At 51.0% G+C, this 54179-nt stretch carries 64 protein-coding genes (2 of these 64 cut by a window edge); 38 read left to right on the forward strand and 26 right to left on the reverse strand.

What is annotated here, in order from left to right:
• The 6 genes in view from badH to B9Z35_RS03645 are tightly spaced (at most 47 nt apart) and all read left to right on the forward strand, a layout consistent with a single transcriptional unit that may run on beyond the window.
• Window positions 1-587, forward strand: the 3' portion of a protein-coding gene (badH, locus tag B9Z35_RS03620) for a 2-hydroxycyclohexanecarboxyl-CoA dehydrogenase (RefSeq protein ID WP_108282272.1). It extends 181 nt beyond the left edge of the window; only the last 587 of its 768 coding nucleotides appear in the window; its start codon lies beyond the left edge, outside the window; its stop codon occupies window positions 585-587.
• 21 nt (window positions 588-608) lie between these two features.
• Window positions 609-1391: a 2-ketocyclohexanecarboxyl-CoA hydrolase gene (gene badI, locus B9Z35_RS03625; protein ID WP_108282273.1), complete on the forward strand. Its 783-nt coding sequence runs from the start codon at window positions 609-611 to the stop codon at window positions 1389-1391.
• A gap of 24 nt (window positions 1392-1415) precedes the next feature.
• On the forward strand, window positions 1416-2573 hold the full coding sequence (gene aliB / locus B9Z35_RS03630; RefSeq protein WP_108282274.1) for a cyclohexanecarboxyl-CoA dehydrogenase: 1158 nt from the start codon (window positions 1416-1418) through the stop codon (window positions 2571-2573).
• Window positions 2574-2620: 47 nt separating this feature from the next.
• On the forward strand, window positions 2621-4273 hold the full coding sequence (gene aliA / locus B9Z35_RS03635) for a cyclohexanecarboxylate-CoA ligase (protein ID WP_108282275.1): 1653 nt from the start codon (window positions 2621-2623) through the stop codon (window positions 4271-4273).
• Between the two features lie 14 nt (window positions 4274-4287).
• A complete protein-coding gene (locus B9Z35_RS03640; RefSeq protein ID WP_108282276.1) occupies window positions 4288-4716 on the forward strand; it encodes a thioesterase family protein in 429 nt (142 codons plus the stop codon).
• A 23-nt stretch (window positions 4717-4739) separates the two neighbouring features.
• Complete coding sequence (locus B9Z35_RS03645) at window positions 4740-5522, forward strand: SDR family NAD(P)-dependent oxidoreductase (protein WP_108282277.1); 783 nt, start codon at window positions 4740-4742, stop codon at window positions 5520-5522.
• Between the two features lie 4 nt (window positions 5523-5526).
• On the opposite strand, the gene B9Z35_RS03650 is transcribed toward B9Z35_RS03645, so the two are convergent.
• On the reverse strand, window positions 5527-6465 hold the full coding sequence (locus B9Z35_RS03650) for a helix-turn-helix domain-containing protein (RefSeq protein WP_108282278.1): 939 nt from the start codon (window positions 6463-6465) through the stop codon (window positions 5527-5529).
• A 109-nt stretch (window positions 6466-6574) separates the two neighbouring features.
• On the opposite strand from B9Z35_RS03650, the gene B9Z35_RS03655 reads away from it, so the two are divergent.
• From B9Z35_RS03655 to B9Z35_RS03710, 12 genes are all read left to right on the forward strand, one after another.
• Window positions 6575-7387, forward strand: a complete 813-nt coding sequence (locus B9Z35_RS03655; RefSeq protein WP_108282279.1) for an SDR family NAD(P)-dependent oxidoreductase — start codon at window positions 6575-6577, stop codon at window positions 7385-7387.
• An 11-nt stretch (window positions 7388-7398) separates the two neighbouring features.
• A complete protein-coding gene (locus B9Z35_RS03660) occupies window positions 7399-9099 on the forward strand; it encodes an FAD-dependent oxidoreductase (protein ID WP_108282280.1) in 1701 nt (566 codons plus the stop codon).
• Between the two features lie 2 nt (window positions 9100-9101).
• Window positions 9102-9434 (forward strand): NIPSNAP family protein, encoded by a 333-nt coding sequence (locus tag B9Z35_RS03665; protein WP_108282281.1) that lies wholly within the window; start codon window positions 9102-9104, stop codon window positions 9432-9434.
• A 10-nt stretch (window positions 9435-9444) separates the two neighbouring features.
• Window positions 9445-10245: an SDR family NAD(P)-dependent oxidoreductase gene (locus tag B9Z35_RS03670; protein WP_108282282.1), complete on the forward strand. Its 801-nt coding sequence runs from the start codon at window positions 9445-9447 to the stop codon at window positions 10243-10245.
• Between the two features lie 28 nt (window positions 10246-10273).
• Window positions 10274-11125, forward strand: a complete 852-nt coding sequence (locus B9Z35_RS03675) for a branched-chain amino acid ABC transporter permease (protein WP_108282283.1) — start codon at window positions 10274-10276, stop codon at window positions 11123-11125.
• A 13-nt stretch (window positions 11126-11138) separates the two neighbouring features.
• Complete coding sequence (locus B9Z35_RS03680; RefSeq protein WP_108282284.1) at window positions 11139-12116, forward strand: branched-chain amino acid ABC transporter permease; 978 nt, start codon at window positions 11139-11141, stop codon at window positions 12114-12116.
• Window positions 12117-12136: 20 nt separating this feature from the next.
• Window positions 12137-12856 carry an ABC transporter ATP-binding protein gene (locus B9Z35_RS03685; RefSeq protein WP_108282285.1) on the forward strand — a complete coding sequence of 240 codons (720 nt, stop codon included), beginning with the start codon at window positions 12137-12139 and terminating at the stop codon, window positions 12854-12856.
• The gene (locus tag B9Z35_RS03690) at window positions 12853-13557 is read left to right on the forward strand and encodes an ABC transporter ATP-binding protein (RefSeq protein ID WP_108282286.1); all 705 of its coding nucleotides are present in this window, start codon (window positions 12853-12855) and stop codon (window positions 13555-13557) included. Before B9Z35_RS03685 ends, B9Z35_RS03690 begins: the two co-directional genes overlap by 4 nt.
• Window positions 13558-13613: 56 nt before the next feature.
• The gene (locus tag B9Z35_RS03695) at window positions 13614-14804 is read left to right on the forward strand and encodes an ABC transporter substrate-binding protein (protein ID WP_108282287.1); all 1191 of its coding nucleotides are present in this window, start codon (window positions 13614-13616) and stop codon (window positions 14802-14804) included.
• 59 nt (window positions 14805-14863) lie between these two features.
• The gene (locus tag B9Z35_RS03700; RefSeq protein ID WP_108282288.1) at window positions 14864-15667 is read left to right on the forward strand and encodes an SDR family NAD(P)-dependent oxidoreductase; all 804 of its coding nucleotides are present in this window, start codon (window positions 14864-14866) and stop codon (window positions 15665-15667) included.
• 42 nt (window positions 15668-15709) lie between these two features.
• A complete protein-coding gene (locus B9Z35_RS03705) occupies window positions 15710-16513 on the forward strand; it encodes an SDR family NAD(P)-dependent oxidoreductase (protein WP_108282289.1) in 804 nt (267 codons plus the stop codon).
• Window positions 16514-16616: 103 nt separating this feature from the next.
• A complete protein-coding gene (locus tag B9Z35_RS03710; protein WP_108282290.1) occupies window positions 16617-17780 on the forward strand; it encodes a mandelate racemase/muconate lactonizing enzyme family protein in 1164 nt (387 codons plus the stop codon).
• A gap of 50 nt (window positions 17781-17830) precedes the next feature.
• Here B9Z35_RS03710 and B9Z35_RS03715 read toward each other — a convergent pair whose 3' ends face one another.
• Genes B9Z35_RS03715 through B9Z35_RS03740 form a run of 6 tightly spaced genes read right to left on the reverse strand, consistent with a single transcriptional unit; the run spans window position 17831 to window position 22121 of the window.
• Complete coding sequence (locus B9Z35_RS03715; RefSeq protein WP_233246459.1) at window positions 17831-18445, reverse strand: heme-binding protein; 615 nt, start codon at window positions 18443-18445, stop codon at window positions 17831-17833.
• Between the two features lie 10 nt (window positions 18446-18455).
• Window positions 18456-19976 carry a cryptochrome/deoxyribodipyrimidine photo-lyase family protein gene (locus B9Z35_RS03720; protein ID WP_108282291.1) on the reverse strand — a complete coding sequence of 507 codons (1521 nt, stop codon included), beginning with the start codon at window positions 19974-19976 and terminating at the stop codon, window positions 18456-18458.
• A 12-nt stretch (window positions 19977-19988) separates the two neighbouring features.
• Complete coding sequence (locus B9Z35_RS03725) at window positions 19989-20339, reverse strand: hypothetical protein (protein WP_108282292.1); 351 nt, start codon at window positions 20337-20339, stop codon at window positions 19989-19991.
• A gap of 11 nt (window positions 20340-20350) precedes the next feature.
• Entirely contained in the window at window positions 20351-20764 is a 414-nt protein-coding gene (locus B9Z35_RS03730; RefSeq protein WP_108282293.1) for a dihydroneopterin aldolase, read from the reverse strand.
• Window positions 20761-21117 (reverse strand): DUF2237 family protein, encoded by a 357-nt coding sequence (locus B9Z35_RS03735; RefSeq protein WP_108282294.1) that lies wholly within the window; start codon window positions 21115-21117, stop codon window positions 20761-20763. The genes B9Z35_RS03730 and B9Z35_RS03735 overlap by 4 nt, the downstream gene beginning before the upstream one ends.
• Window positions 21114-22121, reverse strand: coding sequence for a MerR family transcriptional regulator (locus B9Z35_RS03740; protein WP_108282295.1), 1008 nt, complete (start codon window positions 22119-22121; stop codon window positions 21114-21116). Before B9Z35_RS03740 ends, B9Z35_RS03735 begins: the two co-directional genes overlap by 4 nt.
• A 120-nt stretch (window positions 22122-22241) precedes the next feature.
• Between B9Z35_RS03740 and B9Z35_RS03745 the strand changes: the two genes are divergently transcribed.
• From B9Z35_RS03745 to B9Z35_RS03760, 4 genes are all read left to right on the forward strand, one after another.
• A complete protein-coding gene (locus B9Z35_RS03745) occupies window positions 22242-22733 on the forward strand; it encodes an Rrf2 family transcriptional regulator (RefSeq protein ID WP_108282296.1) in 492 nt (163 codons plus the stop codon).
• 22 nt (window positions 22734-22755) lie between these two features.
• Complete coding sequence (locus tag B9Z35_RS03750; protein WP_108282297.1) at window positions 22756-23073, forward strand: hypothetical protein; 318 nt, start codon at window positions 22756-22758, stop codon at window positions 23071-23073.
• On the forward strand, window positions 23064-23351 hold the full coding sequence (locus B9Z35_RS03755) for a TIGR03643 family protein (RefSeq protein WP_108282298.1): 288 nt from the start codon (window positions 23064-23066) through the stop codon (window positions 23349-23351). Before B9Z35_RS03750 ends, B9Z35_RS03755 begins: the two co-directional genes overlap by 10 nt.
• A 162-nt stretch (window positions 23352-23513) precedes the next feature.
• On the forward strand, window positions 23514-24257 hold the full coding sequence (locus B9Z35_RS03760) for a response regulator transcription factor (RefSeq protein WP_158268111.1): 744 nt from the start codon (window positions 23514-23516) through the stop codon (window positions 24255-24257).
• Here B9Z35_RS03760 and B9Z35_RS03765 read toward each other — a convergent pair.
• A complete protein-coding gene (locus tag B9Z35_RS03765; RefSeq protein WP_108282300.1) occupies window positions 24240-24554 on the reverse strand; it encodes a 4a-hydroxytetrahydrobiopterin dehydratase in 315 nt (104 codons plus the stop codon). The two genes, B9Z35_RS03760 and B9Z35_RS03765, sit on opposite strands and share 18 nt — an antisense overlap.
• A gap of 88 nt (window positions 24555-24642) precedes the next feature.
• Between B9Z35_RS03765 and B9Z35_RS03770 the strand changes: the two genes are divergently transcribed.
• Complete coding sequence (locus B9Z35_RS03770) at window positions 24643-25047, forward strand: MAPEG family protein (RefSeq protein WP_108282301.1); 405 nt, start codon at window positions 24643-24645, stop codon at window positions 25045-25047.
• A gap of 42 nt (window positions 25048-25089) precedes the next feature.
• On the opposite strand, the gene B9Z35_RS03775 is transcribed toward B9Z35_RS03770, so the two are convergent.
• Entirely contained in the window at window positions 25090-27288 is a 2199-nt protein-coding gene (locus tag B9Z35_RS03775; protein WP_108282302.1) for an OsmC domain/YcaO domain-containing protein, read from the reverse strand.
• A gap of 154 nt (window positions 27289-27442) precedes the next feature.
• On the opposite strand from B9Z35_RS03775, the gene B9Z35_RS03780 reads away from it, so the two are divergent.
• On the forward strand, window positions 27443-27862 hold the full coding sequence (locus B9Z35_RS03780) for an SET domain-containing protein (protein WP_108282303.1): 420 nt from the start codon (window positions 27443-27445) through the stop codon (window positions 27860-27862).
• A 21-nt stretch (window positions 27863-27883) separates the two neighbouring features.
• On the opposite strand, the gene B9Z35_RS03785 is transcribed toward B9Z35_RS03780, so the two are convergent.
• The 6 genes from B9Z35_RS03785 to B9Z35_RS03810 all read right to left on the reverse strand — a co-directional run bounded on the left by B9Z35_RS03785 (window position 27884) and on the right by B9Z35_RS03810 (window position 33302).
• Window positions 27884-28756, reverse strand: coding sequence for a GNAT family N-acetyltransferase (locus tag B9Z35_RS03785; RefSeq protein WP_108282304.1), 873 nt, complete (start codon window positions 28754-28756; stop codon window positions 27884-27886).
• Window positions 28753-29193: a hypothetical protein gene (locus tag B9Z35_RS03790; RefSeq protein WP_108282305.1), complete on the reverse strand. Its 441-nt coding sequence runs from the start codon at window positions 29191-29193 to the stop codon at window positions 28753-28755. The genes B9Z35_RS03785 and B9Z35_RS03790 overlap by 4 nt, the downstream gene beginning before the upstream one ends.
• Before the next feature lie 243 nt (window positions 29194-29436).
• A complete protein-coding gene (locus B9Z35_RS03795) occupies window positions 29437-30219 on the reverse strand; it encodes an ABC transporter substrate-binding protein (RefSeq protein WP_370444104.1) in 783 nt (260 codons plus the stop codon).
• Between the two features lie 17 nt (window positions 30220-30236).
• Window positions 30237-31088 carry a metal-dependent hydrolase gene (locus B9Z35_RS03800; protein ID WP_108282307.1) on the reverse strand — a complete coding sequence of 284 codons (852 nt, stop codon included), beginning with the start codon at window positions 31086-31088 and terminating at the stop codon, window positions 30237-30239.
• 150 nt (window positions 31089-31238) lie between these two features.
• On the reverse strand, window positions 31239-33008 hold the full coding sequence (gene feoB / locus B9Z35_RS03805; protein WP_108282308.1) for a ferrous iron transport protein B: 1770 nt from the start codon (window positions 33006-33008) through the stop codon (window positions 31239-31241).
• 9 nt (window positions 33009-33017) lie between these two features.
• A complete protein-coding gene (locus B9Z35_RS03810) occupies window positions 33018-33302 on the reverse strand; it encodes a FeoA family protein (protein ID WP_108282309.1) in 285 nt (94 codons plus the stop codon).
• A gap of 226 nt (window positions 33303-33528) precedes the next feature.
• Here B9Z35_RS03810 and B9Z35_RS03815 point away from each other — a divergent pair, with 226 nt between their 5' ends.
• The 7 genes from B9Z35_RS03815 to B9Z35_RS03845 are packed head-to-tail and all read left to right on the forward strand — an operon-like array spanning window position 33529 to window position 38827.
• Complete coding sequence (locus B9Z35_RS03815; RefSeq protein WP_108282310.1) at window positions 33529-34608, forward strand: cytochrome-c peroxidase; 1080 nt, start codon at window positions 33529-33531, stop codon at window positions 34606-34608.
• A gap of 14 nt (window positions 34609-34622) precedes the next feature.
• On the forward strand, window positions 34623-35960 hold the full coding sequence (locus B9Z35_RS03820) for a hypothetical protein (RefSeq protein ID WP_146178944.1): 1338 nt from the start codon (window positions 34623-34625) through the stop codon (window positions 35958-35960).
• A gap of 1 nt (window position 35961) precedes the next feature.
• The gene (locus tag B9Z35_RS03825) at window positions 35962-36537 is read left to right on the forward strand and encodes an FMN-binding protein (RefSeq protein ID WP_108282312.1); all 576 of its coding nucleotides are present in this window, start codon (window positions 35962-35964) and stop codon (window positions 36535-36537) included.
• Between the two features lie 7 nt (window positions 36538-36544).
• Window positions 36545-37363, forward strand: coding sequence for an FAD:protein FMN transferase (locus B9Z35_RS03830; protein ID WP_108282313.1), 819 nt, complete (start codon window positions 36545-36547; stop codon window positions 37361-37363).
• Window positions 37363-37824, forward strand: coding sequence for a hypothetical protein (locus B9Z35_RS03835; RefSeq protein WP_108282314.1), 462 nt, complete (start codon window positions 37363-37365; stop codon window positions 37822-37824). The genes B9Z35_RS03830 and B9Z35_RS03835 overlap by 1 nt, the downstream gene beginning before the upstream one ends.
• 15 nt (window positions 37825-37839) lie before the next feature.
• Window positions 37840-38262, forward strand: coding sequence for a ferric iron uptake transcriptional regulator (gene fur, locus B9Z35_RS03840; RefSeq protein ID WP_108282809.1), 423 nt, complete (start codon window positions 37840-37842; stop codon window positions 38260-38262).
• Window positions 38255-38827 (forward strand): cyclase/dehydrase, encoded by a 573-nt coding sequence (locus B9Z35_RS03845; RefSeq protein ID WP_108282315.1) that lies wholly within the window; start codon window positions 38255-38257, stop codon window positions 38825-38827. The genes fur and B9Z35_RS03845 overlap by 8 nt, the downstream gene beginning before the upstream one ends.
• Window positions 38828-38832: 5 nt before the next feature.
• Here the strand turns inward: B9Z35_RS03845 and B9Z35_RS03850 are convergent, their stop codons facing one another.
• The 10 genes from B9Z35_RS03850 to B9Z35_RS03895 form a co-directional block, all read right to left on the reverse strand.
• Window positions 38833-39894 carry an alpha/beta fold hydrolase gene (locus tag B9Z35_RS03850; RefSeq protein WP_108282316.1) on the reverse strand — a complete coding sequence of 354 codons (1062 nt, stop codon included), beginning with the start codon at window positions 39892-39894 and terminating at the stop codon, window positions 38833-38835.
• A 38-nt stretch (window positions 39895-39932) separates the two neighbouring features.
• Window positions 39933-40811 (reverse strand): NAD(P)-dependent oxidoreductase, encoded by an 879-nt coding sequence (locus tag B9Z35_RS03855; RefSeq protein WP_108282317.1) that lies wholly within the window; start codon window positions 40809-40811, stop codon window positions 39933-39935.
• 1 nt (window position 40812) lies between these two features.
• Window positions 40813-41622 carry a 2-oxo-tetronate isomerase gene (gene otnI, locus B9Z35_RS03860; protein WP_108282318.1) on the reverse strand — a complete coding sequence of 270 codons (810 nt, stop codon included), beginning with the start codon at window positions 41620-41622 and terminating at the stop codon, window positions 40813-40815.
• 22 nt (window positions 41623-41644) lie between these two features.
• Window positions 41645-42304 (reverse strand): aldolase, encoded by a 660-nt coding sequence (locus B9Z35_RS03865; protein WP_108282319.1) that lies wholly within the window; start codon window positions 42302-42304, stop codon window positions 41645-41647.
• A gap of 20 nt (window positions 42305-42324) precedes the next feature.
• Window positions 42325-43623 carry a 3-oxo-tetronate kinase gene (gene otnK / locus B9Z35_RS03870; protein ID WP_108282320.1) on the reverse strand — a complete coding sequence of 433 codons (1299 nt, stop codon included), beginning with the start codon at window positions 43621-43623 and terminating at the stop codon, window positions 42325-42327.
• Entirely contained in the window at window positions 43620-44549 is a 930-nt protein-coding gene (gene ltnD, locus B9Z35_RS03875; protein WP_255416679.1) for an L-threonate dehydrogenase, read from the reverse strand. The genes otnK and ltnD overlap by 4 nt, the downstream gene beginning before the upstream one ends.
• Window positions 44546-45832, reverse strand: coding sequence for a TRAP transporter large permease (locus B9Z35_RS03880; RefSeq protein WP_370444106.1), 1287 nt, complete (start codon window positions 45830-45832; stop codon window positions 44546-44548). Before B9Z35_RS03880 ends, ltnD begins: the two co-directional genes overlap by 4 nt.
• A gap of 2 nt (window positions 45833-45834) precedes the next feature.
• Window positions 45835-46347: a TRAP transporter small permease gene (locus B9Z35_RS03885; protein WP_108282810.1), complete on the reverse strand. Its 513-nt coding sequence runs from the start codon at window positions 46345-46347 to the stop codon at window positions 45835-45837.
• Window positions 46348-46409: 62 nt separating this feature from the next.
• On the reverse strand, window positions 46410-47396 hold the full coding sequence (locus B9Z35_RS03890) for a TRAP transporter substrate-binding protein (RefSeq protein ID WP_108282811.1): 987 nt from the start codon (window positions 47394-47396) through the stop codon (window positions 46410-46412).
• 116 nt (window positions 47397-47512) lie between these two features.
• Entirely contained in the window at window positions 47513-48310 is a 798-nt protein-coding gene (locus B9Z35_RS03895; protein ID WP_108282323.1) for a FadR/GntR family transcriptional regulator, read from the reverse strand.
• A 107-nt stretch (window positions 48311-48417) separates the two neighbouring features.
• On the opposite strand from B9Z35_RS03895, the gene B9Z35_RS03900 reads away from it, so the two are divergent.
• Genes B9Z35_RS03900 through rlmD form a run of 7 tightly spaced genes read left to right on the forward strand, consistent with a single transcriptional unit; the run spans window position 48418 to window position 53664 of the window.
• Complete coding sequence (locus tag B9Z35_RS03900; RefSeq protein WP_108282324.1) at window positions 48418-48747, forward strand: polymer-forming cytoskeletal protein; 330 nt, start codon at window positions 48418-48420, stop codon at window positions 48745-48747.
• A gap of 13 nt (window positions 48748-48760) precedes the next feature.
• Complete coding sequence (locus B9Z35_RS03905) at window positions 48761-49495, forward strand: AzlC family ABC transporter permease (protein ID WP_233246460.1); 735 nt, start codon at window positions 48761-48763, stop codon at window positions 49493-49495.
• Window positions 49492-49842, forward strand: a complete 351-nt coding sequence (locus B9Z35_RS03910; RefSeq protein ID WP_108282326.1) for an AzlD domain-containing protein — start codon at window positions 49492-49494, stop codon at window positions 49840-49842. Before B9Z35_RS03905 ends, B9Z35_RS03910 begins: the two co-directional genes overlap by 4 nt.
• A 55-nt stretch (window positions 49843-49897) precedes the next feature.
• On the forward strand, window positions 49898-50656 hold the full coding sequence (gene surE, locus B9Z35_RS03915; RefSeq protein ID WP_108282327.1) for a 5'/3'-nucleotidase SurE: 759 nt from the start codon (window positions 49898-49900) through the stop codon (window positions 50654-50656).
• Window positions 50653-51456: a protein-L-isoaspartate(D-aspartate) O-methyltransferase gene (locus tag B9Z35_RS03920; protein ID WP_108282328.1), complete on the forward strand. Its 804-nt coding sequence runs from the start codon at window positions 50653-50655 to the stop codon at window positions 51454-51456. Before surE ends, B9Z35_RS03920 begins: the two co-directional genes overlap by 4 nt.
• A 16-nt stretch (window positions 51457-51472) precedes the next feature.
• On the forward strand, window positions 51473-52270 hold the full coding sequence (locus tag B9Z35_RS03925; RefSeq protein WP_108282329.1) for a peptidoglycan DD-metalloendopeptidase family protein: 798 nt from the start codon (window positions 51473-51475) through the stop codon (window positions 52268-52270).
• Entirely contained in the window at window positions 52270-53664 is a 1395-nt protein-coding gene (gene rlmD / locus B9Z35_RS03930) for a 23S rRNA (uracil(1939)-C(5))-methyltransferase RlmD (protein ID WP_108282330.1), read from the forward strand. The genes B9Z35_RS03925 and rlmD overlap by 1 nt, the downstream gene beginning before the upstream one ends.
• Before the next feature lie 73 nt (window positions 53665-53737).
• Here rlmD and B9Z35_RS03935 read toward each other — a convergent pair whose 3' ends face one another.
• Window positions 53738-54179: the 3' portion of a Bax inhibitor-1 family protein gene (locus B9Z35_RS03935; RefSeq protein WP_108282331.1), read on the reverse strand. 245 nt of this gene lie beyond the right edge of the window; the window shows 442 of its 687 coding nt (coding positions 246-687); its start codon lies off the right edge, out of view; it ends in the stop codon at window positions 53738-53740.

Raw genomic sequence — 54179 nt, forward strand, 5'->3', positions numbered from 1 at the left:
AGTGTGACATCACTGATCGAGCAGCAGTCGATGCGGCAGTGATGGACACCATAGTCCAACTTGGTCCCATTGATGTTTTGGTCAACAACGCCGGTTGGGATGTGTTCAAGCCTTTTGTTAAAACTGTGCCTGATGAATGGAGTAAGTTGATCGCCATTAACTTAACGGGTGCTTTGCACATGTTGCACGCTGTGTTGCCCGGTATGGTTGAGCGTAATGCGGGTCGCATTGTCAACATTGCGTCAGATGCCGCACGTGGCGGCTCGTCGGGTGAAGCTGTGTACTCCGCTTGCAAGGGGGGCTTGGTGGCACTGTCTAAAACGTTGGCGCGTGAGCATGCACGGCACAACATCACTGTCAATGTTGTGTGTCCTGGCCCCACTGACACCGCCTTGTTGGCGGGAGTGGCTGAAGGCGCGCGGGATCCAGTTAAATTGATTGAGGCTTTCCGCAGCGCCATACCGCTTGGCCGCTTGGGACAGCCCGAAGACTTGGCCAGTGCCATTGTTTTCTTTGGCAGTGACGACGCTTCCTTCATCACCGGCCAAGTCATCAGCGTGTCTGGTGGCTTGACGATGCACGGTTAATTTCACATATCGGAGACTCACATGCAATTCGAAGACATTCTTTACGAAAACCGCAATGGCGTGGCATGGATCACGATCAACCGTCCTGACAAGATGAATGCGTTTCGTGGCACTACATGCGATGAAATCATCAAGGCGCTGAACAAAGCCGGCTATGACCGCAGTGTGGGCTGCATCGTATTAGCTGGTGCGGGTGACCGTGCGTTTTGTACTGGCGGTGACCAATCTGCGCACGATGGCAACTACGACGGACGCGGCACTATTGGTTTGCCAATGGAAGAGTTGCACACAGCTATTCGCGATGTGCCCAAACCCGTGATCGCTCGCGTGCAGGGCTTTGCTATCGGTGGCGGCAATGTGTTGTGCACGATTTGTGATTTGACGATTTGCTCTGACAAGGCCGTCTTTGGACAAGTTGGCCCGAAGATGGGTTCGGTCGATCCTGGCTACGGCACTGCTTTTTTGGCACGTGTGGTGGGTGAGAAAAAAGCCCGCGAGATTTGGTACCTCAACCGTCGCTATACCGGGACAGAAGCTGTGGCGATGGGCTTAGCCAATATGTGTGTGCCACATGATCAGCTTGATGCTGAAGTGCAAAAGTGGGGCGAGGAGATTTGTGAACGTAGTCCAACCGCGATTGCCATAGCAAAGCGCAGTTTTAACGCCGATACCGCTCATCAGTCGGGTATTGCAGGTTTGGGCATGTACGCATTGAAGTTGTATTACGACACCGAAGAATCACGTGAAGGTGTGAATGCGCTCAAAGAAAAACGCAAACCTGAGTTTCGCAAGTACGTCAAGTAATTTGCCCCAGTAAGGAGCCCTGTAATGAATCCCAACCCCTACATCGACGAAGACCTGCAAGCCTTGGCTGAGACGGCGCGACGTTTTGCAGACGAGCGCGTCAGGCCAGGGTTTTTAGAGCGTGACAAGACCCGTGAGCTTGACCGTGAGTTGTTGCGTGAGATGGGCGAGCTTGGCTTCATCTGCCCCGAACTACCAGAAGAGTTTGGCGGTTTGGGTATGGGATGTTTGGCTGCGGGGGTGATTCATGAAGAGATTGCGCGCGCTGACTTGAGTTTCTCTTACTTGAACTTGTTGGCATCCTTGAATGGTCAAATTTTGTCTAAGTACGGCAACCCCGATGTGGTGGGCCCTTGGCTTAAAAAACTCACGCAAGGTGAGGCTATTTGTGCCATTGCCTTGACCGAACCACGCGGAGGCTCTGACGCCGCCAACTTGCGTTTACGGATTGAACGTGACGGTGACTTCTATGTCATCAATGGCGAAAAAACATCCATCTCTGCTGCAGATCAAGCCGACATCACGGTGGTTTTTGGTCGCACGGGCGTGCCTGAAGACGGAGCGCATGGAGTGACGGCTTTGCTGGTGCCGATGGATACACCTGGTTTGACCACCAACCGCTTTGACTGTCATGGCCAGCGTGCCATTGGTCGTGGATCTATCTTTTTTGAAAACGTCCGTGTGCCTGTAAACCATCGCTTGGGCGACGAGAACAAAGGCTTTGTCCAAGTGATGCACGGGTTTGATTTTTCTCGCTCACTTATTGGGTTGCAATGTTTGGCCGTGGCGCGTGTGGCGCTAGAGGAAACCTGGGAATACATCACCCAGCGCCAAGCCTTTGGTCAACCCCTATCGGCATTCCAAGGCGTGACGCATCCATTAGCTCAATTCGACACGGAGGTTGAAGGTGCACGTCTGCTGTGCTTGCAAGGTTTATGGCTCAAGGATAAGTCCTTGCCGCATACCGCCGAGGCTGGTATGGCCAAGTGGTGGGGCCCTAAGCTTGCCTACGATGTGATTCATCAATGCCTACTCTGTTATGGCCATGGTGGCTACGACAGAGGATTAATGGAGCAACGATTGCGTGATGTATTGGGTTTTCAGATTGGTGACGGGACAGCGCAAATCATGAAGACCATCATTGCACGCACACGTGCTGGTCGGAAGTTTGTTCCCGCCTAAATGCTTCGTGTAAAAAATGACACCACTGATCCACTGAGGAGACAACTATGGAATTCGATGCCGTCTTAATTTCCGCCCGTCGTGAACACAGCATTGCCAAAGGTTATTGGCATGACCGCACCATAAACGATGATCTGGATTCCTGTGTTGCGTCTTGTCCTGATAAGACGGCTTTGACCGCAGTAAAAGCGGAGAGTGGTCAAGTGAGGCACTTCACTTATCGCGAGTTATCCATAATGGCTGATCGTGTTGCCGTAGGTTTGAGTCAACTCGGGGTGGGCCATAACGATATCGTGGCTTGCCAGCTACCCAATTGGTGGCAGTTTACGGTCACCTATCTCGCATGTTCACGCATTGGTGCGGTGATGAACCCACTCATGCACATCTTCCGAGAGCGTGAGTTGTCGTTCATGCTGAAGCATGGTGAAGCCAAGGTGCTCATCATCCCGCAAACCTTCCGTGGTTTCGATTACGAGAAGATGGTTGATGCATTGAAACCTGACTTGCCTCATTTGAAGCATGTTGTGGTGGTTGATGGCGCGGGTGTGAACAGCTATGAAGCTTTGCTAAGTGGTCCAGAGTGGGAGAAACAAAGCGATGCCAAGATGCTGCTGAAGCAGCACCGTCCCAGCCCTGATGATGTAACCCAACTTATCTACACCTCGGGCACTACTGGGGAACCTAAAGGCGTGATGCACACCGCCAATACGGTGATGGCCAACATCATTCCTTATGCTGAGCGTTTGCGCTTGGATGCCAACGATGTCGTTTTGATGGCATCACCAATGGCGCACCAAACTGGTTTTATGTACGGCTTGATGATGCCTATCATGCTCAAGTCCAGCGTCGTGTTGCTGGATGTCTGGGATCCCTTGCTTGCGATTGATTTGATTCGCGAAGAGCGAGTTACTTTCACGATGGCATCTACACCGTTTCTAACTGATTTGGCTAAAAACGTGGAAGAGTCAGGCAAAAAAGTGCCAACACTTCGTACCTTCTTGTGTGCGGGAGCTCCGATTCCCGGACCGTTGGTTGAGCAAGCTCGTAGCGTGTTGGGCACCAAGATTGTGTCCGCATGGGGCATGACTGAAAACGGCGCAGTCACTTTGATTGAACTGAACGACCCAGATGAGCGTGCATTCACGACGGACGGATTGCCGTTGGCTGGCGTCGAACTCAAAGTGGTGAATGACGATGGGCTATCGTTACCCGTAGGTGAGGTGGGCAAGTTGTATGTGCGCTCTTGCTCAAACTTTGGTGGATATTTGAAACGCGCACATCTTAATGGTACCGATGCAGAAGGATGGTTTGACACGGGTGATCTAGCTCGTTTGGACGCACAAGGCTATGTGCGTATCACGGGCCGCAGCAAAGATGTGATCATCCGTGGCGGTGAAAACATTCCTGTCGTGGAAATCGAATCATTGCTCTATCGCCATCCCGCCGTTGCGATGGCCGCCATCGTGGCCTATCCCGATGAACGTTTGGGTGAGAGGGCTTGCGCTGTTGTGGTGTTAAAGCCTGGGCAAAGCTTGGATTTGATGGGATTGGTGAATTACCTCAAGTCGCAAAAAGTCGCAATGCAATACATTCCAGAAAAAATAGAGATTCGCGACGCCATGCCTACGACGCCATCAGGAAAGATTCAAAAGTTCAAGTTGCGTGAAATTTTGCGCTACCAAGCAGGTTCATTAACTTGATCGAATGATGATTAATGAACAAAGTCGTAATTTATAAAGTTAACGTTGAATTCGGCGACTGTGATCCAGCCAAGATTGTTTGGTTTCCAAATTACTTTAAATGGCTTGATGCGGCATCACGTAACTTTTTTGTGAAGTGTGGCGTGCCGTCTTGGAAAGAAACAGAAAAATCTATGGGCATTTTGGGAACGCCTTTGGTAAATATACAGACACGGTTTGTGAAGACAGCTAGTTACGGCGATCATCTAAATGTGCACGTCAGTGTTTCCGAATGGCGCAATACAAGCTTTGTGATGGAATACAAAATTTACCGTGACACAGACTTAATTTTGGAAGCACAAGACGTTCGTGTTTTTGCGGCTTTTTGCGAGACGGGCAACCCAGATCAACCCAGCATTCGTGCGGTACCGATTCCCCCATTTATTCTGGAATTGTGTCAGTAAAAACTCAGTACTTGGAGATGCATATGCCGAACAACTACTTGCACCATACATTTGGTTTAACTGGAAGGGTGGCATTGGTCACAGGGGCAGCTCGCGGCATCGGCTTTGCGATTGCCAAAGCCCTTGGCCATGCAGGTGCGCATGTTGTGATCAACGATCTTCATGCAGAAGTCTGTGATGAAGCAGTACATGCCCTTATAAGTGAAGGCATTCGCGCAAATGCCTTGGTGATGGATGTATCAGACCATGCTTCTGTGCGTGAGGGTAAATTAGCTTTGGTGCAGAAAGGCATGCGTGTTGATATCTTGGTCAACAACGCTGGCAATCAGAATCGCAAAGCCTTGGTGGAGATGAGTCCAGAAGAATGGCAGCAACTCATGAATGTGCATGTAAACGGTGCATTTAATTGCACACAAACGTTTCTTCCCGACATGCTGTCGCAAGGCTTTGGGCGTATTGTGATGGTGTCATCGGTGTCAGGGCAAGCAACGATGCCGTTGATTTCAGCTTATTCAACTGCAAAAGCAGCCACGGCTTCGATGGCGAGGTCTATCGCTGTGGAATACGGTGCAGATGGCATTACAGCCAATGCCATTGCCCCTGGATTTGTCAAAACCGATTTCACTAAGGGTCTGCAAGAACGTGAAGGCTTTGAGGGGTATCTCAAGTCAAGTGTTCCTGCTGGTAGATGGGCTATGCCAGAGGATATTGCACCGGTGGTGTTGTTTTTGGTGTCACCAGCAGGTGGTTTTGTGAATGGGCAAGTGCTGGCAATTGATGGAGGCTTGCTAGCTCGAATGGGCTAAATGCTTAAGCGCTATGTTTTTTCTTAGTCACGCCATCGCCGTGAATCTTTTTCAAATAATTGGCGCGAAAGACTTTGGGACTCACGCCTGCATGTTTACGGAAAAATCGAGTGAAGTAAGCATCATCATCAAAGCCGAGCTCATGCGCCAACTGTTTGATGGATACGCTGGTGTAGACCAGCTCTCGCTCAGCTTCTTGCAAGATGCGTGCGTTGATGACCTCCAAGCTCGACTTGCCCAAGACTTCGCGACACAAACGCGACAAATGTCCCACAGTGACACCAATTTCATTGGCATAGATTTGCAAGCTGTATTGCTTTCGAAAGTCACGGTCTATCAAGCTTCTGAACTTTTCGATTTGTTGATTTTTTCTGGAAATCGTGTGATGTGTTTGAAATTCAGACATGCCCGACAGCTTGCTGATGCGATTGACTTGTACCAGCAAGGCCAACAGCAGCGACATGCCTGCGGCCATTTGACCCACTGCATGTGTGCGCGATTCTTGTTCAAGCGACAAGAACAAAGGCATCAGCTGCACGATGTATCGCATTTCAGACTGCAAGGACAAAATTCGAGGGGTTCTTATGGTGTCCAACAATTCAGGCATGACCGAACTGGCAACCGATTCAAGCGTTTTTTGTGTGGCCGTTACGACTGGACCATCGATGGTTTTAGAGAAATGAAAACCGTGCACATGCCCCGCAGGGATGACCAGCAAGCAAGGCGCTGTGGCGCGTGTTTTGATGTGGTCAATTTGCACGTCCACATATCCACTTTTCAAATACAAAATTTGAAAAAAAGAATCGTGGCGATGCGGTTGAATGATCCAGTTGTAAATCTTCGATCGTTGCGGAATCCACTCGAAATTGAACGAGCTACTCCAGCCCGGCGTGGCCTCGTCGCCATACAAATCGTAGCTAGGGATAACCCGAGAAAGACTCATGCGTACTCCTAATTTGCACGAATTGTCCTTTTATTGGCGTGATTCGTCAATCACAAATCTTATGCAAATTCAAACAATGCAGAACAAGAAATAACGGGAGACTAACTGCATGCGCACAACACAGGACTGGTTGAAATTGTCCGGCAAAGTCTGCGTTGTGACAGGAGCCGCGAGTGGTATCGGTGCTTCTATCAGCGAATTGCTATGTCAAGAGGGGGCGCATGTGGCTATGCTTGACCGCGATGAGGTTGCCGTCAAAAAAATGGCTGACGCCTTGCGTCAGCTAGGCGGTGATGTTTTACCTTTGGTGTGTGATATCAGCCAACCTGACGACGTGACCTCGGCTGCACAGAAAGTCCTGTCGCATTGGCAACGCTGCGATGTGTTGGTAAACAACGCCGGGCTGCTACGTGCGGGCTCTTTAAGCGATGTGAGCTTGCAAGATTGGCAGCACGTTTTGAATGTCAATCTGACAGGCTATTTGCTTTGCTCACGCGCATTTGTCGAACCAATGAAGTCAGAAGGGCGTGGCAGTGTAGTGAACATCGCTTCAATTTCTGGTTTGTTCCCGCAGTCGGGCAGCGGCTCATACAGCGCAAGTAAAGCGGGTGTTTTGCAAATGTCTCGGCAGATGGCAGTGGAGTGGGGGCCGCTGGGGATTCGTAGCAATGCCATTTGCCCCGGCATGATTCGCACGGCTTTGTCAGCCAAGTTTTATGAGGTGCCTGGCTTTGAAGCCAAGCGTGCTGCAGTCACCGCCAGTCGACGCGTAGGTGAGTCCAGCGACATCGCCAATGTGGCTTTGTTTTTGGCCAGTGAACGCTCGGCTTATGTGAACGGCGCTGAGCTCGTGGTTGACGGCGGCATGCAATGCATGTTGATGGACATGGTGCCTCGGCCTGGCTACAACCAATCGAATTGAGGAGTTGAACAATGTCTTTTCCAACGCAATGTGATGTGATCGTGGTCGGCTCAGGTGCTGCAGGTTTGTCCTGTGCCATCACCGCCAAAAAGCGCGGTTTGAATGTGGTGGTACTTGAAAAAGAACCTGTCTTTGGTGGCACAACTGCTTTGTCGGGGGGGGTGCTGTGGATACCCTTGAATCACCACGGCGTGAAGCAAAATTCCCAAGATACGGCTGACTTGGTGCACACCTACATGATGCAAGAGACTGGTGCCTTTTACGACCAACAAGCGGTGCAAACCTTCATCGACAACGGCGTCAAGATGGTGGATTTCTTTGAGCGTGAAACGGAGATGCAATTTATCCCCACGCTTTACCCTGACTATCACCCCGATGTGGCAGGTGGCGCAAACATTGGCCGATCAATATTGGCTAAGCCCTATGACATTCGTGGCCTTGGTAACGATATGAAACGATTGAAGCTGCCTTTGAAAACTATCACCTTCATGGGAATGATGTTCAATTCTTCGAATGCAGATTTGAAGCATTTTTTCCGTGCTACTAAATCACTGACATCGTTCATTTATGTCGCCAAGCGTTTGGTCAATCACATGAAAGAGTTGGTTTTGTATCAACGCGCTGTGCAAGTCACTAGCGGTAATGCATTGGCCGCTCGTTTGGCTAAGTCAGCGCTTGACTTGGGCATCCCCATCCTCACCGCTACACCCGCTGAAAAAATATTGTTCGAAAACGAACAAGTGGTTGGTGTGCAAGCTGGTGGCGAAGCTGTGAGGCGCAATATTCATGCGCGCGTTGGTGTGGTGTTGGCGTGTGGTGGCTTTCCGCATGACGTTCAGCGAATTGCAAAGACATACACCCACTTAAAAAGCGGAGGAGCGCACCTGTCGCCCACACCTCAATCCAACACAGGCGATGGCGTGCGCTTGGCAGAAACTTTGGGTGCGGATACGCGTATTCGATTCAAAGACTCTGCCGCTTGGATGCCTGTGTCTAAGGTGGATTACGGTGACGGTGAAGTAGGCGTGTTTCCGCATTTGTTGGATCGCTACAAGCCCGGTGTGATAGGTGTGCTGCGCAACGGCAAACGTTTCACCAATGAATCCAACTCCTACCACGATGTAGGTGTCGACATGATTCGTGCATGCGAAGGTCAATCAGAAACAGCTATGTGGCTGATCTGTGACAAGACCACACTGGGTAAATACGGGTTGGGCTTTGTCAAACCAGCACCTATGCCCATTGGTAAATTCATTCGTAACGGGTATTTGTTTTGCGGCAACACGCTCTGTGAATTGGCACAAGCCGCTGGCCTCAATCCACAAGCCTTGGAAGAAACGGTGCGCGATTACAACATAGGCGCCGTAGAAGGACAGGATTTGCAATTTGGTCGCGGCACTACCGCCTTCAATCGCTACTTAGCTGATCCTGAGCAACAACCTAACCCTTGTGTGGCACCCATTCTGAAAGGCCCTTTCTATGCGGTCAAAGTTGTGATGGGTGACTTGGGAACGTTTGACGGCATTCAAACCACGGTGGTGGGTGAAGTTAAAAAACAAGATGGCTCTGTGATTCGTGGTTTGTATGCTGTCGGCAATGACCGAGTCAGCATCATGGGTGGCAAATATCCCGCGGCGGGCATCACACATGGCCCCAATATGACTTTTGGTTACGTGACCGGCCAGCACTTGGCTGACTTGGCAGGAGTTTGACTATGTTGTCATTGCAAAAGCCTTTGATAGATCATCGCATCTACACCATTGCCTTGCGAAAGATGCCTGAGTTTTTAGAGGTGTTTAACACCTTGGCGATGCCCGTTCTGATGGAAACCTTGGGCCATCCGATTGGGTTTTACACCAGCATGGTGGGACCACAAAATCAATTTGTGCATTTGTGGGCTTATGACGATTTGGCTGATTACGAGCGCCGTTGCCGCGCACGTGATACCCATCCTGATTTTTCAGCTTACTTAAAAGCATCTGGCCATCTGATCACAGCGCAAGAGACGCGTTTGATCAGAGCAGTTGATATGCATGGCTTGAAATGAAAGCTCGCACATGACACATATTCCTTCAGTAGCCATCGTGACCGGTGCTGCAGAGGGCATCGGCTGGGCAACTGCCCAGTGTTTGGCTAATGCAGGTTGGCATGTGGCTTTGTTGGATTTGAATGGCGATTTGGCTAAACAGCGCGCACGCGATCTGGGGCATGGTCACACAGGTTGGGCTTGTGATGTGACTCAATTGGATGCGGTTAAGACATGTGTCGCGAACGTTCGACAGGCACATGGATTGATTGATGCGCTGGTTAACAACGCGGGTATTGCGGACCAAACCTTGCTCACGCTTGAGCAAGACATTAATGCATTTGACCGTGTGCTGTCGGTCCATTTGCGTGGCACATTTTTGATGTCGCAACACGTGATTGCGTGCATGGCGCAGCAAGTCCGTGATGCGCAGGGCGTGCGCGGTGCAATTGTGAACATTGGCTCAATTGCCAGCTTCGGTGGCATTCCAGGCCGCAACGCGTATTGCGCTGCCAAAGCCGGGGTGTTGGGCATGACGCGCGCCTTGGCCAGTGAGTGGGCACGACGCGGTATCCGTGTGAATGCAGTGGCGCCTGGGTATGTGAAAACAGCCTTGGTAGAAAAGTTGGCAGAGCAGGGGGCTATTGATGGTGCGGCAATTGCACGTCGAACGCCGCTGGGCCGGATGGCGCGCACCTCAGAGGTGGCGCAAGCGATTGCATTTTTGGTGTCCGCACAAGCCAGCTACATCACGGGAGCGGTTTTGCCCGTGGATGGTGGCTGGATGGCCTTGGGTGCACCAGATGCAGCATTGGGTCCGATCGAAGTTTAGAAAAAATATCACAAGGAGACATACAACCATGTTGACAATCAATTTGTTCAATGGCCTTGTTTATGGTGCATTACTGATCGTGATGTGCTCTGGTTTGGCCTTGATTTATGGCTTAAGGCGCGTTGTGAATTTCGCACACGGTTCGCTCTACATGATGGGTGCGTACCTAGGCTACACCATTGCAGTTAATAGCAATTTTTGGGTGGCCCTGGTGGCCGCACCTGCGGTGATGGCCCTTTTTGGCGTGTTGCTGGACCGTTACGGTTTTCGCTTGTTGCAAGACCGTGATCCTTTGACGGTGGTGTTGGTGACCTTTGGTTTGTTACTGGTGATTGAGGACATGGTGCAAACCATTTGGGGCAAGAGTAACTTGTCCGTCGCCGCACCACAAGCCTTGGCATTCACTGTTGACTTGGTCGGCACGCCCGTGCCAGCCTACCGCATTGGTGTAATCGTAGTCGGGTTGTGTGTAGCCATTGGGCTGACCATGTGGTTGCGTTTTTCCAAAATTGGTTTGTTTGTCCGTGCGGCCAGCACCGACCCTGTGACTACATCGATGCAAGGCGTGAACACCGATTTGCTTAGTGCTGGTGTCGTTGGCTTAGGGACCGCGTTGGCCGGCTTGGCTGGTGTGGTGGCCGCTCCTTTTTTATCGCTCTCACCTTCTATGAGTGCGGACGTGATCATTGACTCCTTCGTGGTTGTGGTGATCGGTGGCTTGGGTTCATTAGCAGGGGCCTTCATTGCCGCCATGCTGCTCGGTATGGTGCAGGCGATTGGTGCTGTGTATTTGCCCGACACCGCCGTGTTGTTGCCCTTTGTTTTCATGGTTGCTGTGTTGATCTGGAAGCCGTCTGGCTTTGCAGGCAGCCGTACTTGAATTAGGAGACCTTATGACGATGAATCGTTCATTGCTTGCCTCAGCGCTGGCATTGCTGTTGGGGGTGGGGGTGGTTACGGGGGTGTCTTCTGGCACCGTGTTATCGCTTTTCACCCAAGCCATTGTGTATGCCGTATTTGCGCTTGGCATTGGTGTGCTGTTGAAGCAAAACGGGATGGTCAGTTTTGGTCATGCCTTGTATTTCGGATCAGCTGGCTATTTGCTGGGCATCATGTTGCAGCTGCAAGTGGCATCGGCTGAAACTATCATTTTGTGGACGCTGTTGATCATTACGGTGGTTGGATTTATTTTTGGTCTCATCATCGTGCGTGTGCCAGGTGTAGCGTTTGGTATGTTGACGTTGGCGATTGGCCAAATGTTTTACCTGACGGCCTCTCGCGCACGCGGATTCACCGGTGGTGCAGATGGGATGAATATCGATTGGCCATCTAACTTGTTTGGTTTTCCTGTGTCGCAAATTTTGAAGCCCAGCAGCATGTTCCTCATTTGCTGGTCCACCTTGGTGGTGGTGATGTTCTTGGTGGCGTGGTTGTTGCGCAGCCGTTTTGGGGCCATCACCGAAGCCGTGCGTGACAACGAAGAGCGCGCGCGATTCATTGGCATCTCTACATTGTTGCCACGTGCCTCGGTCTATGCCTTGTCTGCCTTGATCACCGCTGTGGCGGGTGTGTTGTCTGCACTCAACACAGGTTTTGTCTCACCAGAGAACTTGCATTGGAGCTTGTCTGGTATGACCTTGATGATGGTCGTGGTAGGTGGCTTCAAAGTGTTGTGGGGGCCTGCGCTGGGTGCGGTGGTGTACTTCATTTTCAAAGACATCTTGGGTGACTACGCTAGCCATTGGATGACGATTTTTGGCTTGGTGCTGATTGCAGTGATCGTTTTTTCACCCACTGGCATTGCGGGTGCTTTGATGAGCTGGTTCTTGCCAAAGCAAACAGCAGGTAAGCCAGCAGTGCGTGGCCACTGAATCGTCAAGAGGATCGACATATGACTGACTATGTATTGCAAGCAGAAGACGTAGCTATCCATTACGGCGGTGTGAAAGCTGTGGATGGTGTGGCTCTGACCTTAGAGAAGGGACAAATTCGCGGCCTCATAGGTCCCAACGGCGCGGGCAAGTCCACCGTGATTGATGCCATCACTGGGCGTCGCCAACTCACCCGAGGCAAGGTGGTGCTGCGCGGTGAAGATGTGTCTCAAATGGGTGTTGTAGAGCGGCGCATGCGCGGCTTATCACGCAGCTTTCAACGCACCAGTATTTTTGGACAAATGCTGGTGGGCAAACAAGTTGAGCTGGCTTCGCACAAGATGGGTGTTGCGGATTCGCAGGCCGATGCACAAGCGGTGTTGGAAGAGTTGGACTTGTGGCCCTTGGCCAACGTCGAGGCGCAAGAGCTAGGTTACGGCGAGCAACGCCGTTTGGACTTGGCGTTAGCGCTGGTTGGGCGTCCGTCGGTCTTGCTGTTGGATGAGCCAATGGCTGGCTTATCGGTCAAAGAGTCCTTGGATTTGGCTCAGCATTTGAAGCGATTGACATCGTCATGGGATGTGTCAGTCTTGCTGGTCGAACACGACATGGATGTAGTGTTTGGTATTTCAGATGTGGTGACGGTGTTTGAGCTTGGACGTGTCATCTCTAGTGGTGAGCCAGCGTTGGTGCGTGCTGACCCTCGTGTGCGCGAAGCTTATTTGGGGAGTGCCGCATGAGTGCTTTATTAAATTTAAAAAATCTCAACGCTTACTACGGCGCAGCTCACATCTTGCACGACCTTAGCTTGCATGTGAATGCAGGAGAACGTGTGGCACTGATTGGCCGAAATGGCGTGGGCAAAACCACGGTAGTTAATACTATTTTGGGTTTGGCCACGCTGCGTGAGGGGACCGTTGGTTTAGATGGCAAGTCGTACACGAAGTTGCGCGCATACATGGCTGCTCAGCATGGGATGGCAGTGGTGCCACAGGGGCGCTGTATCGTGGCAAATTTATCAGTAGAAGAAAACTTGTTGCTTGGCGCTGCCGTAGGTCGCAAGGGACCTTGGTCAGTAAAGGAAATCTACAAGTTGTTTCCGATCCTCGAAGAGCGCGCCCACACTCCTGGTACTGCGTTGTCTGGTGGTCAGCAGCAAATGCTAGCTGTGGGGCGTGCCTTGATGGCCAACCCGTCTTTGATTTTATTGGATGAGCCCACTGAGGGGCTGGCACCTGTGATCGTGGATCAGTTGGCAGTGATCTTTAACCAAGTCGCGGATCAAGGGACGGCATTGCTGCTAATTGAACAAAACATGAGTTTGGTCGTGCGCGTGGCAGAGCGCTATTTGGCGATGGCCAAAGGTGCGGTGGTGGCGCAGGGGCGCGTGGAGAACTCGCGAGAGTGTTTGCATGATCTTGAAAGTCATGTGATGGTTTGATTTTTTCGAAAACGGTGGTCGGACCGCATCCGGCAAATTCAATAAGGAGACAAGACATGTTCAAAATGAAAAAAGTTCAAGCAGCGGTGGCAGTCGTCGCATGGGTTGCAGTGTTGCCATTCAGTGTGATGGCGCAAGGCAAAGAACCCGTCAAAGTCGGATTGGTTTCATCCAAGTCGGGTGTGTTTGCTGAGCAAGGCGAAGAAGTGATACGCGCCATCAAATTCGCGATTGAAGAAGCCAATACCAAAGGTGGTGTGGATGGCCGTAAGGTGGAGTTCCAAGAGGCTGATGACGAAGGTACGCCCGATGCTGGTCGTCGCGTGGCTGAAAAATTGGCACGTGATGGCTACAACTTGTTGATCGGTGCCATTCCATCCTCTATTTCTTTAGCAATTGCCCAAAACTTGGACCGCTGGGATGCTGCGTATTTTGTGGTGGCCAGCAAATCTGACAAGATCACAGGCGACACCTGCAAGCCACGCGCCTTCCGCACCAATCACGCGGACAATATGGACATCGCCATGATCAACCAATGGGCGAAAAACTTGCCTGGTAAAACCTATGCGGTGATGGCGGCAGACTATGTATGGGGTCGTGACTCGGGCGAATCGTTTAAAAAAGCCGCTGAGTCTATTGGTAAAACTGTTCCTTTGACCTTGTACGCGCCTTTAGGCACGAAAGACTTCTCACCTTATATCGCGCAATTGAAAGCTGCTAACGTGGATGCGGTGTGGGTGGCAGAGACAGGTCGCGATGCGATTGCGTTTGTGAAACAAGCAGAAGAATTTGGTTTGATTCCTAAAACCAAATTGGTGGGCCATTCGTTGATCTTGAACTTCATGATCAATGGGACAGGCAAAGCCCTGGAAGGCACACCTGGCACCACGGGTTACACGCCTGACATTGACAGCGCACGTAACAAAGCATTTGTGTCCGCATGGCGTGCCAAGTTCAATCGCTTGCCAACCGACAACGAAGGCCAAGCCTACAACGGTGCACAAGTGATGTTTGAAGGCGTCAAGCTTTCTAAAAGCGTGAAGCCAGAAGATGTGAGTAAATCATTGCGCGGTGCTCAAATAGACTCCATTTATGGCAACGTGACCATGCGCGCGGCAGATAACCAATTGTTGCTACCCAACTACGTTGGCCGCGCCAAAGTGGCTGACGGTGTCTTGCGTCCTGTGATTGAACAAACTTTCCCACCTTCCATCATTCCTGCCCCTTCGCCGCTGTGCAAAATGTAAACATGTGAACCCATCGCCACCTGCTGAAATGCAGGTGGCTTTTTTCATGGAGACAAGTCATGCATGTATTGATTACTGGCGCCACAGGGGGTATCGGGCAGGGTATCTGTGAAAGTCTATGCCAAGCCTATCCGTCGATTTATCCTGACCTTCATTTAACGGTAACCAGCTCCACAGAGGGGGAACGATTGCAGACTTTGGTACATCGTCTGCGAGCCACAGGGGTGAGCGTACAAGGACTTAGCGGTGATGTGACGCAGCATCAAGTCTGCGAACAACTTGTGAGGGATGCCGTTCGAGTGCACGGAGACATAGACGCCTTGGTGTGTGTGGCCGGTGCCTCAGGACCAGGCAAGTTAGAGAGCTTGCCCGTTGAGCAGTGGGACATGACCTTCCATCTCAATGTGCGCTCTGTGTGGGTGATGGCAAAAGCCGCCTTCGAATCTTTGAAAAAAACACAAGGCAGTATCACGGCGATTGCGTCTATGTCTGGCTTGAGTCCGCATCCCGGCTATGGTGCTTATTCACCTGCCAAAGCTGCGCTGATCATGTTGTGTCGACAGCTGGCACAAGAGTGGGGTTGCTTGGGTATTCGTGCAAATACGGTGTGTCCTGGCATGATTCGAACGCCTCTGACGGAAGCGGTCTACCAAGATGAACACATTAAGCAGCAGCGAGAGGCCCTGGTACCAATGCATCGAATCGGTCGAGCGGATGATATTGGCGAGGCTGTAAAGTACCTGATCAGCCCACAAGCTTCTTATGTAAATGGCCAAAACTTGGTGGTCGATGGTGGCATCAGTGATCACATGCTTTCAATGATTCCTGGACGCCCTGGAAAAACTGCTGTAGTCAATAGCTGAAAAAACTGGGTCATTAATATTTTTGTAAGGAGTCAAGATTTCATGGATCTTCAACTTAAAGGTAAACGTGCGTTAGTCACAGGCGGAAGTCGTGGCATTGGTAAAGCAGTCGCACGCGCGTTGGCAGCAGAAGGTGTTGATGTTGCTCTTCTTGCGAGAGATAAAGCCCAACTTGCATTGACAGCTTCCGAGCTTTCAGGGCTCACGGGACGTTTAATCATTGGCGTTTGCGCTGATACAGGTGACCTTGATGCCGTAAAGAAAGCCGTCATCGAAGCTGAAGAGGCCCTAGGCGGCGGCCTTGATATCTTGGTCAACGCAGCGGCAGAGCCCGCTGGCTATGCGAAGCCACCAGGACTCGCAGAAATTACGGGTGAATACTTCCATCAACAATTAGATATCAAGGTTATGGGCTACCTACGTACGGCGCAGGTCATGGCTCCTGGCATGAAGGCGCGTGGCTGGGGGCGCATCATCAACATCAGTGGATTAGCAGCGCGATCAACAGGCAATGCTGTAGGGAGTATTCGAAACGTCAGCGTGGCTGCATTGACTAAAAACCTCGCCGATGAATTGGGACCATTTGGAATTAATGTCACTGTGGTGCATCCGGGGTTGACCGTGACTGAGCGTACCGCTGCATTGGTGACCCATCAAGCTCAAAGTAGAGGCGTCAATGAGTCCGTGGTACTTGCGGACTTCAATGCTGGAAACTCCACAGGAAAAGTTGTGACAGCTGTAGAAGTTGCAGATGTGGTTGCCTTCCTTGCATCTCCGAAGTCGCGGGCTATTAACGGTGATGCAATTCCTGTAGGAGGTGGCTCACCGCGTGTGATTCACTATTGATCTATTTTGGGGCTGCGTGTTATTTCCAACGGCATCTGTAATCACTGGGCAAGAAATCACAATTTGCGGCGGTTCTTCGCTGCATCAATGAATTAAATCCATCATGAAAATCGTCAACATTCTTGAATCAACTCGCTTCATCAAATCTGATATCCGCAACGCCTATATCGACTTTTCAAAAATGACACTTAGTTTGGTGGCTGTGGTCACTGATGTCATCCGTGATGGCAAACCTGTGGTGGGTTATGGATTCAATTCAAATGGTCGCTATGGTCAGGGCGGTTTGATTCGTGAGCGATTCATTCCTCGTCTTTTGGAGGCTGAACCTGCGAGTTTATTGAATGATGCAGGCACCAATCTTGATCCGCATAAGTTGTGGGCACGCATGATGACAAACGAAAAGCCTGGAGGCCATGGCGAACGTTCAGTCGCTGTGGGTACGATCGATATGGCTGTGTGGGATGCTGTTGCAAAGATTGCTGAAAAGCCGCTTTATCAACACTTGGCAGATGACTACGGCAATGGTCATGCAAACACCAAAGTCTTTGTTTACGCTGCAGGTGGTTACTACTATCCAGGTAAAGGCTTGGATCAACTGAAGAATGAAATGACTAGCTATCTAGATCGTGGCTATTCGGTCGTGAAAATGAAAATCGGTGGCGCGTCGTTGGCTGAGGACTGTGAGCGCATTGAGTCTGTTTTGAAAATATTAGGTCCTGGCCAGCAGTTGGCTGTCGATGCAAATGGTCGCTTTGATCTGGCCACAGCCATTGCCTATGGCAAGGCCATGTCTCAGTATCCCTTGTTTTGGTATGAGGAGGCGGGTGACCCCTTAGATTACGAACTGCAAGCTGAGCTAGGTAAGGTGTATCAGGGTTCTATGGCGACAGGTGAAAACTTGTTCTCCATGCAGGATGCGCGCAACCTCATTCGCCACGGTGGTATGCGCCCCGATCGTGATTGGCTACAGTTTGACTGCGCGTTGAGTTACGGATTGGTGGAGTATTTGAGAACGCTGGATATGTTGAAGGAATACGGGTGGTCGCCTAAGCGTTGCATCCCTCATGGCGGTCATCAAATGTCGTTGGCCATTGCTGCAGGTCTAGGTTTGGGCGGTAATGAAAGTTACCCAGATTTGTTCCAGCCCTATGGTGGATTCCCTGATGGTGTGAGAGTTAATCAAGGCTACGTCGATCTGCCTGCACTGCCTGGCATTGGCTTTGAAGGGAAATCCGACTTGATCAAAGCCATGCGAGAGCTTGCCTAAGCTTTACAGGTTTATTGCTCACTTCATATGCCCTAATGAGCTTTTGTTTTTTAGGGCGCAGAAATTTCGATCATGATCTCGTTCCTTCTAAACATTGGTAGTGTCCAAGGTGGGTCATAGCGTGATAGCTGAGGCGTACCAATTGCTTTCAAATTGTGGCTGTTGATCCAATTGGTTGCTTCTCGTGTTTTAGATTGAACTCTAGAAACCGTATTGAAACCAGAGTACTTCAGGACAACAAAGTGTTTGCTTGGAACTTCTCTTAACTTCACAGCGCTATTCTTGGGCTTAGGAATGGACGCAAGCGTATATTGACTTGGCATGACGAAATTGACACGCCATTGTTCAGCTGATTGCATGTTTAGCGCATCTTTCTGCGGTTGGACCGTGACCGGAGCTGTCATTGCAATCTTTGCATCTGTCACTGAATCTGCTGCTTGGTTGTTACCAAATATGAAATCAGCAATCAGTCGAAAGCCTTTGTTGGATGCCTCATCCATATCGCCTTCAACAAGAGTTTCAGCAATCAAAATGGGTGCGTATTGCCGAATTTCATAGGAGCCATCCGATCGTAGGACTTCGTATTTAGGTTCTTCAATTGCCATGACGTGTCCTGTCCATAAAAGTGCAAGTACCAGTCCAATAAGATGTTTGTGTTTTTTCATATTGAAGGTTCTAGAAATCAAAGCCAATTTGTTGCGTGTCGGCTGTTTGTGTCATTGATGCTTTTTTTCGTGAATGCAATGTTTTCCGTGAAGCGTGTTTCTCAATCACCGCTCTTTTACCGGCTTTAACTTCTGTCGTTTGTCGCCTTGCATGCAACTGCTGCTTGGATGTGCGTGTGGCAGTTGCTAAATCTACCAATGGTTGAGTGATCCCAATTGGATCAACCGAATCCATCTGGCAGTTTAGTGGCATATGCCATGGCTCAAATAGCCAAGTGTCTGGTACATCGCGCATATGTGGCAGCCAACGTTTCACAAACTGACCATGTGGATCATGGTCCTGTGCTTGTTTGATGGGGTTATATACACGCGTTGTATTGATTCCTGTGGTGCCAGATTGCATTTGTAACTGGCTCCAATGAATGCCCGGTTCATAATCTAAAAATTGTGTGGCTAGCCATTCGCCGACAGGACGCCAATGCAGCCACAAAGGGTATGCGGCGACCGAGACTAGCATGGCGCGCATGCGAAAGTTCAGCCAACCTGTTTCTCTTAACATGACCACGCAGGCATCGACCATGGGCCAACCTGTTCGCGCTTCTTTGAGGGCTTCGAAATAGTCTTGATTGAAATCTTTTTCGCGCAAGTCATCGTATCCGCGATGCATATTGCGCCATTCAATTGCAGGCTCACTCTCAAGTTTTTGAATGAAATGGCAATGCCAATACAAGCGACTGACGAAGCCAGTTAGGCCCGCACGGTGTCGGTTGGCCTGAGGGGGGAGACCTGCAAGGTGTGCACGTGTTTGCTGTACCACTTCGCGCATGCTGAGGCAGCCAAATGCGAGGTACGCAGACAAGCGAGAGCAAGCATCAGGTGCAGACAAAGGAGACGAGATGCCACCTCGATAACCAATGCTGCGCGCGTGCAAAAAGCTGTGCAGCGTATTCAATGCCAATTTGCGCCCGCCGCGTTGCCTCATGGGTGGGTTGTGTTGCAAATGTAACGGTGCAGACATGGCAAATGGCGCTGCCGTTGGTTGACCTAAAAAGGTGATGGAATCAATCGCATGAATGGGGGATGCCATGTGTCGTTCCCATGCGCTCTGCCATAAATTGCGATTTTTCAGTCCTCGCACGACGCCAAACTGTGCAAACTCTTGCCAAAGAACATCATGGGATTTGCACCATGCGGCAACTTTGATGTCGCGCGCATAGGTCAATCCATTGCCCGTTTCTTTGTGTGAATAAATTTCTGAAAATGGTGCCTTTTGCCAAATTTTCGACAGAACTTCTGGGAGCTCGCCGGTATGAATTTCAACGCAACCTCCCATCGTTCGTAAATGCGTATCCAACACCTCTAGAGACTCACGCACAAACTCAAAGTGTTGAAGTGCGCAATCGGGCTGCAACCAAAGTTCGGCTTCAATGACATAAATGCAACGCACCGGACCACGCTTGGCTGCATGTGCGAGCGCTGCATGGTCGTGCCAACGTAAATCGCGTTTGAACCAAACTATGGAATAGCTCATGGGGTGATAGATTTATGAATTGTCAAAGTTGTCATGGATGACGCGTGGAGGAACTTGCATCACGTAGGCATCTGCAACGTAAGCTGGTCCTTTCATCAGCATGACAATGACGCACCCTATGGCTAGAGTAAGAACGAGTGACCAGTGCAAGATGACAAGGCCCACCATGACATAAAAGAATTGCTCCATCGCTCGTGCGCTCTGTGTGCTTGCGTCTAGTCCATCGAAGCAATAGGTAAGAGCACTTGCTGCTAGTGGCAATAGGGTTCCCGTTGCCAAAATGAGAGGCAGTTTTTTCCAAATCGCCCACTCTAAGCCAGCAGGGGACCGCTGAAATCCTTCGAGTTTTTTAAAGTAATTCATGGGTGTCGCTTTTAGTTCTGGTGAGGCTTTGGCAAAGCCGAATTTCGTAGATGGTTGGTTGACGCCTCGTTGAGCAACAGCCGAACTCCAAGGGAGCCGCTGTCATTGTGAACAGGAGCTTTTCGTAGGCAGAGTTCTATCGTCTTGATTTCTGAATACACAACACATGCGCAGGCAATGCGCGTCATCAGTCGTTCTTGCGTCTCATAGTGGCCATCTTGAGCCAGACGATCAATTTCTGCAATCAATGGGTCATAGTCAAAAATATGCACCATTGCATCACTAGAGATCAATACTTGATTGGCATCAATTCCAAGTGTGATGTCTAAGAGATGAACTTTGGGTTTTGTGTCGTGAATCCCATATGTTCCAATTTGGGTTTTTAGCGATAGGTCACGTAACTCAATATAAGCTTGCGCATTCATGACTGAAGTTGCTCCAGCGTCACGTAATCAAGTGCACGGCTATGCGTACTTTCAAGCACAACTTTTGGCGCAACACCAGCCTCATATGCATGCTTCCATCGCAATGCACACAAGCACCATCGATCGCCAGCTTTCAGGCCAGCAAAACGATATTCAGGTCGTGGAGTTATCAGATCGTTTCCTTGGTGAAGAGAGAAATCTAAAAACGCTTGGGTGACCTTGGCGCAGATGACATGACTACCTTGGTCCTGCATATCAGTGTTGCAGCATCCATCTCTGAAGTACCCAGTCAAAGGGGCGTATGAACATGGGATAAGGGCTGTCCCAAGAACGTTTAAAGGCGTCCGATTCATGGTTCAACCTTTTTGATGGCTAATTTTTTATCCTCATGCAAGTCAATGCCTTCATGTTGTGCAATCTTTTCTAGTGCGTTTTCAAACAATGTTCGGGCAGAACCCGAAATAGAACGCAAATACGCATGGAGGTGAGCGTCGTTTGCGTTTTTGTTCAAACACTCTTGGCTGTATTCCTCAAAGCTGGCAAGTTGTGAAATCAATTCAGCCACGTGCCTGGGGCACTCGCACAACACATTGGTCGAGATGCCAGCCACACGTGTCAATGTCTCATCTGAGTATTTGCGACTTGAAATCACGCTGCCTGTTGTGCCAAATTCTTGCGCGCGAGCCTGATCCACAAACAAAACCGATTGAATAAGTTCGGCCAATTCGCTGTCCGAGATGGGCTCTCGCCTCACAATTAACCCTGAAAACTTCATCGCTTGCACAACCGCTTCGGGTGCAAAGTTATAAATGACGATAGTTTGCGCAAACTTGTGCTTTTGGATCAGTGCTTGAATGCTGGTGTGAACCTCGGCTTGGAGTGTGTTGACTTTGATCAACAGCACTTTCGATTGCTCAGACAGTGAAGCACTGGTGGCGGTCGCCAAGTCCATCAGTACGTCTGTCACTTTGATTCTGTTTTGTTGTAAACCAGATGCAAACTTCTTTGATTCGATACGGTTGGCCATGCTCAAGCCCACAACAGCCAATGTCAATGGCTCACCGGTGCTTGCATGTTTGTGTTGAGCGCTGTTTCGTAAATTGCTCATTTGACGCAATTGCGCCAAATCGAGATTGGCGATGGTGCTGATGGCATGTCCCTCGCTTGAGAGTTGCTTGAGCAGCATCGCTTTGGATACATCGTGCTCTTCAAATAAGCGTTGTTTTCCCTCGGTCTTGACGGGGCGAAAGGCGCCATAGCGCGTCTCCCAGATCCGTAAGGTTGAGACGGGAATTCCAGTCGTTTTTGATACCGCACCAATACGATAAAGTGCTGCGTTTGTAGGTTGCAGGGTCATCAAAATGGCACCAATGAGTAGTTGTTGAGTAGATAATATGACGAAATATCGATTATTTGGTGATGGAAATACTTATGAGTAGATAAATAACTCAAAATCCTCCTCAACAGGAGGTTTCTCATGATTTCTAAAAAAACCATCAACGCCATTGAGTTGTGTGTATTGCTTGCTGGCAAGCAGGGGGAGGGCTATCTGACAACCACGGAACTTTCCCCACGGTTGGATTTGTCTATTTCGTATTTGGAAAACATCCTCAAGCCACTGAAAGACCACGGCTTTGTCTTGTCAATGAAAGGGCCGGGTGGCGGCTACATGATCAAAGGTGATGTGTCCTTGATCTCCATCTGGGATGTGGCCTGTGTATTTGAAAAGACCTTGATGGTTGTTGAGAACACAGGCGAAGTTAACCTTCATGATTCGTATGAACTCGAACTTGAGCAGGTGGTGATGCGAACATTGAAAAGCTTCACCATCGCAGACTTTGCTGATTTTTCTTCTTCAGATGTCAAGTCATATACGGATGTGATTGGTCGGTTCAAGTTCAAACCGTTGCCTGTGCCGTTTATGCCCAAAGCACCCAACTCAGTTTTTCAACTGCACATGTCGCTTTGAGAGCGTCATGAGGTTTTCATACATGCTTTACAACAAAGATGGCCGTGGTGGTCGGGTTCCGCGTGGGCAAGCATGGCAGTGGATACATGATTTAGAAAACTTAGAGCATCTAGGCTCGATTTTGGATTGGATAGATCTGCGTGTATCAGTTGATCAATTGAGTTTATTGAATGTGTACCTGGACCATACAGAGATCACGTCTCCAAAGAACGCTGGAATTTCATTCGGTAGCAAGTCGCAAATTGTTTATAGCAGGGTAACCGTGCCTAATCGCGTGATCGATATGCGTTTGATTGCTTCCGACGAAATTAAGCGTCACGGAGACTCGCTATGCCATTGAAATTTCCACAACGACTCGCCAGTCTATCTGCTGGTGACATATCAGCAGTGATTCAAATGGCTTGGGAGGACAGAACATCCTTTGAGACCATCAAGGCACGCATGGCGCTCTCGGAGTCCGATGTCATTCGACTTATGCGCCATGAACTCAACCCCAGTTCGTATCGCCTATGGCGCATGCGAATGAAGGGACGTGTCACCAAGCATCGAGCACTTAGAAGTTCTGAAATGAAATTTGATGATCGTACGGTAGCTGACCACCGCCGTGCTAATTGTTGACTTACAACCGATTGGAGAACCCCATGACAGAAGACCCAAGATGCTGCGGAACAGGGACTTGCATCATCAACGAGGATGGATTGTGTTGGTGCGGTCAAAAGTGGGATGGGGAGAAGATGTGTTTCCCTGAATCCAATGATGCCGATGCCTCCGAGACGCCCCATGATTGAGATAGCCCTTGCAACAAGTTGCGAGACTTTAGCTCAGAAGATATCTGCCGCTTTGTCAAGCTTTCAGGCCGTTTTATCACGCTATCAGTCTTTATCAGCCTTACCATCGGCGCTGGAGTTGAAAAGGTTTGACCTTATCGTCATTCATCATCCGAAGGAAGGTTGTGAGGATGGGACACATATCAGCTTTGAGCGAAATTTACCTAGCGCTACACCTGTTATCGCCATCACATCAGATAAACATCTTGAATGCTCTGTACAGCTACTCAACTCCGGCATTGACAGGTGTTTGCCTGCATCGTTTGACAAAAGCCATTTCTGTGCAGTGGTCCGTGCATTAACAAGACGAAGCCACGGTCTGATTTCATCCGTGAGTCAATATGGTGCACTGAGCTTCAGTCATGAAACAAAACAAACTTGGATTCATGACAAGCAGATTGCGCTTACAAAACGAGAGGCTCAGGTCTTAGACATCTTGCTCAGAAGAGTAGGGCAGATTATTTCTAAAGTAGACATTATTAAAGTATTGGATTTCAACAACACAGATATCAATACCTCTGCTGTAGAGGTCTATATTCATCGTTTGCGTAAAAAAATCAAAAGCGAATATCTGCCGATACGCAACATCAAACGGTGTGGCTATTTTTTGAGGCGGTTTGATCCACCTAACGAGAGTGCAGCTTACTCGAATGCGCTGTCTTGCATAAGCAGGCCGCTCTCAGCTCAGATGCGCTGAAAACTCTTGCTTGATGAGTTGATCGATTTCTATAGCCAATTCAAAGTCTTTACAGGTTAGCCCGTATGCATCGTGAGTCATGAGTCGAATCTTGATGTGCCTGAAGTTGGATAAAAGTTCTGGATGGTGATCGAGCTTTTCTGCTAGCTCGCCTATCTTCAAGAAAAAACGCATAGCCGATTTAAAGCTATCAAATTCCCATTCATTGTGAATGCTGGCGTTGTGTGCGTCTAATGTCCAGTTGTGTAACTGCTTTAGTCCTTGGTCTATTTCAGTGCTGTTGAGTCTTTGGTGCATATCTCTCCCTATTTGTTGATGATGGAATAATCGCGCAATCGAAATTTTTTTAAATATGATTTATCGCTTAACGGAATAGGAGTTCCTCATGCTTATTACAACCGCAGTGTTTGCCAGTATCTTGGCTTTGATGTTTATTAAGCTCTCGTTTAATGTCATCAGGCTTCGACGTGAGAATAAGATCTCTATTGGTGCTGGAGGTATCGACGAATTAGAACGTGCCATCCGCGCGCATGGTAACTTTGCTGAATACGTGCCATTGGGCCTGTTTTTGATAGGTGCTTTGGAGCTAAATGGCGCACCGACTGAGTTAGTTGCGCTGCTGGGATTACTTCTTGTTGTGGGACGTTACTTTCATGCCCAAGGCATCAAGGAACTCCCTCCGAAATTCACGAACCGAGTGAGGGGGATGAAACTGACTTTTGCGGTACTTGGTTTGTCAGCAATGGCCAATATGGCTTGGGTTGGATACTTGATTATTTCCTCAACTTAATTTGAAGTTTGGAATGGCGATTGGCTTGGGTGTGATTTCTCTCTATTTTGTCGCTGCGATCCCACGTGCCGTGTGTAATTTCTTGTAACTGTCCATTAGGCGATGATGTCTCTCAAGGCCTTCTAGTTGCATGCTGGTGGGTGTGAGGCCATAGAAGCGAATGCTTCCATCAACGGACCCCAAGACTGCATCCATCCGTGCATTGCCAAACATGCGGCGGAAATTGACCATATAGTGGTCGAGTGCTAGGTCATCATCGAGGATGACCTCTAACACTACATTCAGGGCTTGATAAAACAAGCCACGCTCAACGGTGTTGTCGTTGTATTGCAAGAAGGCGCCCACTAACTCTCGGGCTTCTTCGAATTGTTTCAAGGCCAGTTGTATCAGCAGCTTCAACTCAAGAACGGTGAGCTGTCCCCATTCAGTATTGTCATCAAACTCAATGCCAATCAACGTGGCAACGTCTGAATATTCATCCAACTCGTTGTTTTCTAAACGATCAAGCAATGCAGACAAACTGTCATCCTTGAGTCGATGCAAGTTGAGGATGTCTTCGCGGAACAGCAGTGCCTTGTTTGTGTTGTCCCAGATCAAATCTTCAATAGGGTAGATTTCTGAATAGCCTGGTACCAATATGCGGCAGGCAATGGCGCCCAATTGGTCATATACCGCTGTGTACGTTTCTTTGCCCATATCTTTGAGGATGCCAAACAAGGTAGCGGCTTCGTGGGTATTCGAGTTTTCATCTTGGCTCGAAAAGTCCCATTCCACAAATTCAAAATCAGCTTTGTTGCTGAAAAAGCGCCATGACACGATGCCACTGGAGTCGATGAAGTGTTCCACGAAGTTATTAGGCTCGGTGACGGCGTTGCTTTCAAATGTAGGTTTGGGTAAATCGTTCAAGCCTTCAAAACTGCGGCCTTGAAGCAGTTCCGTCAGGCTGCGTTCTAACGCCACTTTAAAGCTTGGGTGTGCACCGAAGGATGCAAAAACACCCCCTGTGCGTGGGTTCATCAAAGTCACACACATCACGGGGTAGGTGCCACCCAGAGAGGCATCTTTGACCAATACGGGAAAGCCTTGTTCTTCCAAGCCCTGAATGCCAGCCAAGATGCTGGGGTATTTAGCCAACACGTCTTGCGGCACATCGGGTAAACAGATTTCGCCTTCTAGGATTTCACGCTTGACGGCACGTTCGAAAATCTCAGACAGGCATTGCACTTGGGCTTCGGCCAGCGTGTTACCTGCGCTCATGCCGTTACTGACAAACAAGTTTTCAATCAGATTTGATGGGAAGTACACCACTTCGCCATCCGACTGGCGCACATAAGGCAGAGAGCAAATACCGCGCTCTGTGTTGCCAGAGTTGGTGTCGATCAGGTGAGAGCCGCGCAGCTCGCCATCGGGGTTATAGATGTGCAGACAGTATGGGTCCAGAAGCTCTTTGGGAAGCGCATCTTTTTTACCTGGTTTGAACCAGCGTTCGTTGGGGTAGTGCACGAAGGCGGCATTGGCGATGTCTTCGCCCCAGAATGCCCCAGCGTAGAAATGGTTGTTGTTGAGACGCTCGATGTATTCGCCCAAGGCGGAGGCGAGGGCGCTTTCTTTGGTTGCTCCCTTCCCATTGGTAAAGCACATCGGCGAATGCGCATCACGGATGTGCAATGACCAGACATGAGGGATGATGTTGCGCCACGACGCAATTTCAATTTTGATTCCTAGGTTTGCCAAAATGTCAGACATATTGGCGATGGTTTGTTCGAGTGGGAGGTCCTTGCCCACGATGTAGGTGCTGGCGTCAGCGTTGGGTTTCAAGGTCAGCAAAGACTGTGCGTCAGCATCTAGGTTCTGTACTTCTTCGATGACAAATTCAGGACCTGCTTGCACCACTTTTTTAACCGTGCATCGCTCAATTGAATTCAAAATACCGCGACGGTCAACCTCTTGGATATCGGTTGGTAACTCGACTTGAATTTTGAATATTTGTTGATAGCGATTTTCAGGGTCAACGATGTTGTTTTGCGAAAGTCGAATGTTTTCAGTAGGAATGTTGCGCGTTGAGCAATACAGCTTCACGAAATAGGCAGCACACAAAGCTGAAGAAGCTAGAAAATAATCGAATGGCCCAGGGGCCGAACCATCGCCCTTGTAGCGGATGGGTTGGTCAGCGATCACAGTGAAGTCGTCAAACTTAGCTTCTAACCGAAGCTTGTCGAGAAAGTTGACTTTAATTTCCATGGGTAATAGTTGTAAATAGTATTCAGAATGATGAGGCGAAGATGAATCGCCGCTGCGCTTGCACACCAGTATATAAAGGCGTCCGTGTCGCAGCGGGTAGCCTTAGGAAACTAATGTATATTTCTAAGAAATATCGCTAACACCTAAGGCTTTCATGGCAATTGATAAAACAAGATTAATCGATCACCTTCAAACAGAGGTTTATTGCCGCCTTGGCATTTCTAAGGTTCATGGGATTGGCGTGTTTGCGCTTCGAAGCATTCCTAAAGGTGCAAAACCACTGGTTAGCTTGATCAAAATTAAAGAGTTTGATTTCACTAAGAAGGAAATCAAAAAGCTACCGGCGAGTGTTCGTAAAGAAGTTGAAATGTTTTGCTACTACGACAGCAAAAAATACATGGTTCCCTCCATCGGACTGAACTCAATGAATATGGCCTTTTACATGAACCATTCCAAAGAGCCGAATGTGAGGTATCTCAAGAACGGCGATATCGTCGCACTCAAACAAATAAAGACAGACGAAGAGCTATTCTTTGACTACGACGAGGCGTTTGGTGAAAAACACACCTTTTGAACCAAGGGCGTACGCCCTGAGTTATGGATTTCTATAGATCTTGTTCCAAACGGATGGTGAGAAATCCGTGTGCAGAGGTGAAGTCGTGTCCAAAGCCAGTGGATGGTCGGGGTCGGTGACAGCGACGGCAAAAATTGGCTCAAATTCATTCACAAACAGGGCTTTGTAGCCGTAGTCGTCGACGGGCCCGAGGTTGTAATGGCGATAGCCATTCTTCGCCGCCCATTTAGATGCCAACAGACAGGCAAAAATGCCTGGCGAAAACCTTTTGTATTCAGGGTTCCACTGGCAGAAGCTTCCATACACTTGACTGCGCTCTGGCAACAGAACGGATAGATCAGTCAACACCAAGTCGCCGTTTTCTGCAAACGCACGAATGATCAAAACATCTAAGTTCTTGATGTAGTCAATGAAACCTTCCACTTCGTCTGTGTGGATGTAGTAGTTTTCAAAGTGAACACCACCCATTTCGTAAACATCGTCAAACGTGAGGGACGAGCCGGGAACGACAGACTCAGTCACTGTCAGTGAGCGGCAGAGTTTTTCGAGTTCTTTGAATTTTCTTTCGCGTCTGGGTTCTGTCCAAAAACCTTCGGCTGCCACATTGACCATGCCATATTTGTCATTGATGGGAACGCCATAAGCGCTCTCCGGTGGGATCGCATAAACGATGAATGGTTTTTTGGCCATGGCCAGCATTTCTGGCGTGACATCGACATAAGGACACAAAGCATCCCAGCGCGAGGTGTAGTAATGGATCTCTTCGTGGTAGCTGTCAACGCATAAATTGTCTTCGTTCCAGCTTTGATAGCCCACACTTTGGTCTGGGTTGGATGTGGCGGTATCGGCAAAGTGCTCTTCACGTTCGAGCACATTAGATCGGCTATCTGTCATGACTTATTTTTCAAGTAAGTAGGTGTGGAGATCGGTGTTAATTCAAAAAAATCTAAATCAACTTCCCGGTTTCTTTTAAGAAAATCTTTATCGGTGTCGATGAGCTGCGTCAACAAATGATCCATTTGCTTCAAATGCATGGCGGCTTCGCTGTTTGGATTTTTTAGCTGGCGTTTGTATTCTGGCAAGAGTGGGCAGGCGGCATCGAAGTAATATTGATTAGCTTGATGGTCGAAAGACAAAGGGTATAGCTTGCAACTGAGAGGCTTTTCATCGCCCAATTGACAGCCTTGATTGCCAAGGTGGGTACAGCGATCTTCGATGCATAGCTGCTTATGCACGGTAGCTTCGTCTTTGGTGAGCGTAATTTCTAGAGTCCCAAAGCCTGCATCAACATGACAGCAACTTTGGCACTCGGCACAATGATCGAAAAGCAAACTGAATCCCTGAAAGTTAATTGGACAATCTATTCGTGATTTTGCTAATTATCTGTCATTAACGATGAAGATAAGTTGGTCTGATTTTTTTTGAAGTATGAATGCTGTTTTAACGACGATTGACCAAAAAGAATTCCAAATTATTCATCATCCGATGAAAGATGCTCAGTCACTTGTGTCACGTGTTTTGTAAACATACGCAATGCAAGCGTGTTTGTGGCCAACCAACAATACATTGAACGTTTACGGAGCAATGCTAGCCCCATAAATTTGGTGTCTGATGAGGCTGTCACGTATGAAGCCGTTGTATTTCATTTCTGCTACAAAGTCCCTGACGACTTGCAGCGCGCGCGGGGAGGCTCTATTAGGCTGCCCCATGGCTTGTTCGATGACCATGAAACGGCCTGGTAGCAAGCGCAGATCATCAAATTCTTTAGCGTCTGACTCAAGCTGTTGTCTTACGCCAGCTGCTACGTCGTAAGTTCCCTCTTGGAAAAATGGCACAACCATTGGTGAGGTGGGGGCCCTAACCAGTTGCGCTTGTTTTAGCTCTCGAGTGAGGTACAGGTCATAGGCGCTTCCTTTGCCAACGACGATGCGATGATTGGCTTGATCTACTTGTTCGTTATGTGTGATGAGAGATTTCTTTCTCACCAGATAGCTTCCTTCGATCAGTACATATGCTGGCGTGAAGCTAATGCCTTGTCCTCGAATGGGATCGATAGCGAAAAATCCAATATCTGCATTCCCCTGTGTAACTGACTCAACTGACCGAGCAGCTGAATCGACTGGGATGAGGTTCAAGGGCAGGTTGAGTCGCTGCGCGAGCGCTTTTGCTAAATCGACGGATACACCTGTAGGCTCGTCTAGTGGGGAGGCTCTTCGCGCAAGGATTGGGTTTCCTAAATTGATGACTGCCCGCAAGGTTCCAGTCGGTGCGATTTCTTGAGAAATTTCACTCGGTTGACCAAACACCAGCGTTGGGAACAGGGTTGCAATGAGCAACCCTGTCCACAGGTTTTTCAATGTGGCGCACATTGACACTAGAACGCTACTGTTTGTCCTTCTGTCATGGGGATGACTTTCACTTTGCTTCCTTTCATGGCATTTTGAAATTCATCCAACGTGCCTTTGGTCATCGGATTTGAGTTGTAGTGCATAGGAATTACCATCTTGGGATTGATCCAGTTGCGTGCAGCGAATGCCGCATCTTCAGGATCCATGGTGAAGTTGCCACCGATAGGCATGAGCACCAAATCTGGCTTGTAGCGTTCTGTGATGAATTTCATATCGCCAAATAGGCCGGTATCACCCATGTGCCAGATCTTGAAACCGTTTTCCAGTTCAATGATGTAGCCCACTGCTTCGCCAGCAGGATGTGATTCATTTTTGTTGGTCGCGGGATTTTTCCAAACCAGCAACGAAGAGTGCTCCGCTTGCACGGCCGTCACCTTGATGCCAGGCAAAGGCTTAACGCTGCCGGTTTTGTTGAAACGGTGGCCTAGGTCAGCCGGCAGAAGGCCTAGGGTGATCAGTGGCGTCACCATGTCTGCAGGACCATAGAGCTTTGTTTTGTGCATGATGGCCAAATCTGTTGCATCACCAATGTGGTCTACATGTGCATGCGTAACCAATAGCAGGTCGACTTTGCCTAAAGCTGAAATATCGGTTTTGTAGGGCGCTGGAGTTTTGGGGCCGCCCGTGAGCCATGGGTCAATCACAATCGTTTGACCACCGGGTGTCTTGATGCGAAAGCCGGCCTGACCTAGCCACAGCAACTCAGCTTTCGCTGATGTCGCGTTGGGTGCTTGTTGAGCGAAACTGCTTTGCAGGCTGATGGCGGTGATGCCAGCAAACAAACAAGCTTTGAAACACATGGAAAGAAACAATTTCATGAAGGACTCCTAGTCAGAGATTGGGTCATGACATTTGAATACAGCCGCGCATAGGGATAACCCTTTCTGATATAGGTTTTAGTCGCCTGCTGGACACCCATTCAACCTAAGCTCACCGCATGTCGATACACCCCTTTCATACTTAGGGTGTCAGTCAAATAAATGCATTTGTAGGTAAGTCGCGGTTTGATAAAAAACAAAGCTGATCAACCATGCGCTGCACAGCGGCCACACCAGTGACAGGGCCGTGAATTTGAGGCTCTTGGTTTCATTGCGAATAGTTGCAATGGTGGAGACGCAGGGCGTGTAGATCAACACAAACAGCATGAAGCTGTAGGCTTGTATCCAAGTGATGTGCTCTGTGATGGCATGCACTAGTGCGCTGCCTTCTTGGCCGTAAATGATGGCCAAAGAGCCAATCACAATTTCTTTGGCGATGAAGCCAAACAGCAAGGCAATAGTCAACTCGGCGTTAATGCCAATAGGCTGTAAAAGTGGTTGCAGTAGCTCGCCCATTTGTCCCGCCCATGTGCCTGTGCTGCCCGGTGAAATGCCTTGTGGGAAATTGGTAAGAATCCAAATCATGACTACGCCAATCACAATGAAGCGTGTGGCGCGATTTAGGAAGTGTTTGACTTCTTGTTGGCTGGTAATGGCCATTTGACGTAGGGTAGGGAAACGGTAGGGGGGCATTTCCAACACAAACGCATCGTTGTTGACATATTGGCGTTTGAAAATGAGCGATGTGAAGATGGCCATCAAAATGCTCATCACATACAGCGAAAACAACACCCAAGGGGCTTGTTCTGTGGTGAACAAGGCCGCTATGAAAAAGACAAACACCTGCATGCGCGCCGAACACATAGAAAATGGTATGGTCAGCATCGTCAAATAGCGCAGCCCTTTTGATCGTATGACACGCGTGCCCATGAGTGCAGGCACGTTGCAGCCAAAGCCCATCAGCAGCATGACAAAGCTGCGTCCATCCAAGCCAAACTTGGACATCAACGCATCCATCAAGAAGGCTGCGCGTGACAAATAACCAGTGTCTTCGACCATGCCCATGAACAAGAAGAACAACACAATCAGCGGCACAAAGCTGGCCACAGTGCCCAAGCCGTTGTATAGCCCATCGAGCAGCAAGCCTTGCAGCATTAAGGGCAAGCCCGCACACAAGGGATCGAGTGCATGGGTTCGCAATGCGTTGAGTAGCCAAGCCATGCTGTCTTGCAGGGGTTTGCCAATCGCAAACACACCTTCAAACAGCAACAGCATCACAGCAAAAAAGATCGGTAAACCAAATATTGGATGCAATAACACGGCATCTAATTTTTCTGTCAATGCATGCGAGGCTTGTGCAGGCACGTTGATAGATGTTTGAAATGCGTGCTCTATTTCACCCAAGCTTAGCGTCTTTGTGTTGACGGGGCATGTGCTGATGACTTGGCGAATGGCTGGTAACAAGCGTTCCATGCCTTGACCGTATTTGGCTGACAGCAAATGAACCGGTTGGCCGAGTTTTTCGCTCAAGGCCCGGACATCGACCGTGATGCCCATCGCGCTGGCTTCGTCAACCATGTTCATCACCAGCAGCACGGGAATACCTTTGACCATGACTTGGCTGAGCAAGTTGAGTTGGCGTTCGTACTGCGATGTGTTGAGCACGAAGAGGATGAGGTCGGTTTCTTGCGTGTCCAAGAAGTTGGTGACCACACGTTCGTCATCCGAAAAGCCATTCAGGTCATAGATGCCGGGCAAGTCGACCAGACGCACAACTTGATCGCCCACGATCAAGCGGGCATTGAGCAGTTCAACCGTGAGACCTGGCCAATTGCCCACTTTGGCATGTGATCCTGTGAGCCGATTAAAGAGGGTGGATTTGCCCGTGTTGGGCATGCCCAGTAATGCAACGCGTTTCATGTGAACCGATCAGGAGGGTGAAGCGAATGCAGAGACGAGGCAAATGCAGCTCGCATCTTTGAGGCGCACGATCAACTCGCTGGTGCCCACGCGCAGGTGCATGGGGCCACCAAATTTGGCACGACGCAGCACTCGTACCGAGCTACCTTCTTTCAAACCCAGCGCTAAGAAGCGTTTTTTCAAGTCACCGTCCACGTTAACTGCTATGACACTGCCAGATTCGCCACTGCGTAGTCGTTCCAAAGTGATTGGCAGCTTCGAGTCTTGCGGACTGAGGGGGGCGTGTGAATGCATGGCAGTGTGATTGAGCAGGCAAAAGACTGCTCAGAGAAGGTGGATATTTGAAAGGGTCAATACAAATGGGAATGATTTGCATTTAGAATTATTTTAACTCGAAACCCATATCACCCGACTGTTGCTTGTGTTAATCCGTCCTTTTTCAGTGCTTTTATTGATCTGTTCGACATTTTTGGCTTCATGTGGTGGCGGTCGCTCTGCGACTGATCCATCGGGAGAGGTGATGTCCGCTGCCGCAGAGCTTGGGAAGTTGATCTTCAAAGACCCCAGCCTATCGGCTTCCGGTGCCATGTCATGTGAGACTTGCCATGACCCAAGCATCGGTCATGCATCCCCTTTTTCAGGGGCGGTAGCCCTAGGTGGCACGGGTTTAGATCAAGCGGGCTTGCGCACGCCACCCGCACTGAATTACCTCAAGTTCAATGGCGCATTTCGTTTTTCCGCGGATGGCACACCCATAGGCGGATTCTTTTGGGATGGTCGGGCCAACTCTTTGGCCGAGCAAGCCAAGGGGCCGTTTTTGGGAGCCGTCGAAATGGCCAATGCATCGCCCGCTGACGTGATTGCGAAGTTGCGATTGGCGCCGTATGCGGCGCGTTTCAAGCAAGTGTTTGGCGCAGATATCTTCAATGACCCCGACACCGCCTTCGAGCGAGTGGCCTATGCACTTGAGCGCTACCAAATCGAGGACAAAGACTTTGCCCCATTCACCAGCAAGTTTGACGCGGTGACACAGGGCAAGGCCGTGTTCACCAATGCCGAGTTAAAAGGTTTGGCTTGGTTCAATCGAACCGATAAAGGCAACTGTGCAGCCTGCCACAGCAGCACCCCACCTGACAACGCACCGGCAGCCTTGTTTACCGACTTCACCTACGACAACCTTGGCCTTCCACGCAATAACGACATACCTGCGAATGCTGCTGATGCCAATTTTTACGACAAAGGCTTGTGCGGTCCTGTGCGTGCCGATGTATCGGCAATAACCGATCTCTGCGGTGCATTCAAAGTGCCCAGCTTGCGCAATGTGGCGCAGCGCAAACGTTTCTTTCATAACGGCAAATTCAGTACGCTTGAAGAAGCCGTGGCGTTTTATGTCACGCGGGACACAAGTCCGAGCATTTGGTTCACCGATGCCATGGGGCAAATCGTGATCTACAACGACTTGCCCCAAGCGCAGCGCATCAACGTGAATGTGACGGAAGGTCCTTACAACCGTGCAGGACTTGCCCCCGCTTTGAATACCCAAGAAATGAATGAGTTGATTGCTTTCCTCAGAACACTGAGCGATGGCTATATGAATTGAAAAAGGAAGACAACATGAAATTGACCCCCTCACTGATTGCGTGCGCTGTCTTATGCTTGAGCCCATCCACGCAGGCACAAACGGCCAAAGAAGTGGCCGCAGAAATGCGGCTTATGCGCGAAGAGCTGCGCCATTTGCGCGCAGAGCTTGATGCCATCAAAAAACAAAAAAACACTGAGTTCATCACACCCGCTAAACCTGTCACATACGAATTAGCCCACGGCAATTTACAAGACAGTCAAAAGGGTGCGGGCCTGCAGACCACACACTCGTCGCGTCCTGAGGTTGAGTCAGCGGCTAATGCTGTGAACATGTTTGGTTATGGTGAGCTAAGTTTGGTGCGCCCTAAAAACAACCGAGCCGACACGGTGGCCACGGCGCGTCGCGGTGTATTGGGCTTTGGCTATCGCTTCAATGAGCGAACCCGTTTTGCAGCCGAACTCGAAATTGAAAATGCGGTTGTCTCTGCAGGTGACCAAGGCGAGGCCGCCTTTGAGCAGTTGTATGTAGAGCACGACATCGACGATGGGCTGTCCGCCAAGATGGGTTTGTTTTTGCTGCCCATCGGCTACATGAACGAAACCCACGAACCGACGCGTTATTTCGGTGTCACGCGTAACTTGGTAGAGACGGCCATCATTCCCACCACTTGGCGAGAGATGGGGCTGGGATTGCGCGGCACGCGCGATTCGGGTTGGCGCTGGGATGCCGGTGTGGTGACTAGTTTTGACTTGAATAAGTGGCCCACCAACTCTGCCGACAGTCAAGCCTCGCCCTTGGGGGCAATTCATCAAGAGGGGCAATTGGCCAAAGCCGCATCGTTGGCATATTACGGCGCACTGAACTTTGATGGCATTCCTGGGGTGAACTTTGGCGGTAGCTTGTTCCAAGGTGGCATTGGTCAAAAACAAAACACCATCGCCTCACCCAATGCCTCGGTCACATTGGCGGAAATTCATACCAAATGGCAAGTAGGGGCATGGGACTTGTCGGCCTTGGTAGCGCAAGGGCATTTCCATGATGTGAGCGCGTTTAATGCCTCGACGAAGGGCATTGCCAATCCAGTGCCCGATCAGTTCAGAGGGTGGTATGCACAAGCTGCGTATCGTTTGTGGCGTAAGGGCGATTACAGCCTCGTACCATTTGCACGCTATGAACGTGTGAACACCGCACTGGGTTACTCCGGTGTGTTTGCAGGACAGGTCTATGACAACGCGCCCGAGAGCAAGGTCATCACCGCAGGGGTCAGCTATTACCTTCACCCCCAAGTGGTGTTGAAGATGGATATGCAAAAGTATCAAAACAACAGCGCGCTCGATCGCTTGAATATGGGCGTGGGTTTCCACTACTGAAATGTCCCTGCACCCTACCAACCGTCGTCAAATGTTGCAGCGCTTGGGTGCTGCGAGCATCGCCGCCACACCGCTGCTGAGTTCTGTCTCGTATGCGGGCGTGTTCATGGATGAGGCACAAGCGCAAAAAATACTACATCCACATGCTGATGGTTTTGTCATGTTGCAAATGGCACTGGACGATAGCAAGCTCAACGCCATCACTAAGCAAAGCGAAACACGTATTCCCAGAGGATTTGCCCCGCGCGTTTGGCGAGCAAAGCAAGGAGATCAAGTTTTGGGTTGGGTGATCGCTGATCGTGTGATTGGTAAATATGATTTGATCGACTATGCCGCAGGTTTTGATGTCCAAGGTGCAGCGCTGGGCATGGAAATTCTGGCTTACCGCGAGTCGCACGGTGCAGAGGTGCGACAAACAGCATGGCGCAAACAATTTGTAGGAAAAAAAGGGCCAATGCAAATGCGCTTTGCAGACGATATTCGCAACATTTCGGGAGCCACTTTGTCTTGTCAACATGTCACCGAAGGCATGCAGCGTCTGAGTGCATTGGCGACCTTGCTGGTGATGGGGTCATGAGGTACTCATGTTGATGAGTCGAGCCCGTCCGCTGTTGGGCACTGTGGTGAGCATTCATGTTCATGCAGATTGTGTGCCCTTCGCTGCGATTGAACACGCGATAGATGAAGCGTTTCATGCGATCGCACACATCAATCGGGTGATGAGTGCCCATCATCCTGAGTCCGATTTGGGACGGATGGCTCGCGGCCATGCGGGCGATGAGTTGACGGTGGATCCACAGACCCTGTGCGTCATACAAGCGGCACAGTCTTGGTGTCAGCGTTCGGGAGGTGCGTTCGATCCGTGCCACGCAGGTGATGTCTTGTCCCGTCAAGGGCGGCGTCCTGCGCTGGTGGGTGACGCGGTGGGAGGCTTGCATGACATCGTTGTTGTGAGCGATACATGTTTGCGCTTGGCGCGTCCCGTGAAGTTAGACCTTGGCGGTATTGCAAAAGGCTTTGCGGTGGATCGTGCCATTGAGACCTTAGTCAAATACGGAGTCAGCAACGCCTTGGTCAATGCCGGTGGTGACATGCGCGCCATAGGGCAGCACCAGTGGCCAGTGGATATCAGGCATGCTGACCAAAGTCTGATGGACATGCGCTTGCGGTCTTGTCAGTCGTTGCGAGGCCAAGCTATGGCAACTTCGGTGAGTGGGCGTTGGAATCCAGAGTTTGTAAGCCGCCGCTCGCTAGGCAAAGCCAAATGGCAAAGCGTGACTGTGGTCGCCAATAGCTGTTTACTGGCTGATGTATTGACCAAATGGGCCATGCAAGCGAGTTTGCTGTGCCCGCAATTGCGCCAAGTGCTTCGTTTGCATGGCGCGCGCATGTGGAGAACGTGATGAAAAAAATCAAACATTCAGCAGGATGGGCGCGTGCCACGTTTGGGCTGATGGCGCTTACCTGCACTGCGCTGTGGATGACGGGGTTGGTGATGTATGCGTTGCCTGCTGAGTCATTGATGGACTTGGACCCCACTGAGGCGACATTGCGTCATGCCGCTGGTGTGGTGCATGGGGTCAGCACTTGGTTGTTTTGTTTGATGTGTGGTCGTGGGGTGTGGCCGCATGTGCGTGTGATGTGGCACAAGCGTGATGCGAAAATCAATTGGTTGCTGGGCTTGGTCCACTTTTTTGTCTTGTCGGTCGTTGCCTTGGGTGGCTTAGTGTTGCTTTATGGAAGCCCTGAATGGCATGACGGAATGTCCCCCGTGCATTTTTGGGTGGGTGCATTTGGCCCTATCGTTTTTTTGGCACATACTTGGCGTAGGTTCGTACCGTCTTTTGGTGCGCTCAATAGATGAGGGAGTGGTATGGAGATGGATAAGCATTCGGTTTTGTTGAAAAACAAAGGACTCAAGGTCACAAGCCCCCGCATCACGGTGCTTGAAATTTTCAACCAAAGCCAAGACCGCCATTTGTCAGCCGAAGATGTGTATAAAAAAGTGTTGGAGCACGACGGTGACATAGGTTTAGCCACGGTGTATCGCGTGCTGACCCAATTTGCAGATGCTGGTATTTTGGTGGCTACTAACTTTGAAACAGGTAAGACCACGTTTGAACTCAACGAAGGAGGTCATCATGACCACTTGGTGTGCTTGAGTTGTGGTTGCGTTGTTGAGTTTCACGACGAAGAAGTCGAATCGCGACAAGAGGCGATTGCGAAAAAGCACGGCTTCAAGTTGATCAACCATTCCATGTCGTTGTATGGTTTGTGTTCCAAACCCGAATGCCATGTTTAAACGCGATTTTTTGAAAATATGCAGCTGGTTATTGGCTTTGGCATATGTGTGTTTATCAAATGCACATGCACAAAGCCAAGACTTCAATGTCAAGGTCGATGTCGCTCAGCAAGGTGCGGTGTTCCACACGCAAGCTAGTTTTTATTTGCCGCTCAACGGCTGTCAAGCCTATAAATACATCACCGACTACGATGTGGCTAAAAGCATACCCGGCGTGATCGAATCAACGACTACCCGTATTGATGCGCGTAAGGCGCGTGTCGAGCGTGTGATGCAAGAGCGCATCTTGATGTTTCCTATCAAAATGCATGCGGTTCTGGAATTTACGGAGACACCGGGGCAAGGCACAGACTTTGTGCAAATCAGTGGTGAAGCTAAGTCCTACAAAGGTGCTTGGCGCTTAGAGACAGATGCCAATGGCACGCTGTTTAAATACCGCGCAGAATCTGAACCTGATTCAGTATTCCCCAAAGCTGTGATTGAGTACTTCATCAAAAACCGTGTGAAAAGCAGTTTTGAAGCGATGGCCAAAGCAGGGGCAGAGCGCGCCAAGCAACCCTGCTGAAGTGATCAGGGCAAGCGCGGCGCAGTTTGCAGTAACGCTCCCACTTCTGTTTTCCACCATTTGGCTTGGCCTGTGGTGCCGTGCCCAGCCGTTTGATCGCTAGCAGGAATCAGCAGCAATCTCGCATTTGGAATTCTTGCCAATGCTTTGCCCATCACATTCAGCTCGGGCGGGTTGCGCTCATCGTCTGCCGAGTTGATGGCGAGCAAAGTGGCTTTGATCTTTTCAAGCTGATCCAATGGGTTGTAGTCTCTTGAGGCATCCCATTGGTAGAGATGGTCATTGGCATCGCCAGCAAAAGGTGCACTGAGCCTTTGATTCAGCAGTTGATCAGCTTTCTCCCGCGAGGGCGCTAAGCGTTGCAAGCCTTGGTTGCCACCGTTGGTGCCAATGGCATAAAACACAGAGGCAAATTGCAAGCTTCGTGGTTGCTGCGTGTAGTTGCCATTCATCCATTCGGGGTCGTTGCGGATGCTGTCAATGATGAGGCGGCGCATCATCCAGTTGCGGCCCGACATTTCAGAGGGCATGGCGGCCATCGGCACCAAGATGTCGGAGAAGCCTGGGTATTGAATGCCCCACAGCCATGTTTGCATGCCGCCCATGGAGTTGCCGAGCACCATGCGAACATGTTTGAGTTTCAAGCCTTGGGTCAACAGTCGGTATTGGGCCAACACCATGTCGTCGTAGTTGTAGCGAGGAAACTTGGCGCGTAAGCCATCCGATGGCTTGCTAGATTTGCCAGTCCCAATCGAGTCGGGCAAGATGATGAAATATTTGGCTGCATCCAAGGGTTGGCCAGGGCCGAAGAGTTCACCTCCGAAAGCGGTGTTGAGCATTCCTGCGCCCGTGCCAGTGGTGCCATGAAGAATTACCACGGGTTCACCAGCAGGGTTGCCCAGGGTGGTGTAGCCAATGTTCAGGGCTTGCATCACCTCACCGGTGTGAAAACGAAAATCTTTCGCCGTCCAAACTTCGGTTTTTTGATTAGGAAAAGTTTGCGCCAATGCAGCTGAACTTTGAAGGTAGACAAATATAGACAAACAGAGCGTTAGAAATTTGCGCATACATCCCCCCGTGTGAGTGAATCAAAAACTGTGTCGAGCTAGTGGGATCGCTGTGCGAATACGTCCACCAAGTCGGGCATCAACAGGGCGCCTTGGCCTTCGTCATAGGCGGCTTTCAATGTGGTTTGAATGGCGGAGGCCACCACATGTTCAGCCTGCATATCTTGAGCCATATCGTTGTAATAGGTCAGGTCTTTGAGCGCATTGGCGACAGTAAAGCGCAGGCCTGTGTTGTCGTGGTTTAGCAAGAAAGGTCTCAGGCGCTCTAGTGCTGCGCCCCAGCCGCCGCCCATGGTGAGCACATCCACAAAGGTTTGCGCATTCACGCCACCCACCTGTGCGCAGGCCGCAGCTTCTGCAAGCAAAGCGACAGAGCCGAGCGACACATAGTTATGCAACAGTTTCATGCGGTGCCCTGAGCCCACAGGCCCTACATGCACGATGTTTTCGGCAAAGCAAGCCAAGATGGGGCGGCAAGTTTCAAACAGGGCAGCGTCAGCACCCACCAATAAGTTCAAGCGACCTTCAGCAGCTTCTTTAGGTGTTCGCGTCATCGGTGCATCCATGAACAAACCACCTTGTGCCGCCACCGCTTGTGCGATTTTCTCGGTCGAGGCGGGCATGGCGGTGGAGCAATCAATCACGATGGTGTTGGGGCGTAGCCCTTTCAGAACACCATCTTCACCCATCAAGACCGCTTCAACTTGCGGCGTGCCTGTGACGCACAAGATCACCACATCTGAGTGTGCGGCCAGGTCTTGAGGTGTGGTGAAGGTTTTGACGCCTTGTTGCAGCAAGTCATCAATGGGTTGGTTGCCCGCATGTGCCAACACCGAAAGCGCGTGGCCGTGTTTGACCAAGTTGCTGGCAATGCCATGACCCATCATCCCAATGCCGATCATGCCAATGGTTGTCATTTTATCCCTGTTGGTGCAACCAAGTCAAACCATCATGCGTGCCATTGGCCACAGCGCCGCGCGCAGGGCGGTACTCGCAACCAATCCAACCGTCCCAGCCGCAAGCGGCAGACACTTCGTCAATCACCTCAAAGAGGTAAGGGTGGTTCAGCTCGCCCAAGTCGGGTTCGTGGCGCATGGGCACGCCCGCAATTTGAAAGTGACCGACGCGCCCCGTGGGCAAGTAATGGCGGATCTTGGTGGCTAAGTCGCCCTCCATGATTTGGCAGTGGTAGAGGTCCATCTGCACTTTCACGTTGGAGGCTCCGATGTGCTCAACGATGTTGTGGGCTTGTTCTTGGTAGTTCAAGAAGAAGCCGGGAATATCACGCGTGTTGATGGGTTCAATCAAGACATCGCGGTCAGACTTCTTTGCTTCGGTTGCAGCCCATGTGATGTTTTGGATATAGGTTTTTTCTAGCACTGCCGTGTCCACGCCTTGTGGCTTGAGGCCTGCCATGACGTGTATGCGTGGGCAATTCAAGGCGTCTGCGTATGCCAAGGCTGTGTGAAAGCCTTTTTGAAATTCACCCTCACGTCCGGGTAAGCAAGCTAGGCCGCGTTCGCCTGCATCCCAGTCGCCGGGTGGGGCGTTGAAGAGCACTTGTTGCAAGCCGTTGTCGCTCAAGCGTTGCTTGAGTTCTTGCGCGTCGAATGCGTAGGGAAACAAATATTCAACAGCTTTAAAACCGTCTTTGGCGGCAGCGGCAAAGCGGTCTAAAAATTCGTGCTCGTTGTAGAGCATGCTGAGGTTGGCGGCGAAACGTGGCATAGGTAGGTGTGGAAAAAAAGGTTTACCAAAGAGCGCCGAAGGTCTCACGGAGTTCTTGAATTTGGGTGTCGCTCAAAGCGGTTGCCTGGCGATCGGACATGAGCCAGAGCTTGGCAGTTTCTTCGAGTTCTTCGAGCACTGCGCTGGCTTCTGCCGGACTGGCGTGCCAGACCACGGGGCCAAGGCGCTCCAGCATCACGCCGCGAATGGGCGTGTGTGCTGAAGTGCTTTGCGCAATGTGTGACGTGACTTCGTTGGCCACACCTGGCGCGCCTGGGCGCTGATAAGCAATCAACGGCACATGGCCTACTTTCATCACGTAATACGGGGTGATGGGGGGCACGATGTCGTTGTCACGCCAGACGCCTTGCAGCGTGAGGCTCACCAAGTGTGTGGCGTGCGTGTGAATCACGCAGCGTGCTTGCGGTGATGCTTCGTAAATGCTGCGATGCAAGACCAGCGTTTTGGAAGCGCGTGCGCCACTCAGTTGCACACCTTCTGCACTGACATGGGCCAGTTCACTTGCGACCAAATTGCCTAAGCACGCATCGGTGGGGGTAATCAAGAAGCTACCGTCATCGAGCTTGACGCTGATGTTGCCTGCGCTGGCGTGCACATAGCCACGTGCATAGAGCGATGCGCCGATGCGGCAGATTTCTTGGCGAGAGTCGAGTTCGTTCATGGATGGTCACGCATAGAGCATTACTTGAGCAGTGTGAATGATTTTTCAAAAAAGTCATTGGTGCCAAAGTTGCCAGATTTCAAGGTGACATGAACTGTATCGCCGTTGCACACGGGGGATGTGACCGATGTCCAAGGTACGCCTGGGTCGATTTGTGGGCCAATGACCATGCGTTCTACGCCCAGTGCTTGCACAACCGCACCTGAGGTTTCACCACCTGCCACCACGAGCTGACGCACACCGGCATGTACCAAGCCTTTGGCGATGGTCGACAAGGTGTGTTCCACCAGCTCACCCGCTTGGGCAACGCCTAGTTGGCTTTGAATGGCTTTGACGGCGTTGGGCTCTGCGGTGGCGTAAATCAGCACCGTCCCTTGAGCAAGCAGTGGCTTTGCCCAGTCAAGCGCTTGGCTCACCACATTGGTCCCCGACGCAACGGCCAATGGATCGATGGCAAACGCGGGCTTACCTCTTTGACGCCAGTGCAGCACTTGGGCGTTGGTAGCCACCGAGCAGCTGCCAGAGACCACGGCTTGGTAACCGGAGGCAGCAGCCAGTGTGTCGGCTTTGGCGTTGGCTGCTAATGCACCGCGTGCTTTCCAGTTTTGAGGCAAGCCAATGGCGACGCCAGAACCTGCGGTGACCAGTGGCATATCCGCCAATGCTTGACCCATGTGCATGAGGTCTTGGTTGCTAACTGCGTCGATCACAGCAACGCCAGCCCCTTCGGCTTGCAACGCTTTGAAACGTGCGCGTATGGCATCAGGCCCAGCTGCGACGCAAGACTGCTCTACCAAGCCGACCTTGCGCTTTGTTTGCGACTGCATGACGCGCACCAAGTTGGCATCGGTCATGGGGGTGAGCGGGTGGTTGCGCATGCCGCTGTCGGACAACAACATGTCGCCGACAAACAAGTGACCTTTGAAAATCGTGCGGTTGTTTTCCGGGAAGGCGGGGCACACGATGGTGAAGCCTTGGTCTTTGCCGTGTATCGCATCCATCAATGCTTCGGTGACGGGGCCAATATTGCCTTCGGGGGTGGAATCAAAGGTGGAACAGTATTTGAAATAAATCTGTTCAACGCCTTGGGTTTTGAGCCATGCATAGGCTTGCAACGATTGCGCGATGGCGTCTTTGGCGGCAATGGTGCGCGACTTGAGCGCCACCACGATGGCATCGGCATCAATCGCTTGGGTGTCGGTAGGCACACCAATGGTTTGCACGGTGCGCATGCCTGAACGTACCAAGTTGTTGGCTAGGTCGGTGGCACCCGTGAAGTCATCTGCAATGCAGCCAAGAAGTGGGCGGGGGCGGGTCATGAGCTAGCTTGTGGCAACTCAATGCCAGGGAAGATTTTGATGACGGCCGAGTCGTCTTCGCGGCCATGACCTGCAGTGGATGCCTGCATGAACATTTGATGCGCAGTAGCCGACAGCGGCAGAGGGAATTTGGTGGCGCGTGCAGTGTCGAGCACCAGCCCCAAATCCTTCACAAAAATATCGACGGCAGATAGAGGTGTGTAGTCACCTTTGATCACATGGGCCATGCGGTTTTCAAACATCCAGCTGTTGCCGGCGCTGTTGGTGATGACCTCATACAAAGCATCTGCTGCTACGCCTTCGCGCAAACCCAAAGCCATGGCTTCTGCTGCTGCGGCAATGTGCACACCCGCCAAAAGTTGGTTGATGATTTTGACTTTGCTGCCGTAACCTGCTCGGTCACCTAGTTTGTACACATTGGCAGCCATGCTCTCGAGGGCGTTGCCTGCTTTGGCGTAGGCCGCTGCTTGACCCGAAGTCATCATGGTCATTTGGCCTGAAGCCGCTTTGGCTGCACCACCTGAGATGGGGGCGTCCAAGTACAACAAGCCTATGTCGTTTAAACGCTTTTCCAATGCCACCGACCAGTTGGGGTCGACGGTAGAACACATGATGAACAAGCTGCCAGCTTTCATGTGAGAAGTCGCGCCGTGCTCACCGAATAAAACTTGTTCGGTTTGGTCGGCATTGACCACCACGCTGACGATGATGTCCACATGCTTGGCCAAGTCAGCGGGTGTTTTGTGCGCTGTGCCGCCTTCTTTGGCGAAAGCTTCGGCGGCATCAAAGCGCACGTCGCACACGCCAACATGGTGGCCTGCACGGCGCAGCGAACTGGCCATGCCTTTGCCCATAGCGCCGAGGCCAATCACACCAATGTGCAATGCATTTGAAGAGGTGGTTGTCATAGAACGTTCAGTCTTTATTGAAAGCCAAAGGCATGTGGCGCCCAAGTGCTTAAAGCGGGAATGAAGGTCAGAAGCCCTAAGATGATGGCGTGTGCGATCAAGAAGGGTTTGAGTTCACGCGTGAGTGCATCCAGTGGAACTTTGGCCACGTTGGAGGTGACAAATAGCAAGCCCCCAACGGGCGGTGTGATCATGCCAAGCGTCAAGTTGAAGATGACGACCATCGCAAAGTGAATCGGGTCAATGCCCAACTTCGCTGCGACCGGTGCCAAGATTGGCACCAACACCATCACACCTGGCAAAGGCTCGATGAAGATGCCGAAGATCAACAAGAAGATGTTGACGGCAATCAAAAAGGTGAAGGCCGACATGTCTTGCGCGCCCATCCACTCAGCCAGTTTGATGGGCAGGCCATCGATGGTCAAAATCCAAGCAAAGGCGTTGGAGGTACCAATGATGATGAGCACCGAGGCGGTCATTAGCGCCGAGCGCGACAAGATGTCTGGCACTGCTTTCCATTCCAAGGTTCGATAAATCCATTTGCCACACACCAAGGCGTAGAACACGGCGACCACAGAGGCTTCAGTGGGCGTGAACCAACCCGCACGCATGCCACCCAAAATGATGACGGGCAATAAGAGCGCTGGAATAGCTTTCCATGTGACGAGCATTTTTTCGGCAAAGGTTTCGTTGCCGGGAATGCCTTTGTAGTTTCGCTCTTTAGACACATACCAGTTCACAGCGGCCATACCCGCTGCAATCAAGATGCCAGGGATAAAACCTGCAATGAAAAGTGCGCCCACAGACACACGGTCATCTTGCAAGGCATAGATGATCATGATGATGGAGGGCGGAATGATGGGGCCCACAATTGCGGTCGCTGCAGTCAAGGCCGCGGCGTACGAGCGGTCGTAGCCAGCTTTGTCCATCATGCGAATCATCATCGAGCCAGGGCCTGCGGCGTCTGCCAATGCGGAGCCTGAAATGCCCGAGAAGAAGGTGAGCGACACGACGTTGGTGTAGCCTAGGCCGCCACGTTTGTGGCCCACAAACTGCGCCGCAAACTTGAGCAGCACTTCGGTGAGCGAGCCGCCACTCATCAGCTCAGCCGCCAAGATGAAAAACGGCACAGCCATCAGTGGAAAGCTGTCCACGCCTTCGTAGGTTTGCTTGAGCAACACGAAGAGTGGGAAGTCAGCGCCGAAGATTAATGCTGTGAGGGTAGAAAAGCCCAATGCAAACGCAACGGGAAAGCCGATAGCCAAATAAAAGCAGCAGCTCAGAAGGAGAATGACACTCAAACTCATAGGGATGCGCTCGCAGTGGCGTCGAAATGTGAATCGGATGCGAAGGTGCGGGTCAGCACGTAGTCGCGAACAATGAGCAGCCAATGCAAGAGCAGCAACACGCCACCGGCTGGCATGGCGCCGTAGACCCATGACATAGAGACTTGCGTGGTGGGTGTCATTTGGTATTGAACGCGATCTACATAGATCAAGCCGTACCAAATGATGAAGATGAAAAAGCCCGTGAGCATCACGGCAATGAAGACGCGAATCGCGCGCGCCCAAGCGATGGGCAAACTGTCTTGTAGATTTTCAACGGCAATATGGCCGCCGTAGCGCAGCACAGGGCCTGCGCCTAAAAATGTGAGCCACACCATCATGTAGCGAGCCACTTCCTCGGCCCATTCGATGGATTGGTTGGTGGAATAGCGCAAAACCACATTAGAAAAAATGATGATGGCCATTGCGGCAAGCAAGGCAATCAGCACGCCGCGATTGGCGATCATTAAATATTTTTCGAAAGATTTCATGGTGTGCCCCATGCTCACCAAGCCAGCCATGGCTGGCTTGGTGAAAGGTGAAAAAAGACCGATTACTTCACAGCTTGGATGGCAGCAATCTTGTCCGCGCCAAATTCTTTGGCGTAGTTGGCGTATGGAACTTTGAGTGCGTCGTTGAAGCTGGCGCTGTTGACCTTCTTCACCACTTGCATGCCTTCACGCTCGAGTTGGGCAATGCCGTTGGCTTCGTCGTCGTTCACTTTCTTACGCGTCGCGGCTACGCTCTTGGCGGCTGCGTCATAGAACGCTTTCTTATCAGCGTCGCTGAGCTTGTTCATGATGCGTGGTGAGGTGATGATGAGGCCTGGTGAGTACACGTGGCCTGTGAGTGACAAATGTTTTTGCACTTGAGAGAACTTAGAAGCCAAGATCACAGGGATGGGGTTTTCTTGACCATCCACAACGCCTTGCTGCAAAGCGCCAAACACTTCTGGGAATGCCATGGGTGTGGGCTGAATGCCAAACGCACGGTAGCCTTCCATGTGGACTTTGTTTTCCATGGTGCGCATTTTCAAACCGCTGGCATCAGCGGCGCTGACGATGGCGCGTTTGTTGTTGGTCATGTGACGGAAGCCGTTTTCGCTCCATGCCAAAGCCACCAAGCCATGGTTAGGGAACTTGGCCAACATGTCTTGACCAATTTTGCCGTCCAACACTTTGCGTGCATGGTCGTAGTCGCGGAACAAGAATGGAATGTCCACGATCTTCATTTCAGGCACAAAGTTGCCCACGGGTCCTGTGGACGTGATGACCAAGTCTTGTGTGCCAATTTGCACCGCTTCAACTTGTTCACGTTCACCGCCTAACGAGCTGGCAGGATAGACCTGGCACTTGTAGCGGCCTTGGGTGTTTTTGTCGAGGTTTTCACAAAAAACATTGGCACCAATGTCGTAGTGCGAGCCTTTGGCCAGCACGTGACCAATTTTCAGAACGGTTTGAGCTTGCGTAGGGAAGGCCACAAATGCAGCGGATGCGGCCAGTGCAGCCACCCATGTTTTACTGAGGAAAGTCTTTGACATCATGTCTCCTGATGGTTGTGAGCAACAACCTTGATAGCTGTGAAGCTGTCAGGTTGTATGACAAATTATCCGAGACTAAATTGACTAATTTCCTAGGGGTAACCCGCAAGGGTTGCTTAGATTTTTGTTTTCTTCGATGCTGTGCCTGCAGGCTTTTGACTGAGGTCCGAACGCAGACGGTTGGCCAATGCACGACCTTGTGACGACCAAAACGCAGGGTCTGCATTGCCAATGCGCTTCGCGGCATTGAGCATGTGCTTTGTTCCAGCGCTGCGTGCGGCTTTGACATCGCCGGCTTCAATGGCGTCGATGATGGCTTGGTGTTCGTGGCGGACCGCTTCTTCCAAGTCTGCACGTGTGGCTTCATTGGCACGCGTCACGCGTGTTGCGTTTTCTAGAAACTGATTGAGATAGGCGAGCGTGTCTAGTAAAAAAGGGTTATTTGCTGCTTGTGCGATGGCCGCGTGGAAAGCCACATCCTCACTCACACCATCGCCGCCGTTGGCCACTGCTTTGTCAATGGCACGCATGGCCTGTTTGATTTTTTGCATCGATTTGGCGGTGTGTCGCTCAGCGGCGAGGGCGGCCGATTCGGCTTCAAGCGCACGTCGAACTTCGACAACTTTCAAAACCGCATCCACTGAACCATCGGGAATGAGTTTAAGTTTGCCTGCTTCGGGGTGGGGCAGCGCTTTGACATAAGCTCCAGAGCCTTGGCGGGTTTCAATCAGTCCGAGGGTTTTTAAGCGGGAAAAGGCTTCTCGCACCACCGTCCTACTGACACCATGAAGCTCCACCAATGCGTTTTCGGTGGGTAGCTTTTCGCCTGTCTTGAGTTGACCCTCACGAATGCATGTCTCCAATGTTTGGGCAAGCTTTTCAGAGAGCGAGGCGCCGAGTTGAATGCGGGACATAGATGGTTGAGGCTGAATGACGTAATGGATGTGTGGTTTTTAAATCATATGCGACAAAGCAAAGTGTTGAATTGCTTAGGTATGATCAGGCACTTAAAGGAGCTTACATGGCTGACATCAACCCCACTAACAATAATCTCGTCATTGGCGAGGGCGTTACCTTCAAGGGCTCTATTGCTGCGCCAGGTAAAGCCGTGATTAACGGCAACGTCACTGGCGAATTGACTGCTGACGATTTGTTGATTGGCACCAAAGGCCAAGTGACAGGCACCGTGCGCGCACGAGAAATCGATGTGCATGGCGAGTTGAACGAAGACATCGTTTGCAAAGAACATTTATTGATTCACAGCACTGGCAAAGTGTCTGGTACCTTGGAATACCACGAGTTGGAAATCCAACGAGGCGGTAAATTCAAAGGCAATATGAACCAAAAATAATCGGTTCTGAGTTGTGACTCAAAACCGATTTGCCAATCGGCGTGAAGCCTTTTGGCATGGCATACGTGATGCCATGGGCGCGCCCGTGTTAGTTCTGTTTGCAGGCATGGTTGGTTTCGGTGCCATGGGGCGCTCCCATGGCTTCGATGCATGGATGACGGGCCTCACCAGCTTGCTGATGTTTGCGCTTCCTGGTCAGGTGGTGATGCTAGAGATGTTCATCTCTGGCTCATCTTTGTTAGCCATCGGCTTTGCTGTGACGCTGACCTCGACTAGATTTGTCACAATGGTGGTGACCCTCTTTCCCCAACTCCACCGACGAGACCGCAACCCCTTGTTGTACTTGTGGGTGCATATGCTGGCCATGACTGCATGGGCGGTGTCGATGCGAGAGTTTCCAGCCATCTCGCCTAAACACCGTTTGAATTACTTCATCGGCTTGGCATTACCTTGCTGGCTCATTTCGCCTTTGGGTACGGTGTTGGGCTACTACGTGGCGGGCTGGGTGCCAGCGGCTGTCACTTTGGGTTTGGTCTTCATCAATCCCTTGTTTTTCTTGCTCACATTCACCGATGTGAAGCCTTGGGCCAATCGCATCGCCATTGGCTTGGGTTGCATACTAGGCCCCGCATTTTTCATGGTTGATGCAGACAGCAGTTTGTTACTGACTGGCTTGGTGGGCGGCACGCTGGCCTACCGGATGGATCGCCGTTGGTTTCGTCCACGCCCCATAGAGGTGCAAGCATGAACGCCGAGATGCAAGGGTGGGGTGTTTGGCTCGCGCTGAGTGCGGCCTGCGTCGGAACATATATTTGTCGTGCAGCGGGTGTGAAGTTGTCGGGGCACATTCATCAAGACAGCGAGGTGTTTCGCTGGCTGTCTGCTGTGACCTACGCCATGGTGGCTGCTCTGACGGTTCGCATGATTTTGATGCCTTTGGGTTTATTGGCCTCCGTGCCGATTTTTCTTCGCGTGCTGATTTGTGCGCTGAGCCTTGCTGTCATGGTCTCTAGCCCGCAACGCCGATTGGTGCCAGCCTTGCTCACGGGCACGCTGCTGATGCTTGCTTATGGTATCTATCGCGGCAACCCTTAGTTTTGAAGGGTTTGCGCATGACGAACCTACAATTCGCCTGCAACTCTAAGGCATCATGAATATCCTGATTTCCAATGACGATGGCTTTCAAGCCCCGGGCATCTTGGCCCTGTACGAAGCACTCAAAGATCTGGGGCGTGTCGAAGTGGTCGCGCCTGAGCACAACAACAGTGCCAAGTCCAACGCGCTGACCTTGCATTCACCTTTGTATGTGCACCAAGCCAGCAATGGCTTTCGCTATGTCAATGGCACACCGGCTGATTGTGTGCACATCGCGCTCACAGGCTTGTTGGACTTCAAGCCCGACCTCGTGGTGTCTGGTATCAACAACGGGGCCAACATGGGCGATGACACCATTTATTCAGGCACGGTGGGCGCAGCCATGGAGGGCTATTTGTTTGGTGTGCCTGCCATTGCGTTTTCACAAGTCGACAGGGGCTGGGGGCACATTGATGCTGCGGCAGCCAAAGCGCGTGAGCTGGTCCAACAAATGATGGCTCAAGGGCATGTGGGCGGATTGCCTTGGTTGCTCAATGTGAACGTTCCCAATCAGCCATTAGAAAAAATTAAACCCTTACGTGTGACGCGCCTGGGGCGTCGTCATTCGGCAGAGCGCGTCATCACGCAAACCAGTCCACGTGGTGAAACCATGTACTGGATTGGCAATGCAGGAGCTGCCAAAGACGACAGCGATGGCACTGACTTTCATGCCACGTTTGAAGGGCATATGTCGGTCACGCCCTTGCATGTGGACGTGACCGAACATGCCAGCTTGCCTGAATGGACCCAGCGCTTGCGCGGAGCACGCGCATGAAGCAGCGTCCCAGTTTTCCTGCGCGCTTAGATTCGGGCAAACCACAAGCTCCGCCCAAAACATTGCTGGGTGCCACGCGCGTGGTGACGCCACAGTCGCCTGCGCGGGCCAAGCCTGCGGGCACAGTCAGCCCTACGGGCGTGGGTTTGGATTCATCCGCCATTCGCGCCCGAATGGTGCAAAAGCTGGCAAAGCAGGGCGTTGATGATGAGGTGGTGCTTGAAGCAATGGGGCGTGTCGAACGCCATCGTTTTGTAGACAGTGCCTTGGTCAACCAAGCCTATGAAGACACAAGCTTGCCGATTGGCTTGGGGCAAACCATTTCAAAGCCCAATGTTGTGGCCCGCATGATTGCGCTATTGCTTGAAGCACCTGGTCTGCAAGGGGCAACCACGATGGGACGCGTGCTTGAGATTGGCACGGGCTGCGGTTATCAAGCGGCTGTATTGGCTTGTGTGGCTCGCGAGGTCTACAGCATCGAGCGCCTGCGTGGTCTGCACGACAAGGCGCGAGAGAACCTGCGCCCCATGCGCCTGCCAAATGTTCACTTGATTTTTGGCGATGGCATGTTGGGGTACGCACAAGGGGCACCCTACAGCGCCATCATCTCAGCAGCGGGTGGCGAGAACGTGCCACAAGCTTGGATTGACCAACTGGCGATGGGGGGGCGATTGGTTGCACCCACACACACCAGCACCGGTCAGCAGGCATTGGTTGTGATTGATAAAACACCCCAAGGCTTGCAACACACTCTGCTCGAGGCCGTAAACTTTGTACCTCTAAAATCAGGCATTGCTTGAAAATAGGGAAATAAGAATGTTTCGTGCCGGAATATGGGGACTTGCTGCCCTTGTGGCAGCCATAGCGCTGTCAGGTTGCTCCAATAAAGGGCGCTTAGCACCTGTAGACGACCACTCCATCGGTGGGGTGCGTGGTACATCGCGTGTCCTGCCTGGTGCTGAAAATGCAGGCAAACCTGGCTATTACACGGTCAAACCCGGCGACACATTGATTCGTATCGGTATGGATAACGGTCAAAGTGGTCGTGACATTGCTCGCTGGAATAAGTTAGACAACCCAAATGTGATTGAAACAGGACAGGTGTTGCGTGTCATTCCGCCACAGCAAGAAATCGTTGTAGCGAAACCCGCAGTTGCTGCACCTATGCCTGCTGCATCCCCAGCTTCTGCTGCGAAACCCAACACAGTCGTTCCAGCTATGCCTGCAGCAGACGCGACTACAGATGATGTTGTGAGTTTTCAATGGCCCGCTCGCGGCAATTTGATTGCCGGTTTTGATGAAGCTAAAAACAAAGGCTTAGACATTGGTGGCAAAGCTGGTGACCCAGTGTTGGCTGCTGCAGACGGTCGTGTGGTTTACGCAGGCGCTGGTTTGCGTGGCTATGGCAACCTCATCATCATCAAACACAACAACACGTATTTGACGGCCTACGCGCACAACCAAACCTTGTCGGTCAAAGAAGACCAAGTCATCAAGCGCGGCCAAAAAATTGCAGAGATGGGCAATAGCGATGCTGACCAAGTGAAGCTGCATTTTGAAATTCGCCGTCAAGGCAAGCCGGTCGATCCTGCTAGATATTTGTCTGCCAACTGATGAGCGAAATCACCTTAGAAAAACAATGGCCTGACAACGCGCTCACCATCGAATCGATGGATATGGAAGCGCAGGGTGTGGGTCACCGCGCCGATGGCAAAGTCGTGTTTGTCGATGGCGCGTTGCCCTTTGAGGTGGTTCGTGCCAATGTGCATCGTAAAAAAGACAATTGGGAAAAGGCTTCGCTGCTTGAGGTGTTGCACGAATCGTCGCAGCGCGTAACTCCTGGTTGCCCGCACTTTGGCTTGCACGCCGGTGCTTGTGGTGGCTGCAAGATGCAGCACTTGGATGCGGCCGCTCAAATCGCCGTCAAGCAACGCGCCTTAGAAGACAACCTATGGCACTTGGGTAAGGTCAAAGCCGAAACTATTTTGCGGCCTATTCAGGGGCCTGCATGGGGCTATCGTTTCCGCGCCCGTTTGTCGGTGCGCTATGTGGTGAAAAAGGGCGAAGTGTTGGTTGGTTTCCACGAACGCAAGAGTCGCTATGTGGCGGATATGCGCCAATGCCCCATCTTGCCACCGCATGTGGATGCCATGCTCATGCCGTTGCGCAAGCTGATTGGCGGCATGGATGCACGTGAGACTCTGCCGCAAATTGAATTGGCTTGTGGCGATGAAGTGACCGCCTTGGTGCTGCGTCACATGGAGCCATTGAGCCCAAGCGACATGAACGCTTTGCGCGATTTCGCTGACAAGCACAACGTGCAGTGGTGGCTCCAGTCCAAAGGGCCAGACACGGTGTGTTTGATGGATGGTGCTTTGGGTGAACCGTTGTCTTATGCCTTGCCAGAGTTTGGCATCACCATGCCTTTCAAACCGACCGATTTCACGCAGGTCAATCCACACATCAACCGTGTGTTGGTCACGCGTGCTTTGCGTTTGCTCGATGTGCAGCCGACGGAGCGCGTGATTGATTGGTTCTGCGGATTGGGTAACTTCACTTTGCCTTTGGCCACACTCGCCCGTGAGGTCTTGGGTATTGAAGGTAGCGAGGCTCTGGTTGCGCGCTCTGGTGAAAACTATGCGGTCAACCAGGCGAATCGTAAAAAACCGCTGGCGCCCACAAGTTTCGTGGTGCGTAACCTGTTTGAGATGACGCCCGAGTTGTTGCGTCAAGATGGCGCGGCAGATAAGTGGCTGGTGGATCCCCCTCGCGAAGGTGCGTTCTCACTGGTGCAAGCCTTGGCCGAAATGCATCAGCAGCCAGAGTTGTGTCTTGGCTGGACACCACCAAAACGCATTGTGTACGTGAGCTGCAACCCCTCGACCTTGGCGCGTGATGCTGGGGTGTTGGTCAATTCAGCTGGCTATCGCATGACGTTCGCGGGGGCAGTGAATATGTTTCCGCATACAGCTCACGTTGAAAGCATGGCCGTATTTGATTTGGCCTAAATCGAAGAGTTCAAAAATCTGCGGACGTAAAAAAGGGACCTTACGGTCCCTTTTTTACAAGTACTTGGAACGCTTATTCGCGCTCGCCACCAAAGATGCCGAGCAAAGCCAGCAAACTTTGGAACACGTTGATGATGTCCAAGTACAAGGTCAGAGTGGCGCTGATGTAGTTGGTTTCGCCGCCGTCCATCACTTGCTTCAAGTCGTACAACATGAAGGCGCTGAAGATGGCCATGGACAACATGGAAATCACCATCATGCCAGCGGATGAGCCGACGAACATGTTGATGATGCTGCCCACCATCAAGACCACCACACCCACCATGAGCCATTTGGCCATGCCAGACAAGTCGCGCTTGATGACTGTGGCCAAGCTGGCCATCACAAAGAACACGCCAGCTGTGCCTGCAAAAGCAGTCATCACCAACTCTGCACCATTCTTAAAGCCCAAGACCATAGCAATCATGCGCGAGAGCACGATGCCCATGAAGAAGGTGAAGCCCAGTAGCACGTAT

The sequence above is a fragment of the Limnohabitans sp. Jir61 genome, from assembly GCF_003063545.1.
Lineage (GTDB): Bacteria > Pseudomonadota > Gammaproteobacteria > Burkholderiales > Burkholderiaceae_C > Limnohabitans.

Excerpts from the sequence above, each read along its gene's own strand:
- B9Z35_RS03820 (WP_146178944.1), top strand. The coding sequence starts at position 34,623 with ATGAAATTGACCCCCTCACTGATTGCGTGCGCTGTCTTATGCTTGAGC.
- B9Z35_RS03675 (WP_108282283.1), top strand. The coding sequence starts at position 10,274 with ATGTTGACAATCAATTTGTTCAATGGCCTTGTTTATGGTGCATTACTG.
- B9Z35_RS03855 (WP_108282317.1), bottom strand. The coding sequence starts at position 40,811 with ATGACAACCATTGGCATGATCGGCATTGGGATGATGGGTCATGGCATT.
- B9Z35_RS03825 (WP_108282312.1), top strand. The coding sequence starts at position 35,962 with ATGTCCCTGCACCCTACCAACCGTCGTCAAATGTTGCAGCGCTTGGGT.
- B9Z35_RS03710 (WP_108282290.1), top strand. The coding sequence starts at position 16,617 with ATGAAAATCGTCAACATTCTTGAATCAACTCGCTTCATCAAATCTGAT.
- B9Z35_RS03885 (WP_108282810.1), bottom strand. The coding sequence starts at position 46,347 with ATGAAATCTTTCGAAAAATATTTAATGATCGCCAATCGCGGCGTGCTG.
- B9Z35_RS03760 (WP_158268111.1), top strand. The coding sequence starts at position 23,514 with ATGATTGAGATAGCCCTTGCAACAAGTTGCGAGACTTTAGCTCAGAAG.
- B9Z35_RS03700 (WP_108282288.1), top strand. The coding sequence starts at position 14,864 with ATGCATGTATTGATTACTGGCGCCACAGGGGGTATCGGGCAGGGTATC.
- otnI (WP_108282318.1), bottom strand. The coding sequence starts at position 41,622 with ATGCCACGTTTCGCCGCCAACCTCAGCATGCTCTACAACGAGCACGAA.
- B9Z35_RS03735 (WP_108282294.1), bottom strand. The coding sequence starts at position 21,117 with ATGAATCGGACGCCTTTAAACGTTCTTGGGACAGCCCTTATCCCATGT.
- B9Z35_RS03835 (WP_108282314.1), top strand. The coding sequence starts at position 37,363 with ATGAAAAAAATCAAACATTCAGCAGGATGGGCGCGTGCCACGTTTGGG.
- B9Z35_RS03765 (WP_108282300.1), bottom strand. The coding sequence starts at position 24,554 with ATGCACCAAAGACTCAACAGCACTGAAATAGACCAAGGACTAAAGCAG.
- B9Z35_RS03745 (WP_108282296.1), top strand. The coding sequence starts at position 22,242 with ATGATTTCTAAAAAAACCATCAACGCCATTGAGTTGTGTGTATTGCTT.
- B9Z35_RS03830 (WP_108282313.1), top strand. The coding sequence starts at position 36,545 with ATGTTGATGAGTCGAGCCCGTCCGCTGTTGGGCACTGTGGTGAGCATT.
- B9Z35_RS03850 (WP_108282316.1), bottom strand. The coding sequence starts at position 39,894 with ATGCGCAAATTTCTAACGCTCTGTTTGTCTATATTTGTCTACCTTCAA.
- B9Z35_RS03920 (WP_108282328.1), top strand. The coding sequence starts at position 50,653 with ATGAAGCAGCGTCCCAGTTTTCCTGCGCGCTTAGATTCGGGCAAACCA.
- B9Z35_RS03720 (WP_108282291.1), bottom strand. The coding sequence starts at position 19,976 with ATGAGCTATTCCATAGTTTGGTTCAAACGCGATTTACGTTGGCACGAC.
- B9Z35_RS03665 (WP_108282281.1), top strand. The coding sequence starts at position 9,102 with ATGTTGTCATTGCAAAAGCCTTTGATAGATCATCGCATCTACACCATT.
- B9Z35_RS03640 (WP_108282276.1), top strand. The coding sequence starts at position 4,288 with ATGAACAAAGTCGTAATTTATAAAGTTAACGTTGAATTCGGCGACTGT.
- B9Z35_RS03910 (WP_108282326.1), top strand. The coding sequence starts at position 49,492 with ATGAACGCCGAGATGCAAGGGTGGGGTGTTTGGCTCGCGCTGAGTGCG.
- B9Z35_RS03890 (WP_108282811.1), bottom strand. The coding sequence starts at position 47,396 with ATGTCAAAGACTTTCCTCAGTAAAACATGGGTGGCTGCACTGGCCGCA.
- B9Z35_RS03895 (WP_108282323.1), bottom strand. The coding sequence starts at position 48,310 with ATGTCCCGCATTCAACTCGGCGCCTCGCTCTCTGAAAAGCTTGCCCAA.
- B9Z35_RS03750 (WP_108282297.1), top strand. The coding sequence starts at position 22,756 with ATGCTTTACAACAAAGATGGCCGTGGTGGTCGGGTTCCGCGTGGGCAA.
- B9Z35_RS03925 (WP_108282329.1), top strand. The coding sequence starts at position 51,473 with ATGTTTCGTGCCGGAATATGGGGACTTGCTGCCCTTGTGGCAGCCATA.
- B9Z35_RS03655 (WP_108282279.1), top strand. The coding sequence starts at position 6,575 with ATGCGCACAACACAGGACTGGTTGAAATTGTCCGGCAAAGTCTGCGTT.
- B9Z35_RS03845 (WP_108282315.1), top strand. The coding sequence starts at position 38,255 with ATGTTTAAACGCGATTTTTTGAAAATATGCAGCTGGTTATTGGCTTTG.
- fur (WP_108282809.1), top strand. The coding sequence starts at position 37,840 with ATGGATAAGCATTCGGTTTTGTTGAAAAACAAAGGACTCAAGGTCACA.
- B9Z35_RS03695 (WP_108282287.1), top strand. The coding sequence starts at position 13,614 with ATGTTCAAAATGAAAAAAGTTCAAGCAGCGGTGGCAGTCGTCGCATGG.
- B9Z35_RS03865 (WP_108282319.1), bottom strand. The coding sequence starts at position 42,304 with ATGAACGAACTCGACTCTCGCCAAGAAATCTGCCGCATCGGCGCATCG.
- B9Z35_RS03690 (WP_108282286.1), top strand. The coding sequence starts at position 12,853 with ATGAGTGCTTTATTAAATTTAAAAAATCTCAACGCTTACTACGGCGCA.
- surE (WP_108282327.1), top strand. The coding sequence starts at position 49,898 with ATGAATATCCTGATTTCCAATGACGATGGCTTTCAAGCCCCGGGCATC.
- B9Z35_RS03775 (WP_108282302.1), bottom strand. The coding sequence starts at position 27,288 with ATGGAAATTAAAGTCAACTTTCTCGACAAGCTTCGGTTAGAAGCTAAG.
- otnK (WP_108282320.1), bottom strand. The coding sequence starts at position 43,623 with ATGACCCGCCCCCGCCCACTTCTTGGCTGCATTGCAGATGACTTCACG.
- B9Z35_RS03670 (WP_108282282.1), top strand. The coding sequence starts at position 9,445 with ATGACACATATTCCTTCAGTAGCCATCGTGACCGGTGCTGCAGAGGGC.
- B9Z35_RS03770 (WP_108282301.1), top strand. The coding sequence starts at position 24,643 with ATGCTTATTACAACCGCAGTGTTTGCCAGTATCTTGGCTTTGATGTTT.
- B9Z35_RS03800 (WP_108282307.1), bottom strand. The coding sequence starts at position 31,088 with ATGAAATTGTTTCTTTCCATGTGTTTCAAAGCTTGTTTGTTTGCTGGC.
- B9Z35_RS03715 (WP_233246459.1), bottom strand. The coding sequence starts at position 18,445 with ATGAAAAAACACAAACATCTTATTGGACTGGTACTTGCACTTTTATGG.
- feoB (WP_108282308.1), bottom strand. The coding sequence starts at position 33,008 with ATGAAACGCGTTGCATTACTGGGCATGCCCAACACGGGCAAATCCACC.
- B9Z35_RS03900 (WP_108282324.1), top strand. The coding sequence starts at position 48,418 with ATGGCTGACATCAACCCCACTAACAATAATCTCGTCATTGGCGAGGGC.
- B9Z35_RS03755 (WP_108282298.1), top strand. The coding sequence starts at position 23,064 with ATGCCATTGAAATTTCCACAACGACTCGCCAGTCTATCTGCTGGTGAC.
- B9Z35_RS03810 (WP_108282309.1), bottom strand. The coding sequence starts at position 33,302 with ATGCATTCACACGCCCCCCTCAGTCCGCAAGACTCGAAGCTGCCAATC.
- B9Z35_RS03705 (WP_108282289.1), top strand. The coding sequence starts at position 15,710 with ATGGATCTTCAACTTAAAGGTAAACGTGCGTTAGTCACAGGCGGAAGT.
- B9Z35_RS03685 (WP_108282285.1), top strand. The coding sequence starts at position 12,137 with ATGACTGACTATGTATTGCAAGCAGAAGACGTAGCTATCCATTACGGC.
- badI (WP_108282273.1), top strand. The coding sequence starts at position 609 with ATGCAATTCGAAGACATTCTTTACGAAAACCGCAATGGCGTGGCATGG.
- B9Z35_RS03645 (WP_108282277.1), top strand. The coding sequence starts at position 4,740 with ATGCCGAACAACTACTTGCACCATACATTTGGTTTAACTGGAAGGGTG.
- aliA (WP_108282275.1), top strand. The coding sequence starts at position 2,621 with ATGGAATTCGATGCCGTCTTAATTTCCGCCCGTCGTGAACACAGCATT.
- B9Z35_RS03785 (WP_108282304.1), bottom strand. The coding sequence starts at position 28,756 with ATGACAGATAGCCGATCTAATGTGCTCGAACGTGAAGAGCACTTTGCC.
- B9Z35_RS03815 (WP_108282310.1), top strand. The coding sequence starts at position 33,529 with ATGTCCGCTGCCGCAGAGCTTGGGAAGTTGATCTTCAAAGACCCCAGC.
- aliB (WP_108282274.1), top strand. The coding sequence starts at position 1,416 with ATGAATCCCAACCCCTACATCGACGAAGACCTGCAAGCCTTGGCTGAG.
- B9Z35_RS03725 (WP_108282292.1), bottom strand. The coding sequence starts at position 20,339 with ATGAATTACTTTAAAAAACTCGAAGGATTTCAGCGGTCCCCTGCTGGC.
- B9Z35_RS03780 (WP_108282303.1), top strand. The coding sequence starts at position 27,443 with ATGGCAATTGATAAAACAAGATTAATCGATCACCTTCAAACAGAGGTT.
- rlmD (WP_108282330.1), top strand. The coding sequence starts at position 52,270 with ATGAGCGAAATCACCTTAGAAAAACAATGGCCTGACAACGCGCTCACC.
- B9Z35_RS03650 (WP_108282278.1), bottom strand. The coding sequence starts at position 6,465 with ATGAGTCTTTCTCGGGTTATCCCTAGCTACGATTTGTATGGCGACGAG.
- B9Z35_RS03740 (WP_108282295.1), bottom strand. The coding sequence starts at position 22,121 with ATGACCCTGCAACCTACAAACGCAGCACTTTATCGTATTGGTGCGGTA.
- B9Z35_RS03660 (WP_108282280.1), top strand. The coding sequence starts at position 7,399 with ATGTCTTTTCCAACGCAATGTGATGTGATCGTGGTCGGCTCAGGTGCT.
- B9Z35_RS03680 (WP_108282284.1), top strand. The coding sequence starts at position 11,139 with ATGACGATGAATCGTTCATTGCTTGCCTCAGCGCTGGCATTGCTGTTG.
- B9Z35_RS03730 (WP_108282293.1), bottom strand. The coding sequence starts at position 20,764 with ATGAATGCGCAAGCTTATATTGAGTTACGTGACCTATCGCTAAAAACC.